Source organism: Mesorhizobium sp. M6A.T.Ce.TU.002.03.1.1 (genome assembly GCF_003997275.1).
Taxonomy (GTDB): domain Bacteria; phylum Pseudomonadota; class Alphaproteobacteria; order Rhizobiales; family Rhizobiaceae; genus Mesorhizobium; species Mesorhizobium mediterraneum.
In genome coordinates, this window is record NZ_RZTI01000006.1 from 56,985 (window position 1) to 101,366 (window position 44,382).

The window sequence follows — 44,382 nt, forward strand, 5'->3', positions numbered from 1 at the left end:
CGGTCGAGGTCGCCGCGCTTGCGAAGGCGGGCCGCATCCAGAAGCATGCTGCCGGCCCAGCGATAGACATTGTTGTCGCGGACCATCTCACGCATGGGTCGCATGCGCTCGCGCTGTTCCTCCGGCGTCATGGTCAGCGCCTGCAGCAGCACCTCGCTCGTCATAGCCGTATCGTACGGATTGACGATCAATGCCTCCAGAAGCTCGCGCGAAGCGCCGGCAAAGGTGCTGAGCAACAACACACCCTGTTCGTCGTCGCGCGCTGCGACGAATTCCTTGGCCACCAAGTTCATGCCGTCATGCAGGCTGGTGACCATGCATATGTCGGCGGCGCGATAGATCTCGTAGACCTGTTCCTGCGCGTGATGTTTGTCTATCATCAGGACAGGACTGTAATCCTCGCTGCCGTAGCGCTGGTTGATCTCTTCGACATAGCGACGGCATTCATCATGGAGTTGCCTGTAAGCCGGGAGCGTGCCCCGGCTGGGTGCCGCGATCTGAAGCAGAACCAGTTTCCCGACCCATTCGGGATGTCTCGTGAACAATTCTTCCAGCGCCCGGAAACGGTCGAGAATGCCCTTCGTGTAGTCGAGACGTTCGACGCCGACGCACAGTTTGACATCCGCTTTCAGTCCGAACCTCTCGCGCAGGCGGGTGCGGCATTCTTCGACCTCGGGCAGTTTCGCCAAAAGTTCGGCCGGCCATTCTATGGAGATGGGATAGGCGTGCACCAGCGTCGTCTGTCCGCCGTAGGAGATCGCCGCATCGGCCCGTTCTATACGGCTTTCCAGGAAGCGATCGACGCTTTCGGCGAAATTATTGGCATGGAACTGGGTATGAAAGCCGATGATGGAGCTGCCGAGCAGGCCTTCCAGGACCCGTTCACGCCAAGGGCAGATGCTGTACACTTCCGGGTTGGGCCACGGGATATGCCAGAAAGTGATGACGATCGCCTCGGGCAGGCGCTCGCGGATCATGCGCGGCAAGAGCGCGAAATGGTAGTCCTGGACCAGCACAATCGGCCGCGCGTTGCGCGCTTCGGCAACCACCGTATCAGCGAACTTCCGGTTGACGGACTCATAGGCCTCCCAATCCGACGCGCGAAAAATCGGGCGGGTGAAGGCGATATGGCAAAGCGGCCACAGACCTTCATTGGCGAAGCCCAGATAGTAGCCCTTGTATTCTTGCTCTGTCAGCCAGACCCTGCGCAGCGCGTAGGACGGATTGCCAGGCGGCACCTCAACCCGGTCGTTCTTGTCGACCACGAGACGGTCCGCTGTTCCGCCGCCGTAGGCGATCCAGGTGCCGGCACAGGCGCGGGTGATCGGCTCGAGCGCGGAAACCAGCCCGCTGGCCGGTACCAAGAGCTCGACGCCATCATCCCCGATGTTGTGGATGTAGGGCTCGCGGTTGGATACCACGATCACCTGCGTTTCCGGCAGATCGTCGGCCAGAATCTTGCGCAAGGTGTCGGGCGACCATGTGATCAGCGCTGCATCGACCGCGTGTCCGTTCTTTTCAAATTCTCGCAGCACTTTGCGAGCCGCTTCCGAAGCCACGTCCTCGCCTGAAGCGTATGCGACAGCTGGCGTGTGGCTGTGGCGTCGTTGGAATGCCGAGAATACCACGGCAGCAGCGGAAAGGCCGAGGCTTGCAAGGATCAGAAGCAAGAGAGCCTCTATGCCATAGTCTGACATTGGAACAGCATTTTCCCTTTGGCCGGTCGGTGGCCATTTTTCTTTGTTTTTCGAAGCCGGCCACTGGTGACATGCCGCTGTGCGCCGGCATGATTTGCAACGCACGGATGGGCCATCGGTTCCGGTAGTTGGAGCGAGGCGGCAATTCGATATGCAAAGCCAAACTAGGTCCGAACGATGAGCGGCACCAAGCCCTCGTGCCGGTCGGCGAGATAGGCGACGACCCTATCGCCGACGCGCTGAAATGTCAGATCCACCGCCCTTGCGCCAACGCCCAGATGCCTCAGCGTGAGCATGTCGATACCAATCGGCAGCCTGGGCCGGGTGACGTGGATTTCGCCCTTCCAGCCGTCGATCTCCAGGCCGAGACAGGCCTGCATCAGCATGAAGGCAGACCCGGCCGACCACGCCTGCGGCAAGCAGGCGACGGGATAGGCGATCGGCGCTTCGCCCGGCGCGCGGGTAAAACCGCAGAACAGTTCGGGCAACCGCATGTTGAAATGGACCGCCGATTCGAAGGTGCTGCTCATCAGCCGCACCACGCTTTCACGCTCGCCAAAGCGTGCCAGACCGGCGCCGCACATGGCGGTGTCATGTGGCCAGATCGAACCGTTGTGGTACGACATCGGGTTGAAGAACACAGCATCGTCGGCGAGCGTCCTCAGCCCCCAACCCGAATGGAAGGACGCCGAAAGCAGCTGGTCGGCGACCATCTGCGCCCGCATCGGCTCGGGGAGCCCGACATAGAGAAGATGCCCGACATTAGACGTCCGCACCTTGCAGGGCTCGCCGGCGCCGTCGATCGCCAAGGCATAGAAGCCGAGATCGTCCAGCCAGAAATGGCGTTCCACGGAGGTGCGCATCGCCTCGGCGCGGCTGTCCCAATGATCGGCCCTGTCGTCCTCGCCGCGGCGACGGGCGAGCGCCGCCAGCCCCCGGAACGCGGCAAAGACATAGCCTTGCACCTCCACCAGGGCGATCGGTCCCTTGGGTATTCGGCCATCTGCATGGAAGACGGAATCGATACTGTCCTTCCATCCCTGGTTGGTGAGGCCGGACGCGGCGGCACGCTGATAGGTAACGAAGCCGGTCGGCCGGCTTGCGTCCTCGGTCCATTCAGCCGCCGCGCAGAGCGACGGCCACAGGCTGTCGACAAACGCCATGTCTCCGGTGCGGTCCGCATAGGCGCAGGCGAGATGGATGTAGAGCGGCGTCGTGTCGACACCACCATAGTAGCGGCCGAAGGGGAGCTCCCTCAGTGCCGCCATTTCACCTTTGCGGGTCTCGTGCATGATCTTACCCGGCTGCGAGTCGCTGAACGGCGATGTTTCCGTCGCCTGGTGCTGGGCAAGGAAGGCCAGCACGCCTCGCGCCAAGCCCGGGTTAAGCCACAGCATCTGCAACGCGGAGATCACGCCGTCGCGGCCGAACGCCGTCGAAAACCAAGGAATGCCCGCATAGGGGTAGGGTCCGGTCGTAAGCTCGGTGGTCAGCAGCGCCACATCCGCGCGGGCGCGCGCGACCCAATCGTTGAAGACGCGCCCGGAACTATGCACCGTGGCACCATGGCGGCGCTTGGCCCGCATGCCGAAGCGAGCCCGGGCCGCGGCGGCGCGGTAGCGATCGCGGTTCGGCGCTTCCGCGACCTCGGGACCAACCTCGACATACAGCACCTTGCTGCTGCGCCTCGTCACGGCAATCAGGAAATCCGCATGGTCGGCCGCCAGATGGTCCGGCGCCTGCGAGAACGATATCGCCGACATCCGCGCCAGCCCGTCCAATCCGTCGTAGCGAAGCAGGACGGAGGTCGCATCCGTCTCGGCAGCATGGGCCATACCGCGCTTTAGCCTTGTCGAGCCGCGCACTTCGAACATGTCGCGGAAATCGGCGGCAAAGTGCAGCGAAACGCGGATGGTGGAGTGTTCCGGGCTGTAATTGGAAAGGGTGATGCGTTCAAACAGCCGGTCCTGCCAAAGCAGGCGGACACGTTCGATATGGATCGCGCCCTGCGGAATGTCTCGGCCGCGGACGCTCTGCATCGGCAGATTGGTCAGGTTGGAGGTGAAGAGCACATTGTCCTGACTGAGCGACGCGCCGAGCAGCGACGTTTGCCGGCCGCCGACTGTCAGCCGGAATTCGGAAAGCACTCGCGTGTCGTCACGGAAGAAACCGTCGCCGGCGCCGCGGATATCGCCGTAAGCGTCGGCCACGGCAAAACAATCGCCTTGCTTGAGGGCGAACAGCCGGTGCGGCTCCCGCGGTGCGGTGGCGTCCAGGGAGGCAAGTGCCACCGCGGGATCAAGCTTGCGCTCGTCGAGTTGGGTCATTCGCTATACATCTCTCTCGTTCGCTCTGCGCCCCCGAGGTAACGCCGCTTACGACGCCCTTGCTTCGGCCGAGGCACCGATCAGGCGCGCATAGGCGGAAACATAGTCGCGGGTCATTCTTTTAGCGGAAAACCGCCTTTCGAAGACAGCCCGCACCTCCCGCCTGTCGAGCCGCAGCATGCCGGGCACAGACGCGACCGCGTCCTCCATGGAATCCACGATAAAACCGGTCACGCCCTGATCGACGATCTCCGGCATGGCGCCGCAGTTCCAGGCGATCACCGGAGTGCCGCAGGCCATCGCCTCTATGACGGCGAGACCGAACGGCTCGGGCCAGTCGATCGGGAATATGAGGCCTGCTGCCTTGCCCAGGAACTCCGCCTTCTTGTCCTCCTCGATCTCGCCGACATAGTCGACACGGTCACCGTCGACCAGCGGCTCGACCATCTTGCGGAAATAGGCGCGGTCGTCATCGCCGACCTTTGCCGCAAGCTTCAGTTTCAGCCCCGAGCGCAGCGCGACCTCGATGGCACGATCCGGACGTTTGTCGCGCGACATCCGGCCAAGGAAGGCGAGGTACGGCTTCCCTGGGCTCGTTTCGAAAACCGGTTTGTAGATCTCGGTCGGCAGCCCGTGGTGGATCGTCGCCAACCAGTTCGCGTTGGCGAGCCCCGTTCTTTGGCTACGGGAAACGGAGATCATCGGAAAGCGTGGAAAACGTTCATAGGCCGGCGCCAGATCGACATAGTCGAGCCTGCCATGCGGCGTCGTCACCGTCCGCTCGGGCATGTGCTCGAAGAAGGAAAAGTGCAGAAAATGGCTGAGGTGGAAGTGAATGATATCAAACTCTTGAGCTTGTTTCCTCACCTTGGAAAGCATCGAAAGATGCGCGGCTGTCTCGGATTTCAGCGGGCGCGGGTCAAGACGCAGCGCTCGCTCGCGACACGGTACCAATTTTGCCGACGTCCTTGTATCGCCACTGGCGAACAAGGTTACGTCATGGCCAAGCTCGACCAATCCTTCGGTCAGATAGGAGACAATGCGCTCCGTACCTCCATAGAGCCGAGGCGGCACGGATTCATGGAGCGGCGCCACATGGGCTATTCTCATAGTCTGGCGTTTCCCTCAAAGATCATCGCTGAAGTCGAAATGCATCAGCCCCCCGAACGTTCCCGCAACGGCAAGAAGTCGGGCGATGACTGGCGATTCATTCAGCTGGTCCGCAGCCATTTATCAAGGCCGTGGGCATTTTTGCCGGGAACCAATTGGCTGGCCGTGAATTTAACTAGGTTCGATCGAACGCATCGCGATCGACCGGGAGGAACAAATGGATCGCCTACAATTCTTTTCGCCTGTGCGGATTTCGCACGGGCAGGGACAGCCTGTGGAGGACATTGAGGGCGTTAATGAAGCGATGGCGTTTTTGCGGAAATGGCCGAGAGGACGGCGCGGGCCGGTGTATCAATGCGCGCTGAACTGCTGCGCTGCGGCTCTGGCAGGTCAGATGTCTGCCGAGGAAGCAAGAAAGGCTTTTGCGGGCTTTGCCCGGATCACCCGGTTGCTGGATGACGACATGACGCTGCCGATAGGCAGCGAAAAGATGGACAGCGTATACTCGCCGAGGCGATAGACGCCCGCCCACTTTTCTTCGATCTAACGCTGTGTCGGATCCGGCGTTCCTGTCGGGACGCTATATCCACCTTCTAAATCGAATGCCGGCTTCATCGAATTCGCGCACCATTTGAGCTTCCAGGGCGCGCTTCTCCCGTCTCGCGGGATTCCTCAGTTTAAGAGAGTGGAATTCCACATAGGCGGCATATAGATCACGATGGGTCCCAGCCCTGATCAAATCATCAAGAATTTCGTACTCTGCCCCTTCGACGTCGAGCTTGAGAACGATCACATCATACAGCTTACGCTTTGTCCGGATCATCTCTGAGAGCGAAAACGTTTCGACGAGGTCCGGCGCAAATCGCTGCGATTGATACAGGCTTCCGTTGTGGTCTAAGACTAGCGAGCAACTTTGGTGGGTGGCCTCCGACCGTTCTGGAGGGGGGCCAAACAATTCAGCGTAGCCATCTTTCACACTCGCCGCCTTTGCGACAATCTCCATAGTCAAATTTTCTGCGCGCAAAGCATTAAGCTGCGCAAGGCAATTCTTGTTGGGTTCGATCAAAACGTAATCGTATCTATCGGGCGTGTAGTATGCAGAAAAGTATCTAAACCCTTGGCCTATATTTGAGCCGCAATCGATAAACAATCCGCGACTTCGCTTTGTCAAATTGAGATGGGACAATGCCTGCCTTGCATCAGACGCAACGCGAGGGCGAAGCCCTTGCGATCTAAGCGGCTCGGTCAGCGACAGGGCCGACAACTGGAGGAGTCGACTAGGTCCCTCGGTTCGTAAGACCTCTAAGGATTGCTTGATCTTTCCCATGACCCCTCATTGCCAATAGCACTGCTGGCTCCGTTGCGGCCTAGCATCCTCAGTTTTTAAGAACCCGCTTGCTGCTTTGCCCGCGGAACTGACGTCTACCGGACTCTCTCCAAGCTCAGACACGCATCGCCTTGTGCGGGAGAAGGGCAGGTCCACTCATCTTCAATTTCTAGCCATTGAGATATGAACTCTCATCCTACGAATGAATGACAGGCCATACGCGTTTCGCCGAAACACTGCGCAACGAAACCAGCGCGGTTCCTTTGGCCTGCTGCTGGTTCAGGGGAACCGGCACTTTAAGCTAATCTTGCCGTTTCCTGGAGCTCCACGGGCTGAGGGTAGCCTGCTTTGCAAGACATGAGGGGAATCGACTATGCCGAAATGGCCTAGAATGGTTTTGGGGACGGTCCGCGCCAGAGCATCCACGCTCGCCAAAGAGACAGGCTTCAGGTGCAGTTTGTCCACCTGTCTCTGTTGGCGACCGCTGGCCCTCGCGCGATCTCGTTTCCCGCCAGCTCTTCAGGTCACAAAGAATGCGCCTGCCGTAACCGAGAGACCTGGAGAAAGGGTGGCGAACTGTGTTTGAGACGCACCGCCGATCCCGTCACTGTCGAAGGAGAGCGCTCCAGTCGAACTGTTGTAGATGATGTGGTCGGCGCTATCATGCGCGGCGCTACCCGCAAAGAAAGCGTCGGATGTGAGCGTGCCCAACTTGAGCCCGGCAAAAATCGCGTCGTCGAGGTGGATCTTGTTCTGGGACGGATTGAAGTCGGTAATCCTGTCGACATTGCCGTTACCAAGGGCGCTGTTGAAAACGAAAATGTCGTTGCCGCCAAAGCCGCTCAACTTATCGACACCGCCGCCGCCGTTGATGACGTTGGCGCCGGCATTGCCCTGGATGGTCTGGGCCAATTCGTTGCCGGTCAGGTTGATTGCCGTGGTACCGGCGTCCTTCGTGGTGCCAAGGACTTCAATCGACGAGCCGGACGAGAGCGCATAGCTCACAGAGGTCCACACCCTGTCTTGACCCTGGCCAGCGGACTCGATCACCCTATCGCCGGCATGGTCGACATAGTAATCGTCGTTGCCGCCAAAGCCGCTCATCTTATCGGCACCGCCGCCGCCGTTGATGATGTTGGCGCCGGCATTACCCTGGATGGTTTGGGCCAATTCGTTGCCGGTCAGGTTGATTGCCGTAGTGCCGGCATCCTTCGTGGTGCCAAGGACTTCAATCGACGAACCGGCTGAGAGCGCATAGCTCACAGCGGTCCACACCCTGTCTTGACCCTGGCCAGAGGACTCGACCACCTTGTCGCCGACATTGTCGACATAGTAATCGTCATTGCCGCCATGGCCGGCCATTGTGTGGGCTCCGGTTGCCCGAAGAACATCGGCTCCGCTGGTGCCGTCGAGTTTGTCGGTAGTCGGAGGTGGCGTGTCGGTAGGAGGTGGGTTGTCGGTAGGTGGTGGGTTGTCGGTAGGAGGCGGGTTGTCGGTAGGTGGTGGGTTGTCGGTAGGAGGCGGGTTGTTGGTTGGAGGCGGGGTGGTCGTGCTGGTGTTGTGCTGCAGGAAAAAGGATTGCATTGACGAAGTGTTGCCAAGCGAGGTTTCGCCGTTCTGCGAGGCCCATTTATAGGCCATGTCAAAGGCAGGATTGGGAACCAGCCTTTCCCAGTGGTCCATCATGGTCTGCATCTGAGACGTCGTGGGCATGACATACGACCCGCCCGTATTGGTCGCCCAGCCGCCGCCGCCAAACGCCTGATAGACCGGAATGATCGCGCTCTGCGGGATGCCTGCTTCCAACGCCGCAGCCACGGCTCTATCAATGTAGTTGAAGTCCACCGCAGTTGTGCGCACCGGATAAGGGTTTATTCCATAATAATCGATGCCAGTGTTGGCAGGATTGTAGGTATTGGAATAGTCCGAATCTGCGAACGACCCCATGTCCATCAGGGTGATAAAAGTCTTGGCGCCCGGAAAATGGGAATGGATCCAGTCGGATTCCGCCTTCAGGTTGGCAGCGCTCACCTGGGTATGGTACTTGCCGGTGGGATCAGGCTCATCAGTCAGGAAAAATCCAAGAACCTTCGGATTGCCGATGAGAGGCGTTACCTTGTCGATAAAGGACTGGGTTACCCCGTTGCTCTCGCCGAGCCAGATCAGGGCCTTCGAGCCATCCGGCAACGCGTTGACCGATGACGCGTATTGAAGATCAACCAGGTTGAAACCAGCGGCCTTGGCCTGGGCGGCTGACGCGCCCCAAGTGTAGTGCATTGTGGCCATGCGAATATCCTCGTCTGATTCGATAGCCCCCGTTCCCCTGCCTACTCGACGGCCCATATTAGCGCCTAATCAATTAGCGACATGCCATTGATAGAATCATTGATCTTCGACGGAGCTGTCATGTGATTTGACTGACGGTCCGCGCCAGAGCATTCACGCTCGCCAAAGAGACGGGCTTCAAGGTGCAGTTTGTCCACCTGTCTCTGTAGGTGACCGCGGGCCCTGGCGCGGTCTCGTTTGCCGCTAGCTCCTTCAGGTCACAAAGAATGAGGCTGCGTTAAGCGACAGATCGGGTGAGAGAGTGGCGAACTGTGTTTGAGACGTGCCGCCGATCCCGTCACTGTCGAAGGAGAGCGCTCCAGTCGAACTGTTGTAGATGATGTGGTCGGCGCTATCATCCGCGGCGCTACCCGCAAAGAAAGCGTCGGATGTGAGCGTGCCCAACTTGAGCCCGGCAAAAATCGCGTCGTCGAGGTGGATCTTGTTCTGGGACGGATTGAAGTCGGTAATCCTGTCGACATTGCCGTCACCAAGGGCGCTATTGAAGACAAAAATGTCGTTGCCGCCAAAGCCGCTCAACTTATCGGCACCGCCGCCGCCGTTGATGACGTTGGCGCCGGCATTGCCCTGGATGGTTTGGGCCAATTCGTTGCCGGTCAGGTTGATTGCCGTGGTGCCGGCGTCCTTCGTGGTGCCGAGGACTTCAATCGAAGAGCCGGCTGAGAGCGCATAGCTCACAGAGGTCCACACCCTGTCTTGACCTTGGCCAGAGGACTCGACCACCTCGTCGCCGGCATTGTCGGCATAGTAATCGTCGTTGCCGCCAAAGCCGTTCAACTTGTCAGCACCGCCGCCGCCGTTGATGACGTTGGCGCCGGCATTGCCCTGGATGGTTTGGGTCAATTCGTTGCCGGTGAGGTTGATCGCCGTGGTGCCGGCGTCCTCAGTGGTGCCAAGGACTTCAATCGACGAGCCGGCTGAGAGCGCATAGTCCACAGCGGTCCACACCCTGTCTTGACCTTGGCCAGCGGACTCGATCACCCTATCGCCGGCATTGTCGACATAGTAATCGTCGTTGCCGCCATCAGGCACGGGAGTAGGAGTAGGCGTAGCAAGGTCGGGCACGGGCGTAGGCGTAGCAACGTCGGGCACGGGCGTAGGCGTAGCAACAACGTCAGGCACGGGGGTAGGCGTAGCAACGTCAGGCACGGGCGTAGGCGTAGCGACGTCAGGCACGGGGGTAGGCGGAGCAACGTCAGGCACGAGGGTAGGCGTAGCAAGGTTGTGTTCCCGGAAAACAGCCTGCAGCTCCGGTGAGCTCTCAAGCGCGGTATCGCCTTCCTGTGAACCCCAGGCGTAGGCAAAGTCAAAGGCAGGATTGGGAACCAGCTGTTCCCAGTGGTCCATCATGGTCTCCAACTGATCCGTCGTCGGCATGACATATTTGCCGCCCGTGTTGGTCGTATAATTGCCGCCGCCAAAGGTCTGGTAGACCGGAACGATCGCGCTGGTCGGGATGCCCGACTCCACCGCTGCAGCCACGGTTCTGTCGATCATGTCGTAATCGACCGTTTCTGTGCCGGTGCGCACTGGGTACGGGTCTATTCCGAACAGATCGATATGCGTGTTGTCATAGTTGTAGGTGTTGGAAAAATCCGGATCGGCGGCAGACCCCATGTCCATCGCGGTGATGAAGGTCTTGGCTTCTGGCATACGAGAGTGGATCCAGTCGGATTCGGCTTTCAGATCCTCAGCGTCTACCTGTGTGTGGTATTGGCCGGTGGGATCCGGCTCGTCGACGAGAAAAAACCCAAATACCTTCGGATTGCCAAGGAAGGGGGTGACTTTGTCGATAAAGGACTGAGTTACGCCCTCGCCCTCGTTGAGCCAGACCATAGCCTTCGTGCCATCCGGCAGCTCGTTGACCTGATCAACGTATTGAACGTCAACCAGATTGAAGCCGGCGCTTGCGACTTCGGTGGCGGATCCACCCGCTGCAAAATGAAGTGCCATTTATATTCCTTTTTCTTAGCGCCCCGCGGTGCCTGCCTACTAGACGGCGTATATTAGCAACAAATCAAATACCCGCACCCTTCTGATAGATTCGTTGATCGCCGACAGGATTGCCGCACGGAAGCGAAAATTCTACTTATGACAACCGACCGGTTCGAGATCAAAAAAAGCGTTTTTTCATCGCAGTCTCTAAACGCCTATTAAGATAAATTATATTTTCAGCGAATTGATCTTGGTAACTATTTATATGAACTTGCCTTCAAAAATAATTTGCTATGAGTGGCTTGGCTTTTAATATGATTTGGACGGCGCCGAAGCTGGTAGGTTATGATGGTGCCTTGGCGGTGCTGACCCCGCTGAAGTGGCGTGGCAAAAATCGGATTTTTGACTGCCGACAACTAGAGGCCATAAATAGAACGGCAGGCAGAATAGCTCTTCTGCACAATATGCGCACTTGCCTGCGAGCAAATCCGATCACGTTAAGCTAGGTTCTGGGCCGGGCCATGTCCTCTGCTGTCGCAACCAAATTTGTTGTGGACACAGTGGGCGGGTGCTCGCTTACAACCGATAAAACTAAGGTTGCCGACATCGGAGTAGTCGAGTTTGGCTTAGCTGCCAGTCGCGGGAAGGCAGCCAAGACGGATGTGACTGAGATGCGGCTCAACCAGCATACCTAGGCACCGGCCCAGACGGAGGTCTAACAACCGACGGCTGTCGGAAGCGCAGTATTCGGTTGCCCGCCCATGGGCGAATGTGCCCGCAGGATTCCTCAACTTCCACGCGTAAATGACCCCGCCACCCCCTCATTGCGCAGGAGGATATGCGCGTCAAGACGGCCCGCCATACGGCCTCGGTACCACACCTGTGCAGGTCCTTGGTGCGGATTGTCGCGCCAAGCCGGGAGACCTAACGGCCTGAAGCTCGCAACACCTTGGTTTGCCTCATTCAAACAGACGAGGACAGTAGGCAAGCCTGCCCTTACCGTGACTTCTTACGCGCAGAAGAAGCGAAACCAAGATCATGAAGGCAGAAGCAAAAGCCGGCCACTTCCCGCGATTGGGAGACGGCGCATGGTCGGGAGAGGCAGGATGAACCCGCATCTCATGTGCGTGGGAGGCGAGGATCACGCCTTAAGAATTCCGTTCCTGATGTCGCTGCGCGAAAGGGGTTTTCGGGTCACTGCCGTCTCCAGTGGTGCTGAAGCCGCGTTTTTGCGACATGGCATTCCGCATCGCAGCTATGGTTTCGACCGATTTGCCAGCAGTAGCGGGGGATGGGGGGCCATCAGAGCGATTCGAAAATTAATGTCGGAACTACGACCGGACATTGTCCAAAGTTTCGACACCAAGCCGAACCTGCTGACGCCGCTTGCGGCGCGCGGGAAGGTTCCAGTGATCCGCACGATCAATGGTCTGGGCTGGACATTCTCGTCGCTGGAGCCACGGGCTCTGGCCCTACGTCCAATCTTTTGCGGACTGCAATGGCTCTCGTCCTTCTGGACGGCTGCGACGGTCTTCCAAAATCAGGACGATCAGGCTTTCTTTGAGCGCTACCGACTAATCCGACGCGGCAGCGGGCGGCTGATCCGCAGTTCTGGAATCGACGTCGATGCGTTCGCCATGGCAAGGCACCTTGCCCCGTCGGCGATGAAAATGCGCGAAGAGTTTGGGCTCCAGTCCGCCGAAGTCGTAATTTTCGTTGGCCGGCTGACCCGCCAGAAGGGCATCCCGACACTCCTCAAAGCAGTTCCACGCATCCTGTCAAAAAGGCCTGATGCACGTTTCGTGCTTGTCGGCCCATGGGAATCTGAGGGGCCCTTTGCCGTCGATAAATCGGATATCGATCAATATGCACCCCATGTCATAGCCTTGGGTCCACGACGCGATGTTCCAGCCCTTCTTGGCATGGCCGATCTGTTCGCCTTTCCGACGCAATATCGGGAAGGGATTCCGCGCGTCTTGCTCGAGGCAGGACTGGCGGGATTGCCTATCGTCGCCTCAAGGATGCCTGGCTGCAATGACGTGGTTGAGGACGGATGGAACGGCTATCTCGTCCCACCGCACGATGCTGATGGGCTTGCGTCTCGAATAATAGACATCTTGTCCGACCGCGGCCGTGGAAAGGTCATGGGCGGTCGTTCCGTCGAACTGGTCCGGGAGCAGTTCGCGCTGCCGCGGGTGGTCGATCAGTATTGCGATCTGTACAAAAATGTCCTTAGCGCCGAATCCCACGGCGGTCTTGCTCGACCGGCGTCCCCGGTCTTGCTCAAAGAAAATGCCGCAAACCGCGAATTGGGTGGAGCGCCCCGATGATCCGGAGCGCGTTGCTGGCCGCCGGCATTTCGATGGGCTATGCGGCGCAGATCAGTGTTCCGGGACTGCACCTCGGATATACCGAATTGTTCCTATCGCTCTGGATCATGCTGTCGATCGGGCGCGTAGTCGTTGGTGGTCGCCTGGAGGCGACGCCGGCCCTGTTCCGTCTTGTGACCTTCTGGCTGATCATGACGTTTGCTCAGGGGGTCGGGGCCCTTGTCGGTTTGCTGACCACGACGGTTCTGGACCTCTCGGGGCCGATTCACGACACAATGGCCTACCTGCTGTTGGCCAGCGTCACCTGCCTGGCCGCTGCGGAGCCCGACGCTGGTCGCCATCTGCGCCGCACTGCCTGGTGGGCGATCGGGATAGTGAGTGCATGCTTTACCTTTCAGCTGGCACTTGGGTGGGGTTGGATCCACCAATCCGGTGTCAATCCCTGGTTCTGGGATCGCTTCACCGGCTGGTCCGAGAATCCGAACCAACTCGCGATCTATTGTGCACTTTTTGGCCCCCTGGCCTTACATCTTGCGACGACCACAAGCAGTCCATGGGGAAGGTTGTTTGGGTTCAGCAGCCTTGTACTGACCGTCTATGTCGGAAGGCTGACAAGGAGTGATGCGTATCTTCTTACAAGCGTCCTGACCTGCCTGATATTTCTAGGGCTGCGGGTTCGGACATGGCTCACGACCGGTGACAAGGTCGGCGTTTCCCGGCAAGTCGCCGTGCTCTTGATGATCGGCTTCCTCCCCCTGGCGATGTCGATGACGCCTTACGTGCTCAAGGACATGAGCAGCGTCGAAAATTTCGCCAAGAGCCTCAGCAAGGGGGGGGGCGGCGAGGAGACCGCCTCAACCGCTACACTTCGCGTCAGGCTCTGGGGTGATGCAGTCTACAAGGGCGTGACGTCAGCGTCACTTGGCCTCGGTCCCGGCCCGCATGTGGCCCGCCCCTCCGTCTACTATCGGCAGTTTCTGCCCGAACCTTTCGAGGCCCACAACACGGTACTCGATCTGTACACTCAAGGTGGTCTGATTGCGATCCTGGCCCTGTTTTGGATCGTCGGCTCGGCCGCCATGTCAGCATGGCGTGCGAAGCTCGACGCGCTTTTTGCGCTGGTGGTGGCGATCATGATTTACGGGTTTCCGCACCTGATCATCCGCCACCCGATCGTTTGGTTTGGGCTGACCCTCTGTCTCGTTGCCGGAACGCCGCGAGCAGCTTCGGTATCTTCTAGAAAAACATCCACGGACTTGGGGTGACGGGATGTGTGGGATCACCGGAATTCTTCTTGCAACCGATGCGGCCAGTGCGAAGCCGCTGAGGGCAATAGCGCAAATGACGACAGCCCTTCGTCATCGTGGGCCTGATGGCTACGGCTTCTGGCGAGATCGGGAAGCCGGCGTTGCCTTCGGCCACAGGCGTTTGGCCATCGTCGACTTGTCGGAAGCAGGACACCAGCCGATGCATTCGGCAACTGGCCGATATGCCATCACCTTTAACGGCGAAATATACAATTTCCACGACCTGCGCCGCGAACTTGAAGGCGCGGGCCATCGTTTCCGCAGCACCTGCGATACCGAGGTCTTGCTGTGCGCGATTGAGAGTTGGGGGCTCGATGCCGCACTCAAGCGCTTCGCCGGCATGTTCGCCTTTGGATTGTGGGACAGGGAGACCAGGACCCTTCATCTCGCCCGCGATCGAATGGGCAAGAAGCCGCTTTACGTTGCTTCAACACGCGACGCGCTCGTTTTTGCGTCCGAGTTGAAGGCGATCAACTGCTTTCCAGGTTTCTGTCAGGAACTCGATCTCGATGTCGCCACGACGATGCTGTCGAGGGGATGGGTACCGGATGACAAGTGCATCTGGCGAGGCGTATTCAAGTTGCCGCCTGGTTCGGTACTGTCCGTAACGGCCGCAAATTTTACCGAGGCGCGCAGTGCCGCGTCGCTTTCGGATCGCATCCGGTACTGGTGGTCGCTGGCCGACACCGCCACGAAGGGTAGGGCGGACCCGATTGTCGGCACCGATGAAGAACTGACGAATGAGCTCGATGTCCTGCTTCGACTTGCCGTTCGGGAGCGCATGATCGCTGACGTCCCGCTGGGAGCCTTCCTGTCGGGGGGGATAGACAGTTCAGCCGTTGTTGCCCTGATGCAAGCGCAGTCGGAGAAGCCGGTGCGCACATTCACCATAGCTTTCGGAGAGTGCGGGTTCGATGAGGCTCCGCACGCTGCGGCGGTCGCCCGACATCTGGGCACCGACCATACCGAACTCCACCTTTCCAGCGCGGCCGCGCAGGAGGTCATTCCAGAACTGCCGCAAATTTGGGACGAACCGTTCGGCGACGAATCGCAGATACCAACTCTGCTCGTGGCGAGGCTCGCTCGCCAGCACGTTACGGTGGCTCTGACGGGCGACGGCGGCGACGAATGCTTCGCCGGCTACGCTCGCCACCTTATGGCGGCTCGAGCGAGACGACTGCATACGCTGCCGTCGCCGCTGCGTCAGACGCTTGCTGCAGGTGTTGGATTGCTTGCTCGTGCAGCCCGTCACGATCTCGTCGGTAAGCTGCCGCTTTCGGTGCATGCCCGGCACGCGCTGCGGAGCGACCGGTTGGATCGCCTGGCTCGGCTGCTCGCAGCGGCAGATGAGAACGAATTGTATCAGCGGCTCAGTGGATCATCGACCGAGAACCTCACCCATCAGAAAACACCCGTATCGGTTCAGGGCGAACCTCCGTTTGATGATCTGCTGTCCCGTCTCTTGTACGATGACATGGTCGGCTACCTGCCTGGCGACATAATGGTGAAGCTGGATCGCGCCAGCATGGCCGCCGGCCTCGAGGGACGATGCCCGCTTCTCGACCATCGCGTTGTCGACTTCGCCTGGCGCCTACCGGCGGACGTAATGGTGCGCCACGGCAAAGGCAAGTGGCTCCTTCGTCAGTTGCTGCATCGGTATGTTCCCGAGCGGCTGATCGATCGTCCGAAGCAAGGTTTCGATGTTCCCATAGCAGTCTGGCTGAGAGGTCCGCTGCGCATCTGGGCCAGCGATGTTCTCACCGACATGCGCCTCTCCGGAGACGGGATATTCGACTTTGCAAAGGTCGAGGCGTGCTGGCGAGATCACTTGGATGGAAGGCAGGATCATTCTCGTGATTTGTGGGCGGCGTTGATGTTCCAGGCTTGGCGCAACGAGGCCCGTAGGGCACCGGCGCCAGCAACGAACCTGCGTCGCGTGTTCGAACTGGCAGGAGTGTAAGATGGAAGGTTCCATAGTCAGCCGCAAGCAACTTCCGCGCGCCACTGAGATGCACGTTGCCGCGCACGAGACCAGGCCGCGCATGAGGCGCCCGCTGCGTGAGCCGATGGACACGCAGGCCCCGATCCATCAGCTACTCACGACCATCGCGAGGAGAAAATGGTTCCTGCTCGCCATGGTAGCCCTGGGCGGTGTTTTGGCCGGGCTTGCGGGTTTGGCAGTTCCCGTCGGGTATGAGGCGAGCACGCAAGTTATTCTCGATGCTCCGAGCAGGAACGGGCCCGCCGGCGCGGAGCCCGCCTCGGAGATGCTGGATGCCAGCATTGACGACAATATAACCATGCTGTTGTCGCAAGGAAATCTGCGACGCGTGATGGCAGCGCTGCGCAAGACGGAGGCTGGCAGCACTGCTGAACAAGGTGATGCCGGAACTGGAAATTCTCGTCCCAACCCCGCTCGTGGCGACCGGCCGAATTTGCGCTCATTTGCAGACGGTCTGTTGGGCGGAATTTTGCCGCAGAGCAAGCCGGACGCTGCGGATGCGGCTGAACTAAAGGCGTTGCGGAAGGGCATGAGGGTTGGCCAGGAGCTGCGATCGAGAGTCATCAGCATAGGCTTTACCGATCCGGATCCGGCGCGAGCCGCAATGGTAGCTAATACATTCGCCCAATCGTACATCGACGATCTCGCAAAGAGACGTCAGGCAGCGGACAGAGTGGAACTCACCTCGATAGTCGCTGCCCTGCCAGGTGTGCAACGCGATCTGGCAGCAGCGACCGATCGCCTGGAAAAGTATCGGCTGAGTCATGGTGCAATCGACCAAGGTGCTGCGGACAACGCCGCTAAGGAGACGGCTGAACTCAGCCAGCAGATTTCCTTGTCGAAAGCAGATCTCTCCGCCACGGAATCTCGCCTTCGACGTATTCAGGAACTGCGAAAGGAGGGGGCATCGGTCGCCTCGCTCGCTCAAGCCATCGGATCGCCGGTGTTGGCCGAATTGGCGGCTCGCCAGGCCAATGACGCGGCAGATAAAAATCTGCGCGATGCGATCAATCGCGAGATCGAACAAGCCACCGCTCGGATCGCAGCGGAGGCCAGCATCTACCGTGCCCAAATTGCAGCTCTGGAAAGCCGCAAGGATGTGCTCGATGCGGTTGTGGCTGATACCGCGGGCCGGCTGTCCGGGCTGCGTGCGCTGGAGCCGCAGGTCAGTATCTTGACGCAACGATACAACCAGCTTCTGACCCAACAACAGGAATTGATACGGCGCATCGCAACTCCCTCGGCCGGAGTGTCGGTCCTTTCGGCGGCATGGCCGCCGACGAATCCAAAGACCCTGTCGCCGATTTTCCTTATTCCACCCGGTATGGTTGTGTTTGGGCTTCTTGGCGGCGTCTTCGTTGTTATTCGCAACCGCCTCGATCAGACCTTGCGCGGCGAGGCCGAAACTGAAGCAGCGCTCGGGGTTCCATGCTTGGGGCTGATACCACAAGCTCCCACGATGCACGCCAAGCGGCTGAAGCAGCTGGTTTTAGCGCAGCAGAGGTCCAGATACAGCCGCGCCGTGACGTCCCTGCTTATCGCCGCGGCGCCCAAGCAAGCGGGGGATCGCTCGTCGCACGTCATTCTCGTAACGTCCACCGTCCAGGATGATGGCAAGACCGAGCTTGCATGGAGCCTGGCCTTGGCAGCCACCCGACTGGGGGGACGAGTGCTTTTCCTCGATCTTGACCGTACGGGCGCCCGCCTCACGAACGAATTCCTGGACGAATTCAAGGCTCTCAAGCCTCACTTTTTCTTCGGAGACTATGTGAGTGAACGCTGTGCCTTGCGCGATGCAATCGCGGGAATGCCTGAAATCGGAATCGACTTCATGGCTCTCGCACCCTCGGAGGATCTGCTGGCATTGCTTTCCACGGCCGACAGTTCCCTGTTCACGGATGAGCTGCACTCGATCTACAGCGTCGTCATCATAAATGGACCGGTGGGACTTGGAGGACCGGAGGCCGGGCTTCTGACTGGCTGGGCTGATGCGGTTCTTTTCGCCGTTCGCTGGGGCAGGACGCGACGCAGCATGGCGCGTGGGGTTTTGGAAACGCTTGCGAGCGATGCGTCGGTTTCGGTCCCTGTGGGGAGCGTTCTCACGCAGGTTAATCTCAAGAAGCATGCCAGTTACCAGTTCGGGGACAGTGCTGATCTTTTGCTTGAGGAACCATCATGAGCGTCACAAGCGGACGTCGAAGCAACGACGGTCGCGGAAATCGCGCGGGTATTGCCACGATCGGATTGGACCCATGATCATTGAACTCTTCGGACCGCCTGGATCCGGCAAGAGAACGTTCGCTCACGCCCTTGCCCGGCGACTGCGCGGGGAGGGGTACCAGGTCACGGTCGCCCTCAGTCACCGGCCTCGCGAGAGGGGATCGAGCGTCGATCTCGGAATCTTCCTGGCAATTTTCAGGATCATATCGGCAATATTTTCAACATCAAAAATCCTGCTTTCTCCAAGAGGCAGGATCAAGGATCTTTCAACGTCCCTTTCCATAATAAGAATGATGCCGCCAAAAAAACGAATATGGCGAGCTCGGCTCTGGCAGCACATTTTGAAGCTTTCGCGCCGCTGGGATGAGGCGAAGCAATCCAGAGATGTGGTCATATTCGATCAGGGCTACGTCCAGGCGATCGCGTCGCTGGCAATGTTCAATGGAACCGCAGACAGGGCCGCCCTCGCAAAGGCGCTCAGCCTCGCGCCCGCGGCTGATTTCACGCTCAGAGTTGTTGCGCCACGCGCGATCGTGGAGACACGCTTGCAGCAGCGGATGGAGCATGAAGCGCCTGCGGAACGAATTTTCGAGGCAGACTTTGACACAAACATGCGCGCTTTTGGGGTGTTTCAAAGCATAAATGAAATCCTTGTCGCGTCCGACCGAAAAGTCATTCCGATCCGAACTCTCGACGATCAGTCGTCGTTAGAAGGCATTCAATGTGTCGAGCGGAAGATAATCTCGAAAATTGTGGAAGCCGGAGGTGGACCTGCGGCCAAAGCCAGCCAAGACCACGAGACATTCGACGCTGACCCAAGCGACATCGACGATTGTAATCCTGTGAAGACCGCACGAACCTCTGTGGCCTCTCTTGCCGCGGTGGATATAGTTTTGTCTCACAAGAAAGACATGGGCCGGAGCCTCGGCTACGCCAGTATTTTCGCTCTGATGATCTATATCGGCGGTGCTGGGTTGACCAGCTTGGCGCAGTTGTTGATTGCCCGCCTCGTCGGTTCCACCAGCTATGGCATCTATTCCTATGTCCTGGCCTGGACCTCCGTGCTCGGCTATCTTGCAACGCTTGGTTTCAATATTTCCTTACTGCGCTTCGTGTCCACCTATAGGGCAAACGGGCGGCTTGACCTGGCACATGGTGTAGTCAGGTTCGCTCTGCAAAGATCGCTGGCGGCGGCGACACTGTTCGGCATGATCGGCGCCGTTCTGATCTTTTTCTTTTCAGATCCCTCCCACAAGGAACTTGAAATCAGCCAGCTCCTTGGCATGGCCGCGGTCCCCTTGGTCACCGCTTCCGCATTGGGCGCAGCACTTATCCGTGCCTTCGGCGGTGGTGTCTCAGCCCTTTTGCCGGAACGCATCGTGCGCGACGGCCTGTTGTTGATGTTGCTGGGAGTCGCGGCCTTTTCCGGATCATGGACCCTCAACGCACCCTTGGTGATGCAGGCGGTGCTGGCAAGTTCGGGCATCACGGTCGGACTGGTGTTCATCATGGTGGCAAAATTTCAGCCGCCTGGGTTGCGGCACACTCAACCCAGCGACGCGTCGCAAGAGTGGTGGGCGGCGGTTCCACCAATCATGCTCATGGCTGGGCTCGATATTTTCATCAGTCGGGCTGGGGTTATGGTGCTCGGCTGGACAGGTCATATTCGAGACGCAGGAATCTTCGCCTTGGGACTGAACGTCGCGTTGCTTGTGAGTCTTGCCCTCGTGGCCGTCGGCGTGATGTTTTCGCCGGCAGCGGCTGCCCTTCATACCCGAGGCGATCGGAAGGGTCTGCAGCAGTTGTTTTCACGAGCCGCCATACTTTCCGCCGCCGGCGCCATAGCGATGGCTATCCCGCTGGTTGTGATTGTTAAACCTCTCATGAACTGGTTCGGTGACGATTTCAGCACAGGAGCACCCATCGCGCGGGTACTGATCTTCGGGTATGTCTTTGTCGCGCTGTGCGGGCCCCAGCTGAATCTCTTGACCATGACCGGAAACGAATGGGCAGCAGCAGCAGCCATGATCGTTGGCGCGACTGCCGGCATCATAGGCTGTGCGGCAGGAATCGAGCTTTACGGTCCGCTGGGCGCCGCAGTAGGCTTGGCGCTTGCATTGGCCGTTTGGAACGTGGTTATGGCAATCTATATCAGCAAACGACTGAAGATCATGCCTGCGCTGATCTTTGCGCTAGCGTCGTTCAGAGCAAGCGCAGTCGACGGCCGGCAACGGTATTGGTTCATGCGCTGATCGCGCGAGAGTATCGCCACCAACGGATTCGACCCCATGATCATTGAGATCTTCGGACCGCCCGGATCTGGCAAGACAACGTTTGCTCACGATATTGCCCGGCGACTGCGCAGGGAAGGATACCACGCCGAGGTTGTCCTCAGTTACCAGCCTAGCACCAGGGAAGGAAGGTTCGATCTGGGAATCTTCCTGTTCATTTCCAGAATTCTGGCTGCGGTATTTTCAACTTCAAAAATATTGCTTTCTCCGAGAGGAAGAAGCAATCTTTCGACATCCCTTTTCCATGATCAGAATTCTTCCGCCAAAAAAAAAGAATGTGGCGCGCCCGGCTCGGGCAATATATATTGAACCTTTCGCGCTGCTGGGATCAAGCGAAGCAATCTAGAGACGTAATAATATTCGATCAGGGCTATGTCCGAGTGATTGGGTCCCTGGCAATGTTCAGCGAAACCGCAGACAATGTCACGCTTGCAAAGGCGCTCAGCCTAGCGCCAGTCGCCGATTTCACGCTCCGAGTTGTGGTGCCACAAACGATCGTGGAGACACGCTTGCTGCAGCGGATGGAGCATGAACCGCCTGCAGAGCGAATTTTCGAGGCAGATCTCGATACGAACCTTCGCGCTTTTGGGGTGTTTCAAACCATAAATGACATTCTCGTGCAATCGAACCGAAAAATAATTCCAATCGAAACGCTCAGCAACCAATCATCGTTAGAGAGCATTCAGTCAGTCGAGCAGAAAATACTCTCGAAGATCTTGCAGACCGGAGGTGGACCTACGGCCAAACGCGGCCAAGGCCATGAAAGGCTCGACGCTGACGCAAGCGATATTGACCATCGCAGCGATCCGAAGTCCACCCGAGTCTCCGCGGCCTCCACCGCTCCAGCGGATATAGTTTTGCCCTACAACGAAGACATGGGTCGGAGCTTTGGCTACGCTAGCATCTTCGCTCTTTTGATCTATATTGGTGGTGCGGGGTTGACCAGCTTGGGCGCAGCTGTTGATTGCGCTGTAGCCAGGTTTGCTCTGCAAAGATCCCTGGCGGCGGCGACACTGTTCGGCATGATCCGCCGCTTTGACCTTTTTCTTTTCAGATACTGCTCGCAAGGAACTTGAAATCAGTCAAATTCTTGGCATGGCAGCAGTGCAACTGTTGGCCCCCGAGCGTCAGCGGCGGGGTCTCTAACGGGACAACACGTTCAAACCGAATTCGAAGGGCAACTTACTGGAACAGTTCCAAATTCCGGTTGCCTGAATCCTGTTGGATGCCGGCGCCCGGATCCCGAAAAGCGCAAACCGGCTTTCAGGAAAGATCATGGCAAAATAACAAGTTTAGAGTTCCATCCCGATTCTATCGGGATGGAACATGCTCTAGGCGGCAGCCCCTTATGGCAAGACCGAAATGCGCCCCAGAAGAGCCACCAGTTCCGCCTGACGTCTCGTCTCTGTCTTGGCGAAAAGCGAGGCAAGCTGTGAGCGGATCGTTGTGCGGCTGAGGCGCCAACTGCGGGCGATCTCCAACGGCGCATCGCCCTGAGCCAAGCGCAACGCCAAGTGTGTTTCTGCGCTCGTCAAGCCAAACATCCTTTGCAGTGTCTGAGGATTTGGTCCCGATCTGTTCTCACGGTCCAGCAATGCCACGATGCTGGTTCCGTCAGGAGCGATAAGTCCGTTCTCTTTCAGTATCACCGGCCTGTCGCCTCTGCTGCGGATCACCACCCAAGACAGTGAGCCCGGCAGGAAATGAGCCGGAACATTTGCGATCAGCCGCCTTAGAGCTATCGAAAGCCCACCGGCTGTTTCAGCCGCTTCGCCCTGGCGCTCCAGCGTGGTTTGAGCGGCTGCGTTCCATTCGATTACTTTTCTTTCGCGGTTCAGCACGAGATAGCCACAGCCGATGCGATCAAGCATGCCGGTGATGGATTCCAGGCTGCGTCTCCTTGGTTCGTCGACCCCTGCGTCCGCACGATCTGCTGCACGCGCTGAAGGATAAGCATATGAGGGCCGCGCCATCTTCGCCTCAGTGTTATACTTGGCGCCCATCGCAATGTATCGGTTGCCCGCAACAGCATCACTGTGTCTATCGATCAGAGTCATTTTTCCAACCTTCCCCAAGGTTCACTATCCCGAAACAAATTGTCCGGGATTTACAAACAAACTTTTATGTATAGGGCTCACAAAAATGGGCCCTATCTAACTTAAAATTCGATATATTCTGAGGAGTTCTGACCAAGTCATGCTCCCCCGCCCTGATAAAATGCGCGCTGTGATAGTGGTATGGCAATCCGGCAGTCGTACTAGGTTGTACGTTTTTTGCTCTAGTCTCGACGGCCTAGTTAAAAGGTTGTAGCCTATGCCTATGAACTCGCATTCTCGCAGGTGGAATTCGGACCCGTCAGCCAGATTGCTAACTCATATTGCGTCCGCATCGGTACTATTCGCCACACTGATATTCGAAACAAAAGCGTCAGTATACATTGGGGAAGGCTCGAGTTTTCTAGAGTTTATTCCAGCTATTATTATCATTTCCTATCTTGAAGACCGCGCGCCCGCGCTTGCCGCGACGATCCTGATGGTGGCAGCCGGCCTATGGGCACGGGGTACCCTGCATGGTCAGATCTCCAGCGAAGATTGGGCGCGCGCCATCCTGCTTCTGGTTTCGGGCGGGGTGATTGCCATGACGTTCCATCGGCTGCGCCAGGACTTGCGTGAGCTGCTGGAAATCGCCGAGGTCAGGCTCTCCGCCGTCGAAGCAACCGAGAGCCGCTACCGTTGGGCCTTCGAACGTGCTGCCATGGGATTTGCAAACACCAACGAGGATGGTGAGCTGCTGCAATCCAACAGACGTCTTTGTGAGATGACAGGTTACAAGGAGGAGGAGCTTGCCCATTTGCGGCTCAGGACACTCGTTCATCCGGCCGACCGCGATGCCTTGGCGCAGTTGTTGGCGGGCCTGGGTAACGACAGTGCTTCGTTCGCTTCGGAGGTTCGTCTGACACGAAAGGACGGCACGGCATTCTGGGCTCGGCTAACCCTGTCTTCGTCCATGCCCGATGGGGTGCTCTTAGAGAGCATCTTCGTGGTGGTCGACGATATTTCGGAACGGCGGGCTGCACACGAAGCGCTTCGGGCTCAGAAGGAGTGGCTAGATCTCGCTTTGTCTGCTGGACGCCTGGCCACGTGGCGGATCGATCTTAAAGACGGGATCGTCACCGGCTCGGGCACGTTCTGGGACATTCTCGGGCTGCCCCCAGCGGCTAGCCGCCGCCTCGAGGACCTGACGGCCGTCATTCATCCGGCGGACTGGCCAAAGCTGTTGGCATCAAGAAAGCTCGCATCGGTCACGAACTACGACGTCGAGATTCGCGTCCGACGACCGGACGGCCATATCCGCTGGGTTGCCTTACGCGGAAGGGAAGAGAAATACGATGATCGTCTACAGCGGCTTGGAGTGGCCGCCGACCTGACTGAGCGACGACAAACCACACTGCTGCGCGCCGCGGCAAAGAAGCGGGAGCGCATTATGCTGGAACAACGTCACAGATTCAGCAACCTGTTCCCAGTGATCACGGCGCTCGTGAACATGGTCGATGTTCCCGAAAACAATGTCGCCAAGTACAAGGAGACGCTCATCGACCGGATTCGTGCGCTCGAAGCAACGCATCTGCTGCTGTCACGCAACGGCAATGCGTCGGGGATGCTCCACGATCTCGTTGTCCAGGAGTTGCAGCCGTATATGGGGACACGCGACATATCGATCAGCGGTCCCTCCGTGGTGATATCAGGCGGCGCCGCCGAGAGCTTTGCAATGATTGTTCACGAGCTGACGACCAATTCCTTGAAACATGGAGCGCTTGGCGATCCAAAAGGCCGGATCGAAGTAAATTGGACGTTCGCATCGGAAGATGCGGGCAGTGACATCGTGTTCAATTGGGTGGAATCGGGGCGGCGGCGGACTTCAAGCGTTGTCCGTCATGGTTTTGGTTCCATGATAATCGGGGTGGATGGGGCGCCGCTTGTCGGTCACTCCCCCAAGCTGGAAATATCGGATCGCGGGCTCCGATATTCGCTACGGCTGTCACGCAAGGAAATCGGCCCCTAACGCATCCGCTCAAACATCGGCCCAAAAATCGAAATCGATTTTTGGAAAGCACGATGCGTAGAGCGTCCTTTGCGGCCCAAAAGGAAGCGCGGCGCTCTAATTGATATTGTTGATATTGCTCGTAAGCCAGGTCTTCAGCATCACGGCAGCTTCGGTCCGATTGCGTACGCCAAGCTCACGCAGAACCGCAGCGGCATGGATTTTCGTCGTCGCTTCCGCGATTTCCAGATCGCGCGCGATTTCCTTGTTCGAATACCCTTCCGCCATCAGCTTGAGGACTTCCTTTTGCCTCGAGGTCAGCCTGCCCAGATTGCCGCTGGTGGTACGTCGATGTGGGATCTGCTCAGGGGGCGTAGGTGCGTGAGTTGCTTGCGCTGCACCCGGGCGTGAAAGAAGTGCAGGGACGTAGATGCGGCCCGAGAGAATTTCGTTGACGGCCATAACGACCTCCTCGTCTCTCTGCGACTTAACGATATAGCCGTGAAGTCCGATCGAAAGAGCCGTCAGTATCTCCGAGCGTGAATCGTTCCCGGAAACGATCGCAAATCGTGTATCCGGATAAGCCGACAGAATGCCGCTGAGCACTTCCTGATTGAACAATCCCGGCATGTTCAGGTCCAGGATCGCAAGATCAACGGACGCCTGTTCCGCCAGCAGACTAAGTACGGCATCGAAACACGACGCCTCAAATATCTCTACACCTGGAATGCCTGCGGTCAGTGCCAACCGCAAGCCACGACGATACAAGCCGTGATCGTCGGCGATGACGATTCGATACATTTGAACTACCCCAACGAAACCTGGAATGATTGAACGGTGATGGCCTTAAAGTCTGGCCAACCACTCGTCGATTCACCCAGTCAACACCCGCAGTGCCCCAACACCGCAAGCGTCATTTGCTAATATAATCCTAAATAACGGGAAACGCTCCTCTTATTTTTGAACCCTGCGAACGGAATCGGCTGACCTGTCGAATATCCGTTCTCAACCTCCAAGACCCGCGTCCCAACAGCTCGCTTCGATGCCACCACCACGCAATTGCCGGGTTGCCGTAGATCGTTCCGGCAATTGGTGGATATTTGGCTCATTGCAAGCACTCATTCGGGTTTGCCGGTCTCACGGCCACAAGCCGATCGGCCAAGAACTGACCGCTGAAGCGTGCTCCGAACCTGCCTCTGCGACAGCATGCCAGCCTTCATCGATCAGTGCGGTCATTGAATACCAGAATGTCTGAATCGCTACCATTCGAATGCACGACGACATCCCCCCCGACGGCCTCATACCATCAAGCTGCAAATATCCGGGTCAAGGTCGGCGGGAAGGCTCACCGGCTTTTAAGAGAACAAGAAAGCAACTTTCCGGATGTTGCGGCCGTGACAACAGCGCTGAGTTCGAGTGAACGTGGGAGGATCAGATGAAAGCAGTGATTCAATGTGGTGGAATGGGGACACGTCTTCGCCCCTTCACATCGGTCTTGCCGAAGCCGCTCATGCCGATTGGTGCCCGGCCGGTTCTCGAGATGCTTCTGAAATGGCTGCGACGCAATGGCATCCAAGAAGTCTACATCACAACCGGGTATCTCGGCCATTTGATCCGCACCGTGTGCGGAGATGGCTCGCAGTGGAACCTGAAAATTCGATACACGCAAGAAATGGAGCCGCTTGGCACCATCGGACCGCTTTCTTTGATCAGAGATGAGCTGACAGAGCCGTTCATAGTTCTCAACGGGGATGTCCTTACGGATCTAAGTCTCAGTCGATTTGTGGCAGCCCACCGCAAGCACAACGATCCGGTGACGATCGCCACAGCCTGCCGGCTGATCAAGATGGACTTCGGCGTCATCGATGAAGTCGACAATAGGGTGCAGATCTTTCGCGAGAAGCCGACGCTTTCGCACCTGGTCAGCATGGGAATCTACTGCATGAACCCAGATGTTCTGCAGTTTATTCCATCTGGCATTCCCTTCGGGTTTGACGACCTGATGCTGCAGATGATGCAGAACGGCACCACCGTCCACGTTTACAAGCATGATGGTCTCTGGCTCGATATCGGGCGCGTTGACGATTTCCAGAACGCGCAAGCCATTTCCTGGGAAGACCAGTCGGCCTCGATCGAGGTCACTGCCACGGCCGCATGACGAGATCACGAAGCCGATCCCACAGTCTAACAGTCTAGGAGGTTATGATGCTCTTGGTCAGTGCCCCAATTTTGGGTGTGCCGGAGAAGACAGCTTTGTCCAAGGTCATCGATAGCGGCTGGCTGACCATGGGAGAGCAGGTGAAAGCTTTTGAAGAGGCTTTTGCCAATATGCATGGTGCGCAGGATTGCGTCGCGGTCAGTTCTTGCACTGCGGCGCTTCATCTCATTCTGCATGCACTCGGTATCGGACCAGGCGACGAAGTGCTGGTCCCGTCAATGACCTTCGTGGCGACCGCAAACGCGGTTCTCTACGTCGGTGCCACTCCGGTCTTTGTCGACATCGAGTCTGCCGACGTGCCGCTGATGTCGATCGTCGAAGCTGAAGCAAAATGCACTGCGCGCACCAAGGCGGTTATTCTCGTACATTTCGCCGGCTACCTCGCCAATCGGGAAGAATGGCAGAAGTTCGCCCGCGCCCGAGGGCTGCAAATCATCGAGGATGCTGCGCATGCGCCTGGCTTGAAGGAGGTGGGTACATTTGGCGCCGCGGCCGCATTCAGCTTCTATGGCAACAAGAACATGACCACGGCGGAAGGTGGGGCTGTGATTGCCCGAGACCCCAAGCTGCTTGAGACAATCCGCCAGGCCCGTGGACACGGCATGACCACCGGAACACATCAGAGGCTGAACAGTCGCACGCCGCAGTATGATGTCACCATGCTCGGATTCAACTATCGCATGGATGAAATGCGCGCTGCAATCGGACTGGTCCAGCTGCAGAATTTGCAGGAATGGAATGAGATCAGGCGTATCCTGGTCATGCTATACCGGCGTCTCATCGCAAAACACTGCCCAGCCGTGACAGTCCCGTTCCACGAGCCGCGGACGTCGGCCTATCATATCATGCCTGTCCTTTTGCCGCGCTACGCTGACAGGCAAGACGTCATCGACGAATTGCGCAAGCAAGGAATACAAACGACCATCCACTATCCGCCGGTGCACCAGATGACGCTCTATCGCGAGCTTTTTCCCGGCACCCATTTGCCGCGGACAGAGGACTTTGCCCAGCGTGAGCTCACGCTGCCACTTCATCCCCAGATCACTGCGCCTGTGGTCGAGTCAGTGGCGACCGCTCTTGCCGCTGCGGTCAACAGCTGCGCCCAAGCAGGAACAGCAGCATGAATGCCTTGGATTTATCCATCCATCGACCTGTTGTCCCAAGCGCCGCCCATGGGCTTGCGAGACGAGCAATGGATCTCACCATCGCTACCGCAGCCGCCATAGTGTTCGCTCCGCTGATGCTGGTGATCGCTCTGGCGCTCTTGCTGGAAGGCGGCCGGCCTATCTTCTTTGCGCAGACCCGCGTGGGTGCCGGTGGGCGGCCATTCCGCATGTACAAGTTCCGCAAATTCGCCGTGCGATGCGATCCCGGTGGCCTGGCGCTGACCATGGCCGGAGACAGCCGCATGACGACAGTGGGGCGGTTTCTCGCCCTCACCAAGTTCGACGAGTTCCCGCAACTGTGGAATGTCTTCAGAGGCGAGATGGCTATCGTCGGACCGCGACCGGAGAGCCTTGTCTTCGCCGATTGTTTCCGCGGTGGCTTTGAGGCTGTTCTAAAATACAAACCGGGCTTGTTGGGTCCGGCCCAGGTTCTCTTCCGGCATGAAGCCCATTTTTATCCGCGATCCGAGGATCCGCTCCTTTTCTACCGTGAGGTCCTGTTTCCTGCCAAGGCCAGGCTTGACCTCGCCTACTATCCGCAGCGCACGGTCACCTCTGACATCATCTGGATGGCGCGCGGCTTTCTGGCGGTCCTCGGCCTGGCCTCGTCGCCGCCGATCAGCCCGGTCTCGCCGCCAATCGGCATGTGAGAACAGTTTGGCATGGCCGCGCTCTGTTGGATTTGCGAGGTCGCCGCATCACGTCATAGGGGGAACGCTTAGCCATGAGCTACAGGGGTAGGAAAGTTCTGGTCACGGGTGCTGATGGGTTCATCGGGTCGCATCTCACCGAAGCGCTCGTTCGCAGTGGGGCGGATGTCACGGCGCTGGCTCTCTACAATTCCTTCGACAGTCATGGTTGGCTCGATGATTTGCCGGCCACCATTCGAAGCCAGTTGAACCTCGTCCGCGGCGACGTCCGCGACAGCGCGTTCCTGAATCGGATCGTGCGCGGCCAGGCCGTCGTGTTTCATCTCGCCGCGCTTATCGCGATTCCATATTCATACGCGGCCGCCCAGTCTTATGTGGACACCAACATCCTGGGCACGGTGAACGTCCTCGAAGCGGCGCGCCAATGGGAGACAGAGCGTGTGGTGCACACCTCGACCAGCGAGGTCTATGGCACCGCACAGACCATGCCTATCCGCGAATCCCACCCGCTGCAGGGCCAGTCACCATATTCGGCATCCAAGATCGGCGCGGACATGATGGCAGAGTCCTACGCCAGGTCGTTCGACGTCCCCGTCGTGATTATGCGGCCGTTCAATACCTACGGCCCACGCCAGAGTGAGCGGGCTATCGTGCCGACCATCATACGGCAGGCCCTCGACAAAAATTGCCCGGCGATCATGGTCGGGGACACAAGCCCGATCCGCGACCTCACTTTCGTGGAAGACACGGCGGCGGCGTTCCTGACCGCAGGTTCGGCCGAACTCGAATTTGGCCATGCCTACAATGCCGGGAGCCAGCGCGCTGCGACGATCTCGGACGTATTGGATCTGGTGCTCGAGTTGAGTGGCTCCAAAAAGCCGGTCCATCGCGACGAACGCCGCCTGCGGCCGCAGAATTCCGAGGTCCGTGCCCTGCTGGCCGATTCTTCGCTCCTCGAAAGCAAGACTGGATGGCGGGCGCAGACCAGCCTGCGCGATGGGTTGGAGCGAACCATCGGATGGTGGGAGGCGCGCCTCAGCGAAGGCCGCGTACGACACGAAATGGGTTATATGACATGACTTTTCACCCGCGTGTGTTGGCTGCGTTGTTGATTGCCGCGGGCATGTCGTTGGGTCTGTCCACGGTCGGAAGCCGGCAAAGCAGCGAGCAGACACAATTTGCCGCGCCGGTGATGATGGATCTGCCGGATTATTTGCGCCCAGCGACGGATCCGGCGTTTGGGACCAGTTTCACGCGCATCACCAAGCCGGGAGTGCTTGGTAATGGGCTTGCATGCGAGAAGAACTATTGCACCCATCGGTATTCGAGTGCCCAAGCCTGGAATTCAGACCAGAGCCTTCTTGTCATCACCAACGGCTGTAGCGGCGGCATGTGCTTCTTGGACGGGCGCACATACGCGCCGCTGTTCCGTCGCGCTCGATCTATTGAATGCGAATGGCACCCTCAAAACGCCGATCTGATGATCTGCGTTCAGGGCCGGCAAGTGTCGACCTGGGCGCCACGGACCAATCGCGAAGACGTCCTGTTCGCTTCGACTGAATACCATGATTTCCATTTCGGGCCGGGCAAGGGCAATCCAAGCCGTGACGGTGACCGCATAGCGGTGCGCGCGGTGCGTGAGGATGGCGAGACGGTGGTCTTTGCCTACGATCTCAAGCAGCGGCGGAAATTCCCGGACATCGATCTTGGGCATCTTGGCGGAACCAATGGTGCCTGCTCGATTTCTCCGCTTGGAGCCAACATTCTATGCCTCCAGGAGATAGTCAGCGGCATCCAACAGGCCTTCATTTTCAGTGTCGAGGGCACTTTGCTCCAGAAATGGACGGAACATCATCGGCCCGGCCACGGCGACATGACAGTCGATGAGGACGGCAGCGAAGTCTATGTCGGCATCAGCAAGTCCGATCCGGACAAATATCACGTGATCAAGCGAAGGCTGTCCGACGGCAAGGTCACCCCACTTATGAAATACGGCGAAGCCATGCATGCATCCCTGCGTGCGCTGGACAGATCTGGCTGGGTGTTCCTGACCTATGGCGGCGATCCGGATGAGGTGTCAGCCCGTCCAGACATGGCGCCATATGCACAGGAAGTGATCGCGCTGCGCATCGACGGCAGTGGTGAGATTCGACGCATCGCACAAACGAGAAGCACTCAGTTAGACTATCGAAGCGAAACTCATGCCTCGCCGTCGCCTGACGGCTCACAAGTAGTCTGGTCGAGCAACTGGGGCGTGCCCGGCGGTCCCGTCTACGACTTCGTCTCCCGTGTCGATTGGCCGGAAGAGCCGACGTTGAACCGGAAGGAGATTGTCACCAATGGTCTTCACTAATCGAATCCTTCTTGCCGCGCTTGGTATACTGGCTGCCATCGATATGGCCACCGCAGCGGAGACGCGGGTTGCATATCGACTGTCCGCCGGCGATACCGTCGAGATAGGAATTGCCTCTATCCCGGAACGAACGCAGCGTGCCGTGGTTCAAATGGACGGCACGATCGCGCTTCCCGAAGTCGGGATGGTTTCGGTCGGCGGCCTCACTCCGGCCGAATTGCAGACGCGGATGGAGACGATCTTGCCAACCAAGATATTCCACCAGCGTCTGCCTGATGGGCGAGAGCAAATGATCGTCATCAAGCCGAGCGACGTCACCGCCGTCATCGCAGACTATCGCCCGATCTACGTGACCGGCGACGTGCTCACTCCCGGACAGCAGGCCTATCGACCGCTCATGACCGTGCGGCAGGCGATTGCCGTGTCTGGCGGTTTCAGCCTTCTGCGGTCACGGACAAACCAGGCTGGCCCAGATCCGGTGGATTTGCGGCGCGACTATGAATCGGCTTGGGGGGAGTACACCAGAGACTACTTTCATAGCGCCCGTCTGCGCGCCGAACTTCAGAACCAGGCGAATTTCGACATGAAGCCACCACAAGGGTCACCCTTGTCGGCCGCTTTCGTCTCGGCAATCGCCCAGGCCGAAGCGGAAGGGCTCAAGATTTCCCTGGACAACTTCCAGCAGGAGCAAAGCTACCTCGAAAAAAGCGCCAAGGACGCTGCGGCGCAGATCGCGGTCCTGCTCAAGCGCGAGCAGGTCGAAGCCGATGCAGTGAAGGCGGACGAGGACGATCTGGCGCGAGTGACGAAGGTATATAAAGCAGGCAATCTGACCAACGACAGGCTCGCCGACGTGCGGCGCGGTGTGATTCTTTCTTCCAGCCGGGCGCTCGAAACGTCGGTCGAACTCATGAGAGCGCGACGCCAGCAGGATGATTTTGTCAGACAGCACGAACGCAACGGCAACCAGAGAAGAATTGGTCTTCTGACCGAACTGAAGGACACCAACGTGCGTCTTGCCGACATCACCGCAAGACTTCGCGCCGCCAGCCAGAAATTGCAGCCCACGGGGGCGTCCGCCCAGCCGCTGCCAGTTGCCGGCGAAACCATTCAGGCTCAGGTCACGATCATCCGCAAGGTCGGTGAGGAATGGCGTAAACAGCCGGCCGGAGAAGATACCGAGGTATCACCGGGCGACACGATAGAGGTAAGGTTCAGCAGCGGTCTCGAGAGCGTAGCGATCCAATAGAGCAATTCCAGGAAAAGTGTGAAGCGGTTTTCCGTCCGGAATTGCGCAAAAACAAAGAGATAGAGCGGTTCGGCGTTTCCGTGAAACGATGAACCGCTCTAAACCGGCTGTACCTTGGTCATGCCGGGATTGCCGTCTGCGTTACTGTCTGAAAGCTCTGGATACCTGGTCCGTGAAGGGTTTGAGCAAATAGGACCAGACATTGCGCTCGTCGGTGCTTATGTGAACTTCGGCGGGCATGCCGGGTTTGAGTATTTTCGCTTCCGTCAGGCAGGTCGCCGCATTTTCGACGTTGATGCGCGCCGAAAAGTACGAAAGCTGACGTTGCTGATCTTTAATCAGATCTGCAGAGATGCGGTTGACCGAGCCTTGGCAAACAGGTGTCGTCCCTGCGTCGAACGCCGGAAAGCGGATTGAAACCCGCTGTCCAGGACGTACGTCATCTATACGCTCTGGAGAAACGAGCGCATCCACGACCAGGTTGTCGGTGTCAGGCACAATCATCATAAGCACTTCCCCGGGGGCAATCACGCCTCCGATGGTGTGGATGGAGGATTCTTGTACGGTTCCAGTCTGTGGGGCGCGGATATCTGTCCTGGCGAGCTCGTCTTCCGCCACTAGCTTGCGCTCATTGAGCTCGGTCTGCTTGGCTTCCGTTTCGCGAAGTTCGCTCGTTACCTCGCTCCGCATTTGCTCGTCGAGCTGAAGCACCTGAAGGTCGGTCTCACTGATGCGAGCTTGGACCTCCGCGATTGCCGCGACGAGGCGTCCTGACTCGCCGCGAGTCCGGCTCTTCTCCAAGCTGACAGTGCTCAGCCTCTCCTTGGAGACCAACTTCTTTGCGTAGAGAGATTCGACGTCAGCAAGGTTCTGCGTCAGCAGATCCAGCGACTCGTCCATTGCCGCCTGCTGTGCTTTGAGGCCATCGATCTGACGCTCCAATTGCTTCGAGCGGCTTTGCAATTGTGCCTTCTGGCCAGCCAATGCCGCCGCCCGGCTTTCGAACACGGCGCGTTCGCCACGGACAAGTGCCGCCAGTTGCGGGTCGCCCATCTGGGCCCGAACGCTGGGTGGGAGTTGCATTTCCGGCAGGCCCTGCCGCTCGGCCTCCAGTCGCGCCAGACGAATGGTGGCGCGATCCAGATCCTCGCTGACTATCTGCAGGTTTGCTCGTGTCAACGTGTCGTTCAGCCTGACCAAGACGTCGCCGGCACGCACATGGTCCCCGTCCTGGGCGAAGATGCCGCCGACAGTGCCGCCGGTTTGATGTTGGACTTTCTTTATGTTGCTTTCGACCACCACGGTGGCGGGCGCAATCACCGCACCGGCAATCTTGGTCAACCCTAGCCAGAGCCCTCCACCGAAGATCAACAGGCAGGTGGTCGCCAGGCCCAGTAGCAGGTTGGCCCTGATGCCATCCGGCTCTTCGGTTGGATTCGTCGGGATCAGTTCGCTTTCGCTACCGACCGCGGCATATGATGACACGGTCCCGGTAGAGCAATATCTCACATATGCCTGCCTGCACCTTTCCACGGCGGAACGACAATATGCGGCCAGACCCAAGAGCAGATTGGTCCGGATGCCATTCGGCTCTGGCTTTGCCCCAACCGATGGGCTTTCGCCACCGACCGCAGCATATGACGACGTGGTCATGTTAGGCACTAATACCTCACGCATGGCCGCTTGCACCTTGCTGCAGCGGGACGACAGTATTTGGCCGCGGGAAGGGCCGGATGACATTTGCCAGAACGTCTTCGCGCGAGCCAAATGAATGGAGCATGCCATTCGACAAGACGAGTACCTGATCGATGTTGACGAGAGCCGACGGACGATGCGCCACAACGATTGCGATGCCACCGCGTTCGCGCACCGCCAGGATTGCCCCGGCCAGGGCAACATCGCCGTCGGCATCCAGGTTGGAATTTGGCTCGTCGAGGACGACAAGGAATGGATCACCATAAAGCGCTCTGGCGAGCCCGACGAGCTGCCTCTGCCCAGCTGACAGGGCCGCTCCGCCTTCACCGATGCGCGTTTGGAAACCTTCCGGCAGTCGCATGATCATCTTGTCCACGCCCGCAGCCTTGGCGGCTGCCAGCACGCCTTTTGCGTCTGCCTTGCCGCCGAATCTTGAAATGTTGTCTGCGATCGTTCCGTCGAACAGCTCAACGTCCTGCGGCAGGTAGCCGATATGAGTGCCGAGCAACTCCGAATTCCATTGATCGAGCGCGGCGCCGTCCAACCTTACCGTTCCGCGGAGCGGCTTCCATGCCCCGACCAAAGCACGCACGAGCGTCGTCTTGCCAGAACCACTCGGGCCGACGATCGCCAACCCCGCGCCCCTCGACAAGCGAAAGCTTACATTGACGAGCGTTGGTCTCTGCAGACTTGGTGGCGCGACCGTCAGTTCCTCGACCGCAAGCTGTGTCTGTGGGCGCGGCAGTTCCATAGGGTCTTTCTGGCTGCCGAAAGCATCCAGTGCTGCCGCCAGGTCGGAATAGCTTCGGCGGGTGGCCAGAAACCCTCTCCAGTTTGCGATCGCCACATCGACCGGCGCCAATGAGCGGCCCAGCAATATGGACGACGCGATGATAACGCCGGGCGAAGCCTCGCCGCCGATCACAAGGTAGGCACCAAGCCCCAGCACGGACGATTGCAGGGCCATGCGGAGTGTTTTCGACAATGAACTCGCTGCGCCGACGACATCGGAGAGCTGTTCCTGGTTCTTAAGGTAAAGATGGCTGATCTCATTCCAGCGCCGACCAAGCTGGGCTGAAAGGCCCATCGCCTGAACAACCTCCGCGTTGCGGCGGCCGGAATCGGCAAGAAGCCGCTGTGCCACGAGCGTTTCAGACGCTCGCGCGGCGGGTTTGCGGGCAACGACTTCCGCGACGACCGTCAAAAGCACGACAGCAGCCGCGCCGAGGGTTGCCAACACACCAAGCGAAGGGTGCAGTAGATAGATGACCACCATATAAAACGGTATCCAGGGAGCGTCGAAGACGACTGTCGGTCCCAGCCCGGAAAGAAAGCCGCGCAACTGGTCCAGATCACGAAGTGGCTGCACACGGTTCGCATCCTGCCCGGCAGTAAGCGGCAGGGAAAGCGAGGCAGCGAACGCCTTTTGCTGCAGATCTCTGTGCAGGCGGCTGCCGATGCGGACCAACAGGCGAAGCCTGACGAAATCGAGGAGTCCATAGACCGCGTAGAGGCCCAGCATCCCGATCGTAAATCCGACGAGAGTGGGAATGCTCTGCGAAGGCAGCACGCGATCGTAGATCTGGAGCATGTAGACGGAGCCGGTCAAGGCGAGAATGTTTATCACCGCCGAGAAAACCCCGACGCCGATCAATCCGTGCATTGAGCCGAACATGGCGGAACGTAGATCGGGCGAGCGCCCTTGCGTTGGCTTCATGATCTGCGATCTTTCGTGCGAAATTGCCGCGCGAACGTGTTGGTCCTGTCGATGATGGGTAAACCCTCTTGCCTTGCGGGAAGCGGCTGCTTTCCGTTAGCTACTGAAACATTACGTTTTGCTTACGTATGTGCCTTTTGATTAAAATGTAGCAAAATCGTGACGCTGGACCGAGAATTCGGGAATTGGCTCTGCAAGGCTGGGGATAACTGGGGTGAGAAACCGGATATTCCCAATGATGAGACAATATTCCCAACCAAGCGACAGATGAGAAGCCCGTGATCACCCTTTGTTACATCATGTCTTCAAAGCCCATGGCGATGAGTGTTTTTCGATTCGCCCATCGAAAATTTAATGAATTTGAGATACACTTAACTGGTGCGCAATTGTCGGACACTGGCGCCGGCAAAGTCAGGAAGGCGGGTCTGTCGTGAGCGAGGAGATCAGTGTCGCCGATGCCTACAGCAAAGGCCGTACCAACTTCATGGGGCTGGAGTTGCTCATCGCGCCCGGTGCGCTCGTTCCCCGACCGGAGACGGAGTTGCTCGGCACGACCGCTCTCGACGTTCTCAGTCAAATGAACCTGCCGGAGCCGCGCGTTATCGACATGTGCTGCGGTGCCGGCAATCTGGCGTGCGCCATCGCGCACTACGCCCCCACCGTGCGTGTCTGGGCGAGCGATCTCACCGATGGATGCGTCGACGTCGCGCGCCGCAACGTCGCTCATCACAACATGGCGGATCGCGTGTCGGTGCTTCAGGGCGACTTGTTCAGTGCCTTCTCAGGCTTGGAGCTTGACGGCACGATCGACATGATCGTCTGCAACCCGCCTTACATTTCGGAAAAGCGGCTCGAGGGCGACCGCGCGCATCTGACCGAGCTCGAGCCGCGTGAGGCGTTTGCCGCCGGCCCCTATGGCCTGAGCATCCATATGCGCGTGATCAAGGACGCGCCGCGTTACTTGCGGCGCGGAGGCATCCTGCTCTTCGAGGTAGGGCTCGGCCAGGACCGGCAGGTCATGAGCCTGCTGGAGCGTTCCAAGGCCTACGAAACCATCCGTGCGGTCACGAACGAAGCCGGCGAGGGCAGGGTGGTTGTGGGACATACCACGCCGCAAGCGTGAGCCATGCCGCAACTGCGGCAGGCTCGGTTGCGCTGTCGGCGGAGCGTGGAACAGCGCAAGATGTCGGCAATCAGTTTTTCTTGCGGAGAACGTACTGTGCAATTCCTTGAATGGAATCGAGGTTCTCCGGCAGGAGTTCGCTGTCTTCGACGGTGATGCCGAAGGTCTCCTCGATAAAGCCGATAACCTCGAGCACCCCTGTCGAGTCGACGATGCCTTGATCGAGAAGGGACGTGTCGCTCTCCAGAGCATCCGCGTCGGCAATGTAGAAATTCGACGCCAGGAAAGCGCGAATCTGATCCCTGCAGGTTTCGGCCCTATCCTTGGTAGACAACATTGAATTCTCCTCCGATACAAATGATGAATGCTGATCAATTTCATCCAGAAACCGCCTCATGACAGGGCCGTTTTTTTGAGTTTGCCCGTGTCTGTCATCGGTAGGCTGGGTACGATCACGATGGACTTCGGAACCATGAAGTTCTCCAACCGTCTCTGACATTCTTTCTGCAACTGCCTTTCGTCGATGAATCTTCCTTGCTCCATCACGACAAACGCCTTGACCGCTTGCCCGAGAAGCTCGTCCGGAACGCCGATGACCGCGGCTTCCCGTACACCGGCAATATCCAACAGCGCGTTTTCCACCTCCTTCGGCGCCACTTTCTCTCCTCGCGATTTTATGATCTCGTCGCCGCGACCGATGAAGTAGAGGTATCCCTCCGCGTCCATCCGGCAGTAGTCGCCGGTGTACAAGACCTGCTCGCCCGGCAACGGGCCGGGTTTGAGTTTTCTGGCCGTGGCTTCCGGCTTGCCCCAATAGCCCTTCATCACCGTCGCTCCGCGGATGACGAGTTGGCCAACGACATCAGGGCCGACCGGCCTGTCATGCTCGTCGACAATCCACATTTCCGTGTTCGGGATGGCGACCCCGACGCTCAATGGCTTTCGCTCAAGGTCTTCCGGCGGCAGATAGGTGCAGCGCTTGCATTCGGTGAGGCCATACATCGAATAGATGCGCGCATCCGGAAACAGGTCCTGCAGCATGAGAATGTGCTTGAGCGGCAGGGCGGCCGCAGTGTTCGTTACGTAGCGAATGCTCGAAAAATCATGATCTTTTAGTGACCTGAGGTCCGAGAGCGCGGCGAAGATGGTCGGCACGCCGGGAAAACCTGTCACCCTCTCTTCCTTGATCAACCCGAGGATCTGCGCCGGGAAAGCGAACGAGCGTTCAAGCACCAACCTGGCGCCGGTGCGAAACGCCATGATCATCTGGTACAGGCCGTAATCGAAGGCGAGAGGCAGGACGTTGAGGATCACCTCGTCCTCGCACAGCTCCAGGTATGAAGCGATCGAAGTGCATGCGGCTGTCATGTTCCTGTGCGTCAGCATCACGCCCTTGGGTTCACCTGTCGACCCGGACGTGTAGATGATGGCAGCGAGATCTATATCGATGCAGCGGCGCGCCGGCGGTGCGCTGCCGCCGGCGGCGACCGCAGCGTCCCAGCGCACGGCGTGCGGCAATCCTGTCAACTCGACGTCGACGATCGGCCCGGAGACGATCACCCGGCGCAATGACGGGCAGTTGCGTGCCGGTTCGCTGAAGATCGAGTGCAGGTGCCTGTCCGTTATCAGTGCCGTCGGTCGGCAATCGTTGAGCAGATAATCAAGCTTGTCGCTTTTGGTGAGCGGGTTGACGATGCACACAACGGCATTCGCCTTCAGCACCGCCCAGAAGGCGATGACCGTCTCGACGGTGTTGTCGGCGAAGATCATCACGCGATCGCCGCGTGCAACCCCAGCCGCGGCCAGATGTTGCGCGATGGCGTTGGAGCGCGCTTCGAGATCGCCATAGGTGACACGTTGCCCGCCGCACACGAGCGCCACCTTCTCACCGACCCGGCTGGCGGCATGGGTGAGGTAGTCATGCAGCAAAGGCACGGCGCCATGCATCATGCCAGCACCTCCTCGCGATGCTCGCGGTCGACGTCGACGGTGAGGTCGACCCTGCGAGTTCCACCGGGACGGCTTACGACAAACTGCTGGTGAAGGAGCTGGGTCGACAGCACGCCGACCAGCGCCATGTTGTCGGAGTTGGAGAGATCGCCGTCGCCCGCCCTGGCTCGACACTTGTCCAGCAGCCGCGTGACCGACTTCGGATCGAAAACGTTCGCCTCGCGCAGCGCCGTCTCCGAAAGCGCTTCGCGGACATAGGCCGGAGCATCATCGGCGACGAAGCAAAGCGCATTGGGCGCCCGGTAAGGCTGCTTCTTGCGGGCCACGATTTCCGGCGGCACGATCGGTTCCGCCACCCGCTTCAACACGTGCTTTTCGTCGAGGATGCGCAGCTTGTAGGCCGCCGGAAGCGAATTCGCCAGCGTCACAAGTTCATCGTCCAGGAACGGGAAGCGCCCCTCGACGGAGTGGGCCATGAGCATCCTGTCCCCTTGCGAGGAAAGCAGGTATCCCGACATCAGCGTCTGGATCTCGATATACTGGTCCTGCGCGAGAGAGCCCCATCGCGAAAACTCCGCGGGCAGGCGGGCGATCAGCTCGGGCACGCAACTGCGGCGCTCGGACTCTGCGCGCATGTCGGCGGAGAACAATCTCTTGATGGCGCTGGTGGTGCGCCAGCGTGTGTCATGCGCAAAGCCCGGCGTGTCATAGGCCTGGATATCGCGCCCGAAGAACTGGCGCGCCATTGCTTGCTGATGCACCGGCGAGCGGCTGAGATAGGGATACAGGCGCTCCAGCAGCCGTGAGCGTCGCGTCGATGCGGGCTGGCGTCCCCAGAAACGGCGGACCTTGCCTTCGCGGAACAGGTCGTAGCCGGCGAACATTTCGTCGGCTCCTTCGCCGGTCAGCACGACCTTGATGCCGTGTTCTCGCACCAGCCTCGAGAGCAGGAACAGCGGCGCAGGCGCGGTCCTCAGGATTGGACGCTCGGTGTGGTAGATCACCTCAGGAAAGACCTCAGCGATGTCGCTGCGCGAAACCACCACCTCATGGTGCTCGCTCCCGGTCGCGCCGGCGACCAGGCGCTGGAAGCGGGTCTCGTCATACTCCGCGTCGGCAAAACGCAGGGAGAAGGTCTGGAACCGTTCGCCGGCGTAGCGCCTTCCCAGCGCGGCGACCAGCGAGCTGTCGAGCCCGCCCGACAGATAGCAGCCGACGGGCACGTCGGCCTGCACGATCCTGAGCGCCGTCGCCGCCTCAAGGGCGCCGCGCACCTCGTCCACCGCGTCGTCGAGCGAGCCGGTGAATTCGCCACGGCGAGGATCGGAAATTTCGGGATAGCAAGGCTTCCAGAAGGCCCGCTCGCGAACGGTGTCGCTGTCGTAAATGCGGACATGTCCCGGGGTGAGTTCGCTGATCCCCTGAAATACGCCTTGCGGCGGCACGACTGTCCAAAGCGTGAAAGTCTGGTCGATGCCGGTTGGATCGAAGGCACGGGATATATTCACGTCGGCCGCGAAAATGGCTTTCACTTCGCTGGCAAAGTAAACCCGGCCCCCATGCTCGCAGAAATGCAACGGGCAGATGCCAAACCGATCGCGCGACAACACGAGACGACCCGCCACAGAGTCCCAGATTGCGACCGCCCATTGCCCATTCATCCGCGCGAAGGCGGCCTCGCCCCACGCGCGATAGGCATGGACGATGACCTCCGTGTCGCTATGGGTGCGGAAGCGGTGGCCGAGGGCGGTCAACTTTTCGCGCAGCTCGAGGTAGTTGAAAATCTCGCCGTTGAAGACGATCCAAATCGTGTCGCCTGTGTCGGCGAGCGGCTGCTGGCCGCTCGAAAGATCGACGACAGACAGACGGGCATGCGCCAAACCCGCGCGTTTGTCGCGGTAAAGGCCGCGTTCGTCCGGACCGCGATGCGCGAGCGCGCCCACCATGCGCATCAGCGCTTCGCGCGAAGGGGGCGCCGCGGCGCCGCTCAGCGACACGATTCCGGCGATACCGCACATCGGTTAGTCCTCGCCCACTGCAGCGGACAGCAAGGGCCGTGCATGAAGATAGCGTGCGGCACGCCGTTTGCTGTCGATGTCCTTGAAGACTTTCTCGACCTGGGCCGCGGTAAGGCCGGCAGCTGCCGCGACCTCATCGGCAGAAATTCCGTGGTTCAAACCGTAGAGGCACAGATCCATCAGATGATAAGGCAGGGCGAAATAGAATTCCTCCTGACTCTGTGCCATGGAGAAGGTGTCGGTGGTTGGCGGCCGCCGCCGGATCTCTTCATCCACCCCAAGGTATTCAGCCAGCTGGTAGACCTGGGTCTTGTAAAGATGGACGATCGGCATCAGATCGGCAGTCCCGTCGCCCTGCTTGACGAAAAAGCCTTGGTCATGCTCCAGGCGGTTTGGCGTACCTGCCACAGCATAGTTGAGGCGGTCCGCATGGTAGTACTCGGTCATTTTGCGCAGGCGCTGCTTGTAGTTGGTTGCAGCGACGATCTGCAGATAGGCTGCCGGCGACAGACGCACCGTATCTGTCTTGCCCTCGGGGTCCTGAACCGTGAGGCGCGTGATGTTGAGACCGTTGCTCTCGAGAACCGACGCGAGCACCAGCTTGCATTTCCAGCCGTCGCCATATTGGGGAACGACGGTCTGGATCGCTTCGATCTGTCGACGATAGGCGCCGACGGCCTCAAGGGCCGGTGCTATGTCTTCCAGGATCGTATCGATGCCGAGCTGGGCTGCGACGCTGCGGCCAAGCCTTAGCGAATCGCCGGAGGAATGGCGCTCCGGCATAAATATCCCCAGGACTTTGTCTTTCCCGAACGCTCGTGCGCATAAGGATGCGACAACGGAGCTGTCGATACCCCCGGAGAGGCCGACAACCACGCCACGACGCCGCAGCGTGCCAAAAACCTGCTCGCGCAGGATTTGGACGATGCGATCGACTTCCATGCGAGCATCGAGCACCAGCGTGCCCATGCTGAATTCTGAAATCACGTCGATGGTCTGTACTCCCGATTGCGAACCTCGGTTGAAGAATAGGTTTGCTCCACCGCCTTCTCGATGAGCGGGCGGTTGATGACGAGATGGGGCTCTGTGATCATATCGAAGTGACTGCCAACGACCGGAATCACATCCAGATGCGCGAAAGCGCCATCCCACCCTATGGCCAGAGGCATTTTGGGCCGAGCGCAGCGGAAGAGGGTTGCGGTGATCGGCAGCGTCCGTCTGGGTATCGCCAACCATCGGTAGAAGGCTCGTCCCCGCAACTGCCCCTGCAGTTCCAGTTTGGTTCTGAAGCTCGTCGCGTTGAACTCATCCCGGGCGTAGCGATCGAGGATGCGGGCGAGCTGCGCCTCGAAGCCAGTTTTGACAGCTATCTTTGCAAGGAAGCGGCACGCCATCCGGTCAGCGGTTACGCGGTTGGTGCGGATCCGATCGAATGTGCGGGTAACCATCTCCCAATAGGTGCTGCGCTCGCCGAGGAGGCTCGTGTCGAGGATTCCCAGGAACTTCACAGTTCGCCCCGCGGCCAGCAAACGTTCCGCAACCTCGAACGCGACGGCGCCGCCGAGCGAATGGCCGAGAAGGCGCACATGGCCCGTGGGCTGGGCGCGGCAGATCTGCTCGACCGCGGAGTCGGCCATGTCGGCGACGGTGTTTTGTCCGCGCAATATCATAGCCAGCGTAGGGTACTTGATGGGGGTCACTCGTGCGACCTTGCTCATCGAGGATGCAAAGGCAGCAAAGCTCGGGCCATAGCCAACGGATCCAGGGAGCAGAAAAAGAATAGGAGGATCGTACTTCTGCGCGCGCGCGTGCAGGTCGCCTGCCTGTGCCGACACGACTGCCTTGACCATTTCGTCCACGCTCATCCCGACCGTGAAGCCCTGGAGACCGAGTTCCTGCCCGATGGCGCTTTCTATTTCCATGACGCATTGCAGCAGCTTCAGCGAATCTCCGCCTGCCTCATCCCAGCGTCCAGCGGCGACGCGCGTGTCGAGGGTGTTATTCCATGCATGCTGCACTATCTGATGGACGTTCAGTTCGCTTCCTGCATCGGGGGGCTGCGGGGCCAGCGCGGTCTTCCTGGCTGAAAGATCGATCTCCGCAAGCGTGGCCATGTCGACCTTGCCGCCCGACAGACGTGGAATCCCGGAGACCGTGTGAAGCCGCACGGGACACAGCGACGGCGGCAGCTTCGTTCTGACAAGCTGGCGAAGGTCGTCCGTAAAGGCGGGCCCCGCCCATGGCTGAGGAATGGCGAATGCGACAAGCTCATTTGCCGCGGTCACGATTGCCACGGCATCCTCCACAGAAGGCGCGCAACGCAACATCCGCTCGAGCTCGGCAGGTTCGATGCGTCGACCATTGATCTTTATCTGGCGCCCCTTGCGGCCGACGATCCGCAGCAGGCCATGACTGTCAAGTTGGACGAGGTCACCCGTCGCGAAGAGCCGAAGATCTGGGTCATCCGGATCCGATTCCACCGGCACGACGGCGCCGTTCTCCCAATGGCCAAGCAGGACATATGGGCCTCTTATCATGAGCTCTCCGCTCTTACCCGGCTGAACGCGGCGCCCCTTTTCGTCGACTATCGCGAAGGTGATTCCTGGGAGCAGCCAGCCAACCGGAACCGAGGCGCCTTCCTCCGGCCAGTCTTGCGGCAAGAACCATTGCGACCCTGTGGTCTCGGTTGACGAGTAACCGATCTGGATGAGGCAAGTGCTCGAAACGGTTTTGCGCAGCAGGGCGATATCAGCCCATGACACCTTCTCCCCCCCGATCCGGGCCACTCTGAGCGAGCGGAAGGCGTCAGCTGGTTTGTCTGCCATGAGTGCCCGAAGCAACGCCGGCACCAGATAGGTGACGGTCACGCCTTCGGATTCCACTAGGCGCCGGACCGCGCGCAAGCCAACGACGCCCACCTCGACGAGATGCAAGGTCGCACCGGTAAGAAGGGCGGCGAGAACCTCCCGGCAACCGGCGATCGTGGCAGGCCCGGTCAAGGGCAGGAAAACATCGTCCGAATTGATGTGGCATGCGTCGACATATTGCTGGACCCGCAAAAGCAGGCTGCGCTGGCTGTTGACTATGCCTTTGGGATGGCCGGTGCTGCCTGACGTATAGAGCACGATTGCAGGCGCGTCGACCGAGACGGAACAGGACTGGGGTATCGGCTGGACTTGCGGCGGGATGCTGGCGGTCGCATCGATCCAGTGGACATCGTGAGCCAAACCGACAGCGCGACCATTGCCGTCGCCTATAACCGCTGAAAGCCGCGCCGCAACGACAATGTCATTGGTTCGCGTGTCGGGAT

The 44,382-nt window shown here is 59.0% G+C and carries 31 protein-coding genes (1 of these 31 cut by a window edge); 16 read left to right on the forward strand and 15 right to left on the reverse strand.

The window, feature by feature from the left end:
• The 3 genes from EOC93_RS03515 to EOC93_RS03525 form a co-directional block, all read right to left on the reverse strand.
• On the reverse strand, window positions 1-1,697 hold the 5' portion of the coding sequence (locus EOC93_RS03515) for a trehalose-6-phosphate synthase (protein ID WP_127203857.1). It extends 82 nt beyond the left edge of the window; only the first 1,697 of its 1,779 coding nucleotides appear in the window; the start codon lies at window positions 1,695-1,697; its stop codon lies beyond the left edge, outside the window.
• 164 nt (window positions 1,698-1,861) lie between these two features.
• Entirely contained in the window at window positions 1,862-4,024 is a 2,163-nt protein-coding gene (locus tag EOC93_RS03520; RefSeq protein ID WP_127203858.1) for an amylo-alpha-1,6-glucosidase, read from the reverse strand.
• 48 nt (window positions 4,025-4,072) lie between these two features.
• The gene (locus EOC93_RS03525; protein ID WP_127203859.1) at window positions 4,073-5,134 is read right to left on the reverse strand and encodes a glycosyltransferase family 4 protein; all 1,062 of its coding nucleotides are present in this window, start codon (window positions 5,132-5,134) and stop codon (window positions 4,073-4,075) included.
• Between the two features lie 217 nt (window positions 5,135-5,351).
• Here EOC93_RS03525 and EOC93_RS03530 point away from each other — a divergent pair, with 217 nt between their 5' ends.
• Window positions 5,352-5,654 (forward strand): DUF982 domain-containing protein, encoded by a 303-nt coding sequence (locus tag EOC93_RS03530; protein WP_095485216.1) that lies wholly within the window; start codon window positions 5,352-5,354, stop codon window positions 5,652-5,654.
• A 60-nt stretch (window positions 5,655-5,714) separates the two neighbouring features.
• On the opposite strand, the gene EOC93_RS03535 is transcribed toward EOC93_RS03530, so the two are convergent.
• From EOC93_RS03535 to EOC93_RS03545, 3 genes are all read right to left on the reverse strand, one after another.
• A complete protein-coding gene (locus EOC93_RS03535) occupies window positions 5,715-6,461 on the reverse strand; it encodes an FkbM family methyltransferase (RefSeq protein ID WP_127203860.1) in 747 nt (248 codons plus the stop codon).
• 519 nt (window positions 6,462-6,980) lie between these two features.
• The gene (locus EOC93_RS03540; RefSeq protein WP_127203861.1) at window positions 6,981-8,747 is read right to left on the reverse strand and encodes a calcium-binding protein; all 1,767 of its coding nucleotides are present in this window, start codon (window positions 8,745-8,747) and stop codon (window positions 6,981-6,983) included.
• A gap of 252 nt (window positions 8,748-8,999) precedes the next feature.
• Window positions 9,000-10,760: a calcium-binding protein gene (locus tag EOC93_RS03545; protein WP_127203862.1), complete on the reverse strand. Its 1,761-nt coding sequence runs from the start codon at window positions 10,758-10,760 to the stop codon at window positions 9,000-9,002.
• A 1,088-nt stretch (window positions 10,761-11,848) separates the two neighbouring features.
• Here EOC93_RS03545 and EOC93_RS03550 point away from each other — a divergent pair.
• The 7 genes from EOC93_RS03550 (at window position 11,849) to EOC93_RS03580 (ending at window position 21,968) form a co-directional block, all read left to right on the forward strand.
• Window positions 11,849-13,072 carry a glycosyltransferase family 4 protein gene (locus EOC93_RS03550; RefSeq protein WP_095485555.1) on the forward strand — a complete coding sequence of 408 codons (1,224 nt, stop codon included), beginning with the start codon at window positions 11,849-11,851 and terminating at the stop codon, window positions 13,070-13,072.
• Window positions 13,069-14,337, forward strand: coding sequence for a polymerase (locus EOC93_RS03555; protein WP_095485213.1), 1,269 nt, complete (start codon window positions 13,069-13,071; stop codon window positions 14,335-14,337). The genes EOC93_RS03550 and EOC93_RS03555 overlap by 4 nt, the downstream gene beginning before the upstream one ends.
• A 4-nt stretch (window positions 14,338-14,341) precedes the next feature.
• Entirely contained in the window at window positions 14,342-16,339 is a 1,998-nt protein-coding gene (asnB, locus tag EOC93_RS03560) for an asparagine synthase (glutamine-hydrolyzing) (protein ID WP_095485212.1), read from the forward strand.
• A gap of 1 nt (window position 16,340) precedes the next feature.
• Window positions 16,341-18,560: an exopolysaccharide transport family protein gene (locus EOC93_RS03565; RefSeq protein ID WP_127203863.1), complete on the forward strand. Its 2,220-nt coding sequence runs from the start codon at window positions 16,341-16,343 to the stop codon at window positions 18,558-18,560.
• Between the two features lie 73 nt (window positions 18,561-18,633).
• Window positions 18,634-20,853, forward strand: a complete 2,220-nt coding sequence (locus EOC93_RS03570; RefSeq protein ID WP_127203864.1) for a lipopolysaccharide biosynthesis protein — start codon at window positions 18,634-18,636, stop codon at window positions 20,851-20,853.
• Window positions 20,854-20,889: 36 nt separating this feature from the next.
• Window positions 20,890-21,201, forward strand: coding sequence for a hypothetical protein (locus EOC93_RS03575; RefSeq protein ID WP_127203865.1), 312 nt, complete (start codon window positions 20,890-20,892; stop codon window positions 21,199-21,201).
• An 89-nt stretch (window positions 21,202-21,290) separates the two neighbouring features.
• On the forward strand, window positions 21,291-21,968 hold the full coding sequence (locus EOC93_RS03580) for a hypothetical protein (RefSeq protein WP_127203866.1): 678 nt from the start codon (window positions 21,291-21,293) through the stop codon (window positions 21,966-21,968).
• 270 nt (window positions 21,969-22,238) lie between these two features.
• On the opposite strand, the gene EOC93_RS03585 is transcribed toward EOC93_RS03580, so the two are convergent.
• Window positions 22,239-22,949, reverse strand: coding sequence for a helix-turn-helix transcriptional regulator (locus EOC93_RS03585; protein ID WP_127203867.1), 711 nt, complete (start codon window positions 22,947-22,949; stop codon window positions 22,239-22,241).
• Window positions 22,950-23,256: 307 nt separating this feature from the next.
• Here EOC93_RS03585 and EOC93_RS03590 point away from each other — a divergent pair, with 307 nt between their 5' ends.
• The gene (locus EOC93_RS03590) at window positions 23,257-24,954 is read left to right on the forward strand and encodes a PAS domain S-box protein (RefSeq protein ID WP_337125939.1); all 1,698 of its coding nucleotides are present in this window, start codon (window positions 23,257-23,259) and stop codon (window positions 24,952-24,954) included.
• 96 nt (window positions 24,955-25,050) lie between these two features.
• Here EOC93_RS03590 and EOC93_RS03595 read toward each other — a convergent pair whose 3' ends face one another.
• On the reverse strand, window positions 25,051-25,734 hold the full coding sequence (locus EOC93_RS03595; protein ID WP_126106514.1) for a response regulator transcription factor: 684 nt from the start codon (window positions 25,732-25,734) through the stop codon (window positions 25,051-25,053).
• 634 nt (window positions 25,735-26,368) lie between these two features.
• Here EOC93_RS03595 and EOC93_RS03600 point away from each other — a divergent pair.
• The 6 genes from EOC93_RS03600 (at window position 26,369) to EOC93_RS03625 (ending at window position 32,569) form a co-directional block, all read left to right on the forward strand.
• Window positions 26,369-27,091, forward strand: coding sequence for a sugar phosphate nucleotidyltransferase (locus tag EOC93_RS03600; protein WP_095485205.1), 723 nt, complete (start codon window positions 26,369-26,371; stop codon window positions 27,089-27,091).
• 47 nt (window positions 27,092-27,138) lie between these two features.
• Entirely contained in the window at window positions 27,139-28,275 is a 1,137-nt protein-coding gene (locus tag EOC93_RS03605) for a DegT/DnrJ/EryC1/StrS family aminotransferase (RefSeq protein WP_127203873.1), read from the forward strand.
• Between the two features lie 68 nt (window positions 28,276-28,343).
• The gene (locus EOC93_RS03610) at window positions 28,344-28,967 is read left to right on the forward strand and encodes a sugar transferase (protein WP_245329852.1); all 624 of its coding nucleotides are present in this window, start codon (window positions 28,344-28,346) and stop codon (window positions 28,965-28,967) included.
• A gap of 74 nt (window positions 28,968-29,041) precedes the next feature.
• On the forward strand, window positions 29,042-30,046 hold the full coding sequence (locus EOC93_RS03615) for an SDR family NAD(P)-dependent oxidoreductase (protein ID WP_095485203.1): 1,005 nt from the start codon (window positions 29,042-29,044) through the stop codon (window positions 30,044-30,046).
• Window positions 30,043-31,320: a hypothetical protein gene (locus EOC93_RS03620; RefSeq protein WP_127203868.1), complete on the forward strand. Its 1,278-nt coding sequence runs from the start codon at window positions 30,043-30,045 to the stop codon at window positions 31,318-31,320. The genes EOC93_RS03615 and EOC93_RS03620 overlap by 4 nt, the downstream gene beginning before the upstream one ends.
• The gene (locus tag EOC93_RS03625; RefSeq protein WP_095485201.1) at window positions 31,307-32,569 is read left to right on the forward strand and encodes a polysaccharide biosynthesis/export family protein; all 1,263 of its coding nucleotides are present in this window, start codon (window positions 31,307-31,309) and stop codon (window positions 32,567-32,569) included. The genes EOC93_RS03620 and EOC93_RS03625 overlap by 14 nt, the downstream gene beginning before the upstream one ends.
• A gap of 141 nt (window positions 32,570-32,710) precedes the next feature.
• Here the strand turns inward: EOC93_RS03625 and EOC93_RS03630 are convergent, their stop codons facing one another.
• Entirely contained in the window at window positions 32,711-34,018 is a 1,308-nt protein-coding gene (locus EOC93_RS03630; protein WP_348627587.1) for an HlyD family type I secretion periplasmic adaptor subunit, read from the reverse strand.
• 220 nt (window positions 34,019-34,238) lie between these two features.
• Complete coding sequence (locus tag EOC93_RS03635; protein ID WP_164759032.1) at window positions 34,239-35,981, reverse strand: type I secretion system permease/ATPase; 1,743 nt, start codon at window positions 35,979-35,981, stop codon at window positions 34,239-34,241.
• 430 nt (window positions 35,982-36,411) lie between these two features.
• Between EOC93_RS03635 and EOC93_RS03640 the strand changes: the two genes are divergently transcribed.
• Window positions 36,412-37,104 carry a class I SAM-dependent methyltransferase gene (locus tag EOC93_RS03640; RefSeq protein WP_095485199.1) on the forward strand — a complete coding sequence of 231 codons (693 nt, stop codon included), beginning with the start codon at window positions 36,412-36,414 and terminating at the stop codon, window positions 37,102-37,104.
• A 70-nt stretch (window positions 37,105-37,174) separates the two neighbouring features.
• Here EOC93_RS03640 and EOC93_RS03645 read toward each other — a convergent pair whose 3' ends face one another.
• From EOC93_RS03645 to EOC93_RS03665, 5 genes are all read right to left on the reverse strand, one after another.
• A complete protein-coding gene (locus tag EOC93_RS03645; protein WP_095485198.1) occupies window positions 37,175-37,441 on the reverse strand; it encodes an acyl carrier protein in 267 nt (88 codons plus the stop codon).
• A gap of 56 nt (window positions 37,442-37,497) precedes the next feature.
• Entirely contained in the window at window positions 37,498-39,054 is a 1,557-nt protein-coding gene (locus EOC93_RS03650; protein ID WP_164759033.1) for an AMP-binding protein, read from the reverse strand.
• Window positions 39,051-41,072: an asparagine synthase (glutamine-hydrolyzing) gene (gene asnB / locus EOC93_RS03655; RefSeq protein WP_127203869.1), complete on the reverse strand. Its 2,022-nt coding sequence runs from the start codon at window positions 41,070-41,072 to the stop codon at window positions 39,051-39,053. Before asnB (EOC93_RS03655) ends, EOC93_RS03650 begins: the two co-directional genes overlap by 4 nt.
• 3 nt (window positions 41,073-41,075) lie before the next feature.
• Complete coding sequence (gene nadE, locus EOC93_RS03660; protein ID WP_127203870.1) at window positions 41,076-42,041, reverse strand: NAD(+) synthase; 966 nt, start codon at window positions 42,039-42,041, stop codon at window positions 41,076-41,078.
• A 14-nt stretch (window positions 42,042-42,055) separates the two neighbouring features.
• A partial coding sequence (locus EOC93_RS03665; RefSeq protein WP_127203871.1) for an AMP-binding protein occupies window positions 42,056-44,382 on the reverse strand: 2,327 nt, incomplete at its 5' end.

Excerpts from the sequence above, each read along its gene's own strand:
- EOC93_RS03520 (WP_127203858.1), bottom strand. The coding sequence starts at position 4,024 with ATGACCCAACTCGACGAGCGCAAGCTTGATCCCGCGGTGGCACTTGCC.
- EOC93_RS03525 (WP_127203859.1), bottom strand. The coding sequence starts at position 5,134 with ATGAGAATAGCCCATGTGGCGCCGCTCCATGAATCCGTGCCGCCTCGG.
- EOC93_RS03530 (WP_095485216.1), top strand. The coding sequence starts at position 5,352 with ATGGATCGCCTACAATTCTTTTCGCCTGTGCGGATTTCGCACGGGCAG.
- EOC93_RS03535 (WP_127203860.1), bottom strand. The coding sequence starts at position 6,461 with ATGGGAAAGATCAAGCAATCCTTAGAGGTCTTACGAACCGAGGGACCT.
- EOC93_RS03540 (WP_127203861.1), bottom strand. The coding sequence starts at position 8,747 with ATGGCCACAATGCACTACACTTGGGGCGCGTCAGCCGCCCAGGCCAAG.
- EOC93_RS03545 (WP_127203862.1), bottom strand. The coding sequence starts at position 10,760 with ATGGCACTTCATTTTGCAGCGGGTGGATCCGCCACCGAAGTCGCAAGC.
- EOC93_RS03550 (WP_095485555.1), top strand. The coding sequence starts at position 11,849 with ATGAACCCGCATCTCATGTGCGTGGGAGGCGAGGATCACGCCTTAAGA.
- EOC93_RS03555 (WP_095485213.1), top strand. The coding sequence starts at position 13,069 with ATGATCCGGAGCGCGTTGCTGGCCGCCGGCATTTCGATGGGCTATGCG.
- asnB (WP_095485212.1), top strand. The coding sequence starts at position 14,342 with ATGTGTGGGATCACCGGAATTCTTCTTGCAACCGATGCGGCCAGTGCG.
- EOC93_RS03565 (WP_127203863.1), top strand. The coding sequence starts at position 16,341 with ATGGAAGGTTCCATAGTCAGCCGCAAGCAACTTCCGCGCGCCACTGAG.
- EOC93_RS03570 (WP_127203864.1), top strand. The coding sequence starts at position 18,634 with ATGATCATTGAACTCTTCGGACCGCCTGGATCCGGCAAGAGAACGTTC.
- EOC93_RS03575 (WP_127203865.1), top strand. The coding sequence starts at position 20,890 with ATGATCATTGAGATCTTCGGACCGCCCGGATCTGGCAAGACAACGTTT.
- EOC93_RS03580 (WP_127203866.1), top strand. The coding sequence starts at position 21,291 with ATGTTCAGCGAAACCGCAGACAATGTCACGCTTGCAAAGGCGCTCAGC.
- EOC93_RS03585 (WP_127203867.1), bottom strand. The coding sequence starts at position 22,949 with ATGACTCTGATCGATAGACACAGTGATGCTGTTGCGGGCAACCGATAC.
- EOC93_RS03595 (WP_126106514.1), bottom strand. The coding sequence starts at position 25,734 with ATGTATCGAATCGTCATCGCCGACGATCACGGCTTGTATCGTCGTGGC.
- EOC93_RS03600 (WP_095485205.1), top strand. The coding sequence starts at position 26,369 with ATGAAAGCAGTGATTCAATGTGGTGGAATGGGGACACGTCTTCGCCCC.
- EOC93_RS03605 (WP_127203873.1), top strand. The coding sequence starts at position 27,139 with ATGCTCTTGGTCAGTGCCCCAATTTTGGGTGTGCCGGAGAAGACAGCT.
- EOC93_RS03610 (WP_245329852.1), top strand. The coding sequence starts at position 28,344 with ATGGATCTCACCATCGCTACCGCAGCCGCCATAGTGTTCGCTCCGCTG.
- EOC93_RS03615 (WP_095485203.1), top strand. The coding sequence starts at position 29,042 with ATGAGCTACAGGGGTAGGAAAGTTCTGGTCACGGGTGCTGATGGGTTC.
- EOC93_RS03620 (WP_127203868.1), top strand. The coding sequence starts at position 30,043 with ATGACTTTTCACCCGCGTGTGTTGGCTGCGTTGTTGATTGCCGCGGGC.
- EOC93_RS03625 (WP_095485201.1), top strand. The coding sequence starts at position 31,307 with ATGGTCTTCACTAATCGAATCCTTCTTGCCGCGCTTGGTATACTGGCT.
- EOC93_RS03635 (WP_164759032.1), bottom strand. The coding sequence starts at position 35,981 with ATGAAGCCAACGCAAGGGCGCTCGCCCGATCTACGTTCCGCCATGTTC.
- EOC93_RS03645 (WP_095485198.1), bottom strand. The coding sequence starts at position 37,441 with ATGTTGTCTACCAAGGATAGGGCCGAAACCTGCAGGGATCAGATTCGC.
- EOC93_RS03650 (WP_164759033.1), bottom strand. The coding sequence starts at position 39,054 with ATGATGCATGGCGCCGTGCCTTTGCTGCATGACTACCTCACCCATGCC.
- asnB (WP_127203869.1), bottom strand. The coding sequence starts at position 41,072 with ATGTGCGGTATCGCCGGAATCGTGTCGCTGAGCGGCGCCGCGGCGCCC.
- nadE (WP_127203870.1), bottom strand. The coding sequence starts at position 42,041 with ATGGGCACGCTGGTGCTCGATGCTCGCATGGAAGTCGATCGCATCGTC.